General features: G+C 64.0%; 44 protein-coding genes (2 of these 44 only partly in view). 30 read left to right on the top strand and 14 right to left on the bottom strand.

Annotation, left to right across the window (positions count from 1 at the left end; translation table 11 throughout):
* From HCH03_RS06055 to HCH03_RS05955, 21 genes are all read left to right on the top strand, one after another.
* Window positions 1-977, top strand: the 3' portion of a protein-coding gene (locus tag HCH03_RS06055; RefSeq protein ID WP_185903844.1) for an alpha-D-ribose 1-methylphosphonate 5-phosphate C-P-lyase PhnJ. It extends 49 nt beyond the left edge of the window; the window shows 977 of its 1,026 coding nt (coding positions 50-1,026); its start codon lies beyond the left edge, outside the window; its stop codon occupies window positions 975-977.
* Window positions 967-1,827 carry an ATP-binding cassette domain-containing protein gene (locus tag HCH03_RS06050; RefSeq protein WP_221688759.1) on the top strand — a complete coding sequence of 287 codons (861 nt, stop codon included), beginning with the start codon at window positions 967-969 and terminating at the stop codon, window positions 1,825-1,827. Before HCH03_RS06055 ends, HCH03_RS06050 begins: the two co-directional genes overlap by 11 nt.
* 213 nt (window positions 1,828-2,040) lie before the next feature.
* Window positions 2,041-3,351 carry an alpha-D-ribose 1-methylphosphonate 5-triphosphate diphosphatase gene (locus HCH03_RS06045; protein WP_221688758.1) on the top strand — a complete coding sequence of 437 codons (1,311 nt, stop codon included), beginning with the start codon at window positions 2,041-2,043 and terminating at the stop codon, window positions 3,349-3,351.
* Window position 3,352: 1 nt separating this feature from the next.
* The gene (locus tag HCH03_RS06040; RefSeq protein ID WP_246599729.1) at window positions 3,353-4,153 is read left to right on the top strand and encodes a phosphonate C-P lyase system protein PhnL; all 801 of its coding nucleotides are present in this window, start codon (window positions 3,353-3,355) and stop codon (window positions 4,151-4,153) included.
* 273 nt (window positions 4,154-4,426) lie between these two features.
* Window positions 4,427-5,287, top strand: a complete 861-nt coding sequence (gene phnPP, locus HCH03_RS06035) for a phosphoribosyl 1,2-cyclic phosphate 1,2-diphosphodiesterase (RefSeq protein ID WP_221688757.1) — start codon at window positions 4,427-4,429, stop codon at window positions 5,285-5,287.
* Between the two features lie 193 nt (window positions 5,288-5,480).
* A complete protein-coding gene (locus HCH03_RS06030; protein WP_221688756.1) occupies window positions 5,481-6,539 on the top strand; it encodes an ROK family protein in 1,059 nt (352 codons plus the stop codon).
* A 32-nt stretch (window positions 6,540-6,571) separates the two neighbouring features.
* On the top strand, window positions 6,572-7,801 hold the full coding sequence (locus HCH03_RS06025) for an SLC13 family permease (RefSeq protein ID WP_221688766.1): 1,230 nt from the start codon (window positions 6,572-6,574) through the stop codon (window positions 7,799-7,801).
* Window positions 7,802-8,214: 413 nt separating this feature from the next.
* The gene (locus HCH03_RS06020; protein WP_080143941.1) at window positions 8,215-9,030 is read left to right on the top strand and encodes a transporter substrate-binding domain-containing protein; all 816 of its coding nucleotides are present in this window, start codon (window positions 8,215-8,217) and stop codon (window positions 9,028-9,030) included.
* Between the two features lie 33 nt (window positions 9,031-9,063).
* On the top strand, window positions 9,064-10,506 hold the full coding sequence (locus HCH03_RS06015; RefSeq protein WP_185904410.1) for an amino acid ABC transporter permease: 1,443 nt from the start codon (window positions 9,064-9,066) through the stop codon (window positions 10,504-10,506).
* A 15-nt stretch (window positions 10,507-10,521) separates the two neighbouring features.
* Window positions 10,522-11,391 carry an amino acid ABC transporter ATP-binding protein gene (locus HCH03_RS06010; protein WP_246599724.1) on the top strand — a complete coding sequence of 290 codons (870 nt, stop codon included), beginning with the start codon at window positions 10,522-10,524 and terminating at the stop codon, window positions 11,389-11,391.
* 665 nt (window positions 11,392-12,056) lie between these two features.
* Window positions 12,057-13,205, top strand: coding sequence for a serine/threonine protein kinase (locus HCH03_RS06005; protein WP_080143120.1), 1,149 nt, complete (start codon window positions 12,057-12,059; stop codon window positions 13,203-13,205).
* 234 nt (window positions 13,206-13,439) lie between these two features.
* Window positions 13,440-14,585: a DMT family transporter gene (locus HCH03_RS06000; RefSeq protein ID WP_221688755.1), complete on the top strand. Its 1,146-nt coding sequence runs from the start codon at window positions 13,440-13,442 to the stop codon at window positions 14,583-14,585.
* A gap of 42 nt (window positions 14,586-14,627) precedes the next feature.
* Window positions 14,628-15,188 (top strand): hypothetical protein, encoded by a 561-nt coding sequence (locus HCH03_RS05995; protein ID WP_221688754.1) that lies wholly within the window; start codon window positions 14,628-14,630, stop codon window positions 15,186-15,188.
* 249 nt (window positions 15,189-15,437) lie between these two features.
* On the top strand, window positions 15,438-16,784 hold the full coding sequence (locus HCH03_RS05990) for an MFS transporter (RefSeq protein ID WP_221688753.1): 1,347 nt from the start codon (window positions 15,438-15,440) through the stop codon (window positions 16,782-16,784).
* Window positions 16,785-16,918: 134 nt separating this feature from the next.
* Window positions 16,919-17,515 carry a TetR/AcrR family transcriptional regulator gene (locus HCH03_RS05985; RefSeq protein WP_080143937.1) on the top strand — a complete coding sequence of 199 codons (597 nt, stop codon included), beginning with the start codon at window positions 16,919-16,921 and terminating at the stop codon, window positions 17,513-17,515.
* Window positions 17,516-17,764: 249 nt separating this feature from the next.
* The gene (locus tag HCH03_RS05980) at window positions 17,765-18,535 is read left to right on the top strand and encodes a LytR/AlgR family response regulator transcription factor (protein WP_185904413.1); all 771 of its coding nucleotides are present in this window, start codon (window positions 17,765-17,767) and stop codon (window positions 18,533-18,535) included.
* Window positions 18,536-18,563: 28 nt separating this feature from the next.
* Window positions 18,564-19,433, top strand: a complete 870-nt coding sequence (locus tag HCH03_RS05975) for a hypothetical protein (protein WP_221688752.1) — start codon at window positions 18,564-18,566, stop codon at window positions 19,431-19,433.
* Window positions 19,430-19,633: a hypothetical protein gene (locus HCH03_RS05970; protein ID WP_080143934.1), complete on the top strand. Its 204-nt coding sequence runs from the start codon at window positions 19,430-19,432 to the stop codon at window positions 19,631-19,633. The genes HCH03_RS05975 and HCH03_RS05970 overlap by 4 nt, the downstream gene beginning before the upstream one ends.
* 141 nt (window positions 19,634-19,774) lie before the next feature.
* On the top strand, window positions 19,775-24,370 hold the full coding sequence (locus tag HCH03_RS05965; protein WP_221688751.1) for an InlB B-repeat-containing protein: 4,596 nt from the start codon (window positions 19,775-19,777) through the stop codon (window positions 24,368-24,370).
* A 340-nt stretch (window positions 24,371-24,710) separates the two neighbouring features.
* Window positions 24,711-26,930, top strand: a complete 2,220-nt coding sequence (locus HCH03_RS05960; protein WP_221688750.1) for an amino acid permease — start codon at window positions 24,711-24,713, stop codon at window positions 26,928-26,930.
* A gap of 137 nt (window positions 26,931-27,067) precedes the next feature.
* Entirely contained in the window at window positions 27,068-28,555 is a 1,488-nt protein-coding gene (locus HCH03_RS05955; protein WP_221688749.1) for a glutamate decarboxylase, read from the top strand.
* A 151-nt stretch (window positions 28,556-28,706) separates the two neighbouring features.
* Here the strand turns inward: HCH03_RS05955 and HCH03_RS05950 are convergent, their stop codons facing one another.
* The 3 genes from HCH03_RS05950 to arcA all read right to left on the bottom strand — a co-directional run bounded on the left by HCH03_RS05950 (window position 28,707) and on the right by arcA (window position 31,684).
* Window positions 28,707-29,294 (bottom strand): helix-turn-helix transcriptional regulator, encoded by a 588-nt coding sequence (locus HCH03_RS05950; RefSeq protein ID WP_221688748.1) that lies wholly within the window; start codon window positions 29,292-29,294, stop codon window positions 28,707-28,709.
* 137 nt (window positions 29,295-29,431) lie between these two features.
* Window positions 29,432-30,013 (bottom strand): helix-turn-helix domain-containing protein, encoded by a 582-nt coding sequence (locus HCH03_RS05945; RefSeq protein ID WP_221688747.1) that lies wholly within the window; start codon window positions 30,011-30,013, stop codon window positions 29,432-29,434.
* A gap of 453 nt (window positions 30,014-30,466) precedes the next feature.
* A complete protein-coding gene (gene arcA, locus HCH03_RS05940) occupies window positions 30,467-31,684 on the bottom strand; it encodes an arginine deiminase (protein ID WP_080143928.1) in 1,218 nt (405 codons plus the stop codon).
* 358 nt (window positions 31,685-32,042) lie between these two features.
* On the opposite strand from arcA, the gene HCH03_RS05935 reads away from it, so the two are divergent.
* Window positions 32,043-32,999 carry a helix-turn-helix transcriptional regulator gene (locus tag HCH03_RS05935; protein ID WP_221688746.1) on the top strand — a complete coding sequence of 319 codons (957 nt, stop codon included), beginning with the start codon at window positions 32,043-32,045 and terminating at the stop codon, window positions 32,997-32,999.
* A gap of 27 nt (window positions 33,000-33,026) precedes the next feature.
* Here HCH03_RS05935 and HCH03_RS05930 read toward each other — a convergent pair whose 3' ends face one another.
* On the bottom strand, window positions 33,027-34,376 hold the full coding sequence (locus HCH03_RS05930; RefSeq protein ID WP_221688745.1) for an ATP-binding protein: 1,350 nt from the start codon (window positions 34,374-34,376) through the stop codon (window positions 33,027-33,029).
* Window positions 34,377-34,678: 302 nt separating this feature from the next.
* Window positions 34,679-36,406 carry an FAD-dependent oxidoreductase gene (locus HCH03_RS05925; RefSeq protein ID WP_221688744.1) on the bottom strand — a complete coding sequence of 576 codons (1,728 nt, stop codon included), beginning with the start codon at window positions 36,404-36,406 and terminating at the stop codon, window positions 34,679-34,681.
* 296 nt (window positions 36,407-36,702) lie between these two features.
* On the opposite strand from HCH03_RS05925, the gene HCH03_RS05920 reads away from it, so the two are divergent.
* From HCH03_RS05920 to HCH03_RS05910, 3 genes are all read left to right on the top strand, one after another.
* Window positions 36,703-38,163 carry a response regulator transcription factor gene (locus HCH03_RS05920; protein WP_221688743.1) on the top strand — a complete coding sequence of 487 codons (1,461 nt, stop codon included), beginning with the start codon at window positions 36,703-36,705 and terminating at the stop codon, window positions 38,161-38,163.
* A 67-nt stretch (window positions 38,164-38,230) separates the two neighbouring features.
* Window positions 38,231-40,768 (top strand): transporter substrate-binding domain-containing diguanylate cyclase, encoded by a 2,538-nt coding sequence (locus tag HCH03_RS05915; RefSeq protein ID WP_221688742.1) that lies wholly within the window; start codon window positions 38,231-38,233, stop codon window positions 40,766-40,768.
* Between the two features lie 266 nt (window positions 40,769-41,034).
* Entirely contained in the window at window positions 41,035-42,285 is a 1,251-nt protein-coding gene (locus HCH03_RS05910; RefSeq protein WP_221688741.1) for an Nramp family divalent metal transporter, read from the top strand.
* A 217-nt stretch (window positions 42,286-42,502) separates the two neighbouring features.
* Here HCH03_RS05910 and HCH03_RS05905 read toward each other — a convergent pair whose 3' ends face one another.
* Together HCH03_RS05905 and HCH03_RS05900 are read right to left on the bottom strand one after the other, a co-directional pair.
* Complete coding sequence (locus tag HCH03_RS05905) at window positions 42,503-43,204, bottom strand: Crp/Fnr family transcriptional regulator (protein ID WP_221688740.1); 702 nt, start codon at window positions 43,202-43,204, stop codon at window positions 42,503-42,505.
* 11 nt (window positions 43,205-43,215) lie between these two features.
* Window positions 43,216-44,439 (bottom strand): MFS transporter, encoded by a 1,224-nt coding sequence (locus tag HCH03_RS05900; RefSeq protein WP_221688739.1) that lies wholly within the window; start codon window positions 44,437-44,439, stop codon window positions 43,216-43,218.
* A gap of 219 nt (window positions 44,440-44,658) precedes the next feature.
* Here HCH03_RS05900 and HCH03_RS05895 point away from each other — a divergent pair, with 219 nt between their 5' ends.
* The 3 genes from HCH03_RS05895 to HCH03_RS05885 are packed head-to-tail and all read left to right on the top strand — an operon-like array spanning window position 44,659 to window position 48,608.
* A complete protein-coding gene (locus HCH03_RS05895; RefSeq protein ID WP_221688738.1) occupies window positions 44,659-47,214 on the top strand; it encodes a molybdopterin-dependent oxidoreductase in 2,556 nt (851 codons plus the stop codon).
* Between the two features lie 10 nt (window positions 47,215-47,224).
* Window positions 47,225-47,794 carry a 4Fe-4S dicluster domain-containing protein gene (locus tag HCH03_RS05890; RefSeq protein ID WP_185904429.1) on the top strand — a complete coding sequence of 190 codons (570 nt, stop codon included), beginning with the start codon at window positions 47,225-47,227 and terminating at the stop codon, window positions 47,792-47,794.
* A 10-nt stretch (window positions 47,795-47,804) separates the two neighbouring features.
* Window positions 47,805-48,608 carry a DmsC/YnfH family molybdoenzyme membrane anchor subunit gene (locus HCH03_RS05885; RefSeq protein ID WP_221688737.1) on the top strand — a complete coding sequence of 268 codons (804 nt, stop codon included), beginning with the start codon at window positions 47,805-47,807 and terminating at the stop codon, window positions 48,606-48,608.
* 186 nt (window positions 48,609-48,794) lie between these two features.
* On the opposite strand, the gene HCH03_RS05880 is transcribed toward HCH03_RS05885, so the two are convergent.
* The 3 genes from HCH03_RS05880 to HCH03_RS05870 form a co-directional block, all read right to left on the bottom strand.
* Window positions 48,795-49,562: a LamB/YcsF family protein gene (locus HCH03_RS05880; protein WP_185904431.1), complete on the bottom strand. Its 768-nt coding sequence runs from the start codon at window positions 49,560-49,562 to the stop codon at window positions 48,795-48,797.
* 11 nt (window positions 49,563-49,573) lie between these two features.
* Window positions 49,574-49,846 (bottom strand): ribbon-helix-helix protein, CopG family, encoded by a 273-nt coding sequence (locus tag HCH03_RS05875; RefSeq protein WP_221688736.1) that lies wholly within the window; start codon window positions 49,844-49,846, stop codon window positions 49,574-49,576.
* 876 nt (window positions 49,847-50,722) lie between these two features.
* A complete protein-coding gene (locus tag HCH03_RS05870) occupies window positions 50,723-51,562 on the bottom strand; it encodes a putative hydro-lyase (protein WP_221688735.1) in 840 nt (279 codons plus the stop codon).
* A gap of 273 nt (window positions 51,563-51,835) precedes the next feature.
* Between HCH03_RS05870 and HCH03_RS05865 the strand changes: the two genes are divergently transcribed.
* Window positions 51,836-52,585 carry an N-acetyltransferase gene (locus HCH03_RS05865; RefSeq protein WP_221688734.1) on the top strand — a complete coding sequence of 250 codons (750 nt, stop codon included), beginning with the start codon at window positions 51,836-51,838 and terminating at the stop codon, window positions 52,583-52,585.
* Between the two features lie 436 nt (window positions 52,586-53,021).
* Here HCH03_RS05865 and accC read toward each other — a convergent pair whose 3' ends face one another.
* From accC to pxpB, 4 genes are read right to left on the bottom strand one after another with little or no spacing between them, the layout of a single operon-like run.
* The gene (accC, locus tag HCH03_RS05860; RefSeq protein ID WP_221688733.1) at window positions 53,022-54,371 is read right to left on the bottom strand and encodes an acetyl-CoA carboxylase biotin carboxylase subunit; all 1,350 of its coding nucleotides are present in this window, start codon (window positions 54,369-54,371) and stop codon (window positions 53,022-53,024) included.
* Between the two features lie 12 nt (window positions 54,372-54,383).
* Window positions 54,384-54,851 carry an acetyl-CoA carboxylase biotin carboxyl carrier protein gene (gene accB, locus HCH03_RS05855; protein ID WP_221688732.1) on the bottom strand — a complete coding sequence of 156 codons (468 nt, stop codon included), beginning with the start codon at window positions 54,849-54,851 and terminating at the stop codon, window positions 54,384-54,386.
* Between the two features lie 21 nt (window positions 54,852-54,872).
* Window positions 54,873-56,102 carry a biotin-dependent carboxyltransferase family protein gene (locus tag HCH03_RS05850; protein ID WP_246599723.1) on the bottom strand — a complete coding sequence of 410 codons (1,230 nt, stop codon included), beginning with the start codon at window positions 56,100-56,102 and terminating at the stop codon, window positions 54,873-54,875.
* A 1-nt stretch (window position 56,103) separates the two neighbouring features.
* The gene (gene pxpB, locus HCH03_RS05845; protein ID WP_185904435.1) at window positions 56,104-56,832 is read right to left on the bottom strand and encodes a 5-oxoprolinase subunit PxpB; all 729 of its coding nucleotides are present in this window, start codon (window positions 56,830-56,832) and stop codon (window positions 56,104-56,106) included.
* Window positions 56,833-56,974: 142 nt separating this feature from the next.
* Here pxpB and HCH03_RS05840 point away from each other — a divergent pair, with 142 nt between their 5' ends.
* A protein-coding gene (locus tag HCH03_RS05840) for a sulfite exporter TauE/SafE family protein (protein WP_080143911.1) crosses the window boundary here: on the top strand, window positions 56,975-57,671 show its 5' portion. 17 nt of this gene lie beyond the right edge of the window; the window shows 697 of its 714 coding nt (coding positions 1-697); it begins with the start codon at window positions 56,975-56,977; its stop codon lies beyond the right edge, outside the window.

Here is a 57,671-nt window from a genome sequence, read left to right as displayed (position 1 = left end):
AGATTCGCCGCGCCCTCATCAAGGGCGTGTCCATCCCCGGATACCAGGTGCCGTTCGCCTCGCGCGAGATGCCCATCGGCCGCGGCTGGGGCACGGGCGGCCTGCAGATCACGCTGGCCATCATCGGGCGCGGCGACGTGCTCAAGGTCATCGACCAGGGTTCGGACGACAGCGTGAACGCCGTCAACATCAAGAAGCTCGTGGCCGACACCACCGACGTGGAGGTGACCGACGCCACCGAACAGGCCACGCTCATCCAGTCGCGCCACCGCATTCCCGAGCAACCGTTGCGCGCCGACCAGGTGCTCGTGCTGCAGGTGCCCACGCCCGAGCCGCTGCGCAGCTTCGAGCCGAGCGAGGCCGCGACGAAGCGCCTGCACGCCGAAGCCGACTACACCGGCGCGTGGCTGGAGCTGTTCGACCAGATCGTGCGCTACGACATGACCACCACCGGCGCCGACCACCCCGTTCTGGTGAACGGCCGCTACGTCATGGCGCCGTCGCCCATCCCGCGCTTCGACAACCTGAAGCTTCACCAGGCCGAACACCTTACGCTGCTGGGCGCCGGCCGCGAGAAGAAGATCTATGCCGTGCCGCCCCACACCGACGTGGTGCCGCTCGATTTCGAGGACTACCCGTTCGCAGTGGAGCGCTTCGACGGCAAACGCTGCCGCCTGTGCGGCGCCGAGGACGTCTACCTGGACGAGCTGGTGGACGAGACAACCGGCGAGACGTACTACCAATGCAACGACACGGCGTTTTGTGCGGGATGTCATCCTGAGCGAAGCGCGCAGCGCGTAGTCGAAGGATCCCGTGCGTCGGCATTAGCCGAGGATCATGCTCGAAGCGTGTGGCCTTCCTGCGCGGGATCCTTCGACTCGCTCACGCTCGCTCAGGATGACAATCCGTCAGAAGCCTCCCAGCTGACCTTACGAACAACCAGTGACTCTCGGAAAGGAGCCTCCCATGCTCGATGAGCAGCGGTTCGGCGCGGACGAGGCTCCCTGTCTGTCCGTGCGCCACCTGTCGAAGCGCTTCGGGACGGGCTGCCCGCACTGCCGGGGACCCGAGCCGCAGCTCGAGCGCAACGTGTGTCCGCGCTGCGGCACCGTGCACGCGGTGCGCGACGTGAGCCTGGACGTGTTCCCGGCCGAGATCGTGGGCATCGTGGGCGAGTCGGGCAGCGGCAAGTCGTCGCTCATGAAATGCCTGTTCTTCGACGAGGAGGCCACGGAAGGCGACGTGCGTGCCCGGCCCTTCGACGGCGGGGCGGCCAACTTGCTGGCGCTCTCGCCGCAGCAGCAGCGCGCCATCCGCAACACGGTGTTCGGCATGGTGTACCAGAACCCCTACCTGGGCCTGCGCATGGACTTCTCCAGCCTGTCGAACATCGCCGAGCAGATGATAGCCGCCGGCAGCCGCAACGTGGGCGTCATGCGCGCCCGCGGCGAGGAGCTGCTCGAACGCGTGAACATCCCCCTGTCCCGCGAGGCCGAGCCGCCCCGGAACTTCTCCGGCGGCATGCAGCAGCGCGTGCAGATAGCGAAGGCGCTGTCGAACAACCCGCCCATCCTGCTGCTGGACGAGGTCACCACGGGCCTCGACCTGTCGGTGCAGGCCGCTGTGCTCGACCTCGTGCAGCAGATCAGGCGCGACTTCGACGTGAGCATGCTCGTGGTGAGCCACGATCTGGGCGTTATCCGCATGCTGGCCGACCGCACGCTCGTCATGCTGGACGGCCGCGTCATCGAAAGCGGCCTGACCGACCAGATACTGGAAGACCCCCAACACGCCTACACGCAACAGCTGGTGTACTCGCTTCTGTAACGCCCCGGTTGTCATCTCGAGTGGAGCGCTCGCTCCAGTTGTCATCCTGAGCGGAGCGCGAAGCGCGAAGTCGAAGGATCCCCTGCGGCGCCAGCCGAAAACCTCCCTGCTCTCGCCGCACGGGATCCTTCGACTCGCTGCGCTCGCTCAGGATGACAACCAAGGACGTGCGCTCGCTCAGGATGACAGCCCAAACCCGAAAGGAACCCTCCCATGAACGACAACTCCTGCATCATTCGCGGCGGCACGGTGGTGTGCGCCGACCGCGTGCTTCCCGACCACGACGTGGTGGTCATCGACGGGCGCATCGCGGCCATCGAGCCCGCCGGCGCCAGCGACTTCGACGCTCAGCCCGATGCCGTGGTGGGCGTGCTGCCTATCGTGGACGCGCGTGGCGCCTACGTGGCGCCCGGCCTCATCGACATCCATTCCGACTACGTGGAGAACGTGGCCTCTCCGCGCCCGAGCGTGGTCATGGATCTGAACACGTCGCTGTACAAGGCCGACCGCGAGCTGGTGTCGCACGGCATCACCACCATCTTCCACTCGCTGTCGGTGTACGGCGCGCACATCTTCGACCACAAGCCCATCCGCGATTTCGGCAACGTGAGCGCCCTTATCGACCGCGTGGCCGGCCTACGCGCCGGCGAGGAGCGCGACCACCTCATCCGCCACCGCCTGCACATGCGCGTGGAGCTGGACTCGGTGGACCTCTACGACGACATCGAGGAGTTCCTGCGTTCGGGCAAGGTGGACCTCGTGTCGTTCATGGACCACACGCCCGGCCAGGGCCAGTACCGCGATCTGCTCATGTTCGGCGACACGCTCAAGGGCTACCGCGACGTGACCGACGACGAGGTGCGCGATATCATCCGCATGCAGCAGGAGAGCAGCAAGATGACGTACGCCCAGATCGCGGCGCTGGCGTCCATCGCGCGCGAGCGGGGCATCTCTATCGCGTCGCACGACGACGACAGCGCGGAGAAGCTCGCGTTCATGGACGGCCTCGAGGCGTCCATCTCCGAATTCCCCATCTCGCTCGACATCGCCCGCGAGGCGCGCGCCCGCGGCCTGCACACGGTGGCCGGCGCGCCGAACGTGATGCTCGGCCATAGCCATTCCGGCAACCTGAGCGCGCGCGAGGCCGTGGAGGCCGGCGCCATCGACGTGCTGTGCAGCGATTACTATCCGGCGGCCCTGCTCGACGCCGTGTTCACGCTGCGCGACGAGTGCGGGCTCGACATCGCGCGGGCGTTCGCGCTCGTGTCCATCAACCCGGCAAAGGCCGCGGGCATCGCCGACGAGACGGGGTCCCTCGCGGTGGGGAAGCGCGCCGACGTGCTGCTCGTGCGCGAGATCGCCTGCGGCGACGCCGGCGAGCGCACCATGCCCGTGGTCACGCGCGCGTTCGTGGGCGGTCACTCTGTGTTCCGCTCGCACTATCCCGACCAACCGCGCGGCTACGGCCGCGACCTGGGCGAGCACGCCGAATACGCCCCCGCCCTCGCCCCCGAGGCGGTGTGACATGGCAACCGTATGTCACCCCGAGCAAGCAACGCTCCCAACCTGTCATCCTGAGCGAAGCGCGCAGCGCGTAGTCGAAGGATCCCCCGCGGCGTCAGCCGGAACCTCCCTCCTGCGCATCGACGACCTCTCTAAGTCGTTCCTGCTCCATCGCGTCGACCGGCGCATCCAGGGGTGCCAGCACGTGAGCTTCGCCCTATCGCCGGGGCAGTTCGTGGGCATCACCGGGCGCAGCGGCAGCGGCAAGTCCACCATCCTGCGCTGCATCTGGCGCACGAACCTGCCGGAGCAGGGGCGCATCCTGTACGATTCGGCGCGCTTCGGCCTGCTCGACCTGGCGCAGGCCACCCAACGCCAGATGCTGTACCTGCGCGCCTTTGAGCTGGGCTACGTCTCCCAGTTCCTGAACGCGCTGCCGCGCCAGACGGCCCGCGACATCGTGCTCAAAAGCGCGCTCGAGGCCTACGGCGCCGACGAGCGCGAGCGGGCCGAGGCCGAAACCGAGCGCATGCTGCGCCACTTCGACCTGGACGAGAGCCTGTGGGAGCTCTATCCCCGCACGTTCTCGGGCGGCGAGAAGCTGCGCCTGAACATCGCCGCCGCCATGATCAAACGCCCGCGCCTGCTGCTGTTGGACGAGCCCACCGCCTCGCTCGACAACGCGTCGAAGCTCAAGGTGCGCACCCTCATCGAGCAGCTGAAAGCCGAGGGCACCACCATGCTCGGCATCTTCCACGACCTCGAATTCATGGACGGCTTGTGCGATCATGAGTTCAACATGCAGGAAGGAATGATGGCGTAGCCGGTGCGGCTGCGGCACACGTCACGCAAAAACGGCTCCAAGACGCGAAATTCACCGCTGTGAAGCGATTTCGCGGCCTTGGAGCGCTCGCGAGGGTCCCTTGCCCGGCGTGCGGCGGCGAACTGCCAGCGTTGTCGCAGGTCGCGGATCCTCTCGAAGCGCGCTATCAACGAAGCGCGCTTCACAGCGGTGAATTTCGCGTCTTGGAGCGGGATTTCCGCGTCAAGCCGCCGCCGACGGGGCAGCGTCCTACCAAGAAAGAAGGTGCAGAGCATGACGAACCTGCGGCGAACGGATGTTTCACGTGAAACATCCGGCGACGGGACGGCGCCCCGCCCGGCGGGCATCGCCGACCTGCACGTGCACACCACGATGTCGGACGGCTCGGACACCTTCGAGGAGGTGCTGGTCCAAGCGCGCGAGCGCGGCATCGGCCGCATCGCGTTCACGAACCACGACACCACGCGCGGCCTGGACGAGGCCGCGGCCCTCGGGCAGCGCTACGGCGTGCAGGTGACGGGTGGCATCGAGGTGAGCGCCTACGACTACAAGCGCAACCGCAAGGTGCACGTGCTGGGCCTGGGCCTGCGCGAGGGGTCGCCTGCGGTGGAGGCCCTGTGTCGGCCGCTTCTCGAACGCCGCAACGCCAACTCGCTCTGGCAGCTCGACCAGCTGGTCGCCGCCGGCTACGACATCGACGCGGACCGCGCCCTCGCGCTCGGCCGCGCCTCCACCTGCCTGTACAAGCAGCATATCATGGCCGCGCTCACCAGCGAGCCGCACGTGAGCGCCGCCTACCGCACGCTCTACCAGAGCCTGTTCAAAAACGGCGGAATCTGCGACCGCGACATCGTCTACGTCGACGCGCGCGATGCCGTGCGCGCCATCGCGGAAGACGGCGGCATGCCCGTGCTGGCGCATCCTGGCCAGCTGGACAGCTACGACCTGGTGCCCGAGCTCGTTCCCCTCGGCCTGCGCGGTATCGAGCGCCACCACCCCGATCACACGCCAGTCGACCACGTGCGCTGCACCCGCCTGGCCGAACGCTACGGCCTCGCGTGCACGTCGGGCTCCGATTACCACGGCCGCTTCGGCAGCATCCCCCACGTCGGCTTCCGCATCCCTGCCGCGTAGCCGAGACAGGCATGACTTCTCAATGAAATGAAAACTCTTTGCAAAGATGGAAAAGTTTTCAATGAAATGAGAATTTATAGCATCCTATCCCTATCGAGTTCGGATCCAATCGAATTATTGGATCATTGCGCGTGTTTGACGTTTGGTGTTCGCGCTACACTTATCAGCTATGAAAAAGCAAGCCTCGAAAACCATGCAAAGCGCCCAATCCGACGGAAGGATCGTTACCGCATGCGGCGATTCCGTCGTTTTGGGCATCGACGTGGGCGGCACGCACACGAAGATGGGGGCGTTCTCCCTTGAAGGCGAGCAGTTGGGCGCGCATGCGTTCGAATCGCAGCGGGTGCTGGCCGCCGGGTCGCAGGAGCCGTTCGCGAGCGAGGTCGAAGTGCTGCTCGAGCGGGCAGGGGCCGACGAGGGCCGGGTGGCCGCCGTCGGTTTGGCGGTGCCGGGTGCCGTGTCCGAGGGCGGTTCGCTCGAACTGTGCCCGAACATCGATCTCGACCTGGAACAGTGCAAGGCCCTCCTGCGCGCGCAGTTCCCGCAGGCGCGCCTGACGGTGCTGAACGACGCCGACGCCGCCGTGCTGGGCGATTGCTGGCACGGCTCGGCGAGCGGGCTTCGCGCGGATAACGTCGCGCTCGTCACGCTGGGAACGGGCGTGGGGGCCGGCTTCGTCTTCCGGGGCGCGCTCTACGGCAGCGCGCGCGGAGCGGCGGGGGAGGTGGGCCACCTGTGCGTCGATCCGCACGAACAGGAACCGTGCTCGTGCGGGAAGGCGGGCTGCTTGGAGCAGTACGCCTCCGCCAAGGGGCTCGTGCGCACCGCGCGCCGGCACCGCGTCGCCCGCGCGCTGGCCGAAGCGGGCATGGCCGGCGGGTGCGCAAAGCACGAGGCTGCCGAAGCTTTTCCCGACGCGCGTTCGGTGCTCGAGGCGTTCGAGCGCGGCGAACCGGCGGCCCGTACGGCGCTGGACCGGTTCTCCGATGCGCTCGGCTTCGGATTGTCCCAGATAGCCTGCGTCGTCGATCCCGACGTGTTCGTGCTGGGCGGCGGTCTGTCGGAACGAACCGATCTGTTCCTCGACGCCGTGCGCGTCCGCTACCGCGCCTGCGCGCTGCCGGTGTGTCGCGACACGCCCATCGTGGCCTCCGAGCTGGGCAACGCCTGCGGCGTGCACGGCGCCGCGTACCGCGCGCTCGAAACGCTCGCCAGCGACGAAGGCGATCCCGCGTGCGAGTGCCCACGATGACGGACGGCCGTCCAAGGCGCACTGCCGTGCGCATGCTCGCCGCGCGTCTCGCCCGCTTCGCGCGCGAGCGCACGGTGCTCGTCGTGTCGGCCCTCGCCGCCTTGGCGACCATCCCCCTCGTGCCGCCCGACGAGGCGTACCTGGGCTACTTCGACCTGAAGACGCTCGCCTGCCTGTTCGGCATTCTCGCCGTCGTGGGCGCGTTGCGCGGTGTCGGCCTGTTCGAGCACGCCGCGCGCCTCCTCGTGGCGCGCTTCGCCACGTGCCGCTCGGCCGTGGCGGCGCTCGTGGGCTCCACGCTCGTGCTGTCGATGTTCGCCACGAACGATCTGGCGCTCATCATGATGCTGCCGCTGTCGGCCGCCACGCTGCTCAAAGCCGGGTGGGAGCGCTCCCTGCCGTTCGCGTTCATCATGCAGAACCTGGCGGCGAACCTCGGCGGCATGATCCTGCCGTTCGGCAACCCGCAGAACCTCTACCTGTACGAGCGCTTCTCCATCCCGCTGGGGGATTTCCTCTCCATCATGGCGCTGCCCTTCGCCGTGTCGGTCGCCCTCATCGCCCTCTGCTGCGCCCTGTTCGTCAAACCGGACGCTCCGCGCACGATGAAGAAACGAGCAACGAAAAAACGGGTGGCAAAGGATCCACGCGATGGTGCACTCCCGGACAAGAGCGAGCTCGCATGTGCGGACGCCCCGCGCGTCTCCTCGGCGCGGCGGCCGCGGGCGCTCGCGTATGCGGCGCTGTTGGCGCTGGTCATCGCATCGGTGTTCCGCCTTGTGCCCTATCCGGTGGCGGTGGGCGCGGTGGTGGTCGCGCTCGGCGCGCTCGACCGACGCGCGTTGAAGACGGTGGATTGGGGGCTGCTGCTCACGTTCGCCTGCTTCTTCGTGTTCGCGGGCAACCTGGCGCGCGTCCCCGCCGTCGAGGCGTTCTTCTCGTACTGGATGAACGAGAGCGCGCTGCTCGTGGGCGCCGGCGCCAGCCAGATCATCAGCAACGTCCCCGCCGCCGTGCTGCTGTCGCACTTCACCGACAGCTACGCGGCCCTGCTCGTGGGCGTGAACGTGGGCGGCGCCGGGACGATCGTGGCGTCGCTCGCCAGCCTCATCACGTTCAACGAGTACCGCATCGTCCGCCGCGGCTTTCCCAGCCGCCCCGCGCTCGCCCGCGTCACGCCCGGCGCCTACCTTGCCCGCTTCACCGCGTACAACGCGGCGTTCCTCGCCGTGCTCCTGCTTGCGTGCGCCCCGTTCGTGTAGGGAAAGCTCGGACGCCAAAGTCGTTGCGCCGCGGCGGGGCAACCGGCGGGCGGGTAAGCCGCCCGCGCCCATCTGGCAGGGAAGAGGGGACGGAAGGAGTCGCAGGTTCGCTGAAAAGCATCTCGAGAGGCGCCCAATCTCCTTCGAGCCATACTCGTCCGCGCATCGTCGATGAATGCGCGGAGGCATTCTCCGCCCGCTCTTTCGCTCTATTACTCTAGTGTGCTGTACCGAATACGCTTGAAATATCACCGTTCACGGGGCTTCCGCTAATCGAAAACACCGCCGCAACGTGAATAAGTGTTTGATAATACCGGTAAGGCGCTTTATAGTAAGGCGATTGCGTCGCGAACACCCGCCGTACGTGAAGGCATCTCGTGCGCGGGTTGGCGCAGAGGAAAGGGGAGAGACCAATGAAGATGAAGAAATGGGCCGTACTCGTAGCGGCGGGCGCGCTGGCCGCATCGCTCGCGTTGTTCGGCTGCTCGTCGGGCGGCGGGCAGGACTCCGGCGCGAAGAGCAACGACGGCAACGCCACGGACGCCGGCTACACGCTCGTCAACGACGGCAAGCTGACCGTGGCCGCCTCGCTCGACTTCCCGCCGTTCGAGAACCTGAACGGCAACGCCCCTGAGGGCTTCGAAGTCGATCTGATGGGCCTGCTGGCCGAGGAGATGGGCATTGAGAGCAACTACCTGCCGTCCACGAAGTTCGACACCATCGTGCCGCTCATCCAAACCGGCGGCAAGGCCGACGTGGGCGTGTCCGGCATCACCATCACCGACGAGCGCCTGGAGCAGGTCGACTTCACCGACCCGGTGTGCGACGTGAACCAGAGCATCACCGTGCTGAAGGACTCCGGCATCACCGATGTGGCGCAGCTTGAGGGCAAGAAGATCGGCGGACAGTCCGGCACGACGGGCTTCCAGTGGGCCGCCGAGAACATCAAGGGCGCCGAGGTCATCGCGTTCGACGAGATGACGGCCGTGTTCGCCGCTCTGCAGTCCGGCCAGATCGATGCCATCGCCGTGGATTGGCCGGTGGCGAACTACTACGTGAAGAACGCCTACACCGATTGCCAGATCATCAAGGAAATTCCCACGGGCGAGCAGTACGCCATCGCCGTGAGCAAGGAGAACCCCGAGCTCACGAAGGCGCTCAACACGGCGCTGAAGGCCATCAAGGACAACGGCAAGTACGACGAAGCCGTCGCCAAGTGGCTTTCGTAGAAATGGCGTCGACGCACCATTAAGGATCGACCGATGCAGAACGTGATCTCTTTCATCAAGACGCACGTCGCCGGCGTCGCAGCGCTTCTTGTCGCTGCGATGCTGGCGGCATCGTTCGTTTTGCCGGTCCAGGCGCAGGCTTTGGAAGTGGAGCGCTGGACCGCCAAAGGGAACGCCGACGGAGACAGCGTCACCGTCATGGGGGCAACGCCCACGCGCGTGACGTGGCAAGGGCAGTCCGCCGAGGACGAATCGGTGGCGAGCGTGTCCCTCGATCTCCCCGAAGGCTCCACCGTGGAGCCGGAAAACGTGAAAACCACCGTCATTGCCGGGCTCGACCGGTTGGAGGTGGCTTCGCAGACCACGGTTGACGGTTCAACGGTCACGGTGGTGCTGGACGAACCGGCCCCGGTCGGCGCGCTCATCATGGTGGAGTGCAACCGCACGCTTCTGCCGGGAGAAGGCGGGTCGTTCGGCCTGGCGGGCAGCTACACGACGGTCGACGGCCAAACGCACGACATGCCGGCCACCGACAAGGTCATCGACGTGGTGGGCAAATCTCCCTCCGAGCAGTTGGCCAACTGGCTGAACCAGCAAGAATGGGTGAAGGCGTGGAACTCCAACAAGTTCCTCCATCTGTTCTTCGACCCCGCCATCATCGCCACGTCCGTGCCGGCGTTGTTCGCAGGCTGGCTCGTGTCGTTAGGCGTTGTGGTTATCAGCTTCCCCTTGGCCATACCGCTGGGCCTGCTGCTGTCGTTCCTGCGCATGGCCAAGCATCGCCTGCCGCGCGCCATCGGCGCCACCTACATCAACATCGTGCGCGGAACGCCGCTGTTCCTGCAGCTGTACATAGCGTACTTCGGCCTGCCGCTCATGGGCGTGCAGCTCGATCCGTTCGCCATGGGCGCCATCGTGCTCATCATGAACTCCAGCGCGTACCTGGCCGAGATATTCCGCGCGGGCATTCAGTCCATCAGCCAAGGACAGTTCGAAGCGGCGCGGTCGCTGGGTATGAACGGCATGCAGACGATGTTCTTCGTCATCATCCCGCAGACGGTGCGGCGCGTCATCCCCACCATGACGAGCGAGTTCATCCTCATGTACAAGGACACGTCGCTGTTGGCCGCCGTGGGCGTGACCGAGCTCATGATGTATGCGAAGACCATCACGGCCGCCACGGGCAACGTCACGCCCTACATCGTGGCCGCCGGCTTCTACCTCATCGTCACCATACCGCTCACGAAGCTCATCAACACCATGGAAACGCGCATGGCGAACGGCCGGCGCAAGCACAAGAAGGGCCCTGCCGACCGCAGCATCACGTCGGCCGCGTCCGTCGTGCCCGACTCCGACGCCGCCGTGGCGCGCAGCATCCGCATGTCCGAGACGTTCGCCGGACCGGGTTCGGTGGACGACGCGACGGTGCGCATCTACGACGATGCGAAGCGCAACGGCAACCATATCAGCCATTAGGGAGGTGCGGACCATATGAGCGAAACGAAGCATAAGGGCGGCGTCGTGTTGAACGGGGAAGCCGTCGAGCACGACCCTGCATCCGCATCGGGAGTGGGCGCCGCGGGCGCAGAGGTCGCGGGCCCGGCCGCTTCGGGTGCGTCGGCGGCCTCCAACGAGATCGTCGTGCGCATCGAGGATTTGCGCAAGAGCTTCGGCGACAACGAGGTGCTGCGCGGCATCGACCTCGACGTCCACCGCGGCGAGGTCGTGGTCATCTTGGGCCCCTCCGGCTCGGGCAAGTCCACGCTTTTGCGCTGCGTGAACCTGCTGGAGAAGCCCACGGGCGGGCGCATCTTCTTCGAGGACACCGAGATCACCGCGAAGAAGACCGACATCAACAAGGTGCGCGCCAAGGTGGGCATGGTGTTCCAGAACTTCAACCTGTTCCCGCATCTCACCGCCAAGAAGAACGTCATGCTGGCGCAGCAGAAGGTGCTGCACCGCAATGCCGACGAGGCGGCGCGCATCGCCGTGGAGCAGCTGGAGAAGGTGGGGCTGGGCGAGCGCATCGACTACAAGCCCTCGGAGCTCTCGGGCGGCCAGCAGCAGCGTGTGGCCATCGCCCGCGCGCTGGCTATGGACCCGCACGTCATGCTGTTCGACGAGGCCACGAGCGCGCTCGATCCCGAGCTCGTGCGCGACGTGTTGGGCGTTATGAAGAGTCTGGCGAAGGGCGGCATGACCATGATCGTGGTCACCCACGAGATGGGCTTCGCCCGCGACGTGGCCGACCGCGTGATATTCATGGACGGCGGCTTCATCGTGGAACAGGGCACGCCGGAGGACGTGTTCGACCATCCGAAGTCGGACCGCACGAAGGACTTCCTGGGCCACATCTCGTAAGGGCCCCAACGCCCTTGTGGAGACGCCTGGCGGCCGCCCGGCACCAACATCCAACACGAAAAGAAACCGAAGGGACGAGCGCGCAGCGCCGTCTCTTCGTATTCAGGCGATCATTCGCACCGGCGACCGGCAAGCGGCCTTTCACGGAATCCTTTCGCAATCCTCCTGCTACGGCGGTGATCGCGCGCTTTTACCAATTGTGTTTTTTGCCAAAACCCTTCGAAACGGCGCTTTTTCAAATTGTGCAAATCGGGAACGTTTCTCCTACAGAATCGGCAACCGTTTCGTGTGCATGAGGTCACCGTTTGATTCTATTTTTATGCAGAAGCATGGAAACAAAAAGTAAAAATATCCAATATGGTCATGTTGTACTGGTATTATCTTGTTTGTCTATCGGGTCATATTTTTGTGCAGGCGTACAAGATCATTACAGTTTTGCTACAAATCACACGGAAAATAGTGTTGCAGGTGAACAAAAAAGATGGTATAACTTCCTCAACGGCAAATCTGGTAACCATGCCACGGTAGGAAAAACCGAGGAGAACCATGAACCACCAGTCTCCAAGGCGCTCCCTGCAGTCGCACGTTATTGCCAGCAAGCTGCAGTAGTATGTAGTGTGCCACCCAACGGTAGCGAAGAGCGCTACCACAGAAAGGAGACTGTCATGGCGAAGATAGTCAATTCTTGGAACGACTGGGATCCGCTGAAGCGCGTCATCGTCGGTCGCTGCGACAACTCGATGATCCCCCCCGAGGAGCCCGCGACGTCCGAGAAGGTGCCCGTCGACTCCGAGATGCGCGGCATGTGGGGCCTCCGTCCCGCCAAGACCGTCGAGCGCGGCAACGAGTGCCTCGACAACCTCGTGAAGATCCTCGAGGACCGCGGCGTCGTCGTCGACCGCCCGACCCCGCTGCAGTGGAACCAGGCCATCGGCACCCCCGACTTCCGCAACGACTCCATGATGACCTGCATGCCGCCCCGCGACATCCTGCTCACCATCGGCAACGAGATCATGGCCTCCGCCAACTCCTTCCGCTGCCGCTACTTCGAGTACCTGGCCTACTGGCCGCTCATGAAGCAGTACTTCGACGAGGACCCGGACTTCCTGTGGACCCAGGCCCCCCGTCCCCGCCTGACCGACGCCTCCTACAAGCACAACTACTACGACGAGAAGATCACCCTCGAGGAGCGCCTCGTGCGCACCGCCAACAAGGACTTCGTGACCACCGAGGTCGAGCCGATGTGGGACGCCGCCGACGTCATGCGCATGGGCAAGGACCTGTTCATCCAGCACGGCCTGACCACGAACCGCACGGCCATGGACTGGTTCCAGCGCTACTACCCCGAGTACCGCGTGCACGCCGTGAACTTCCCCGGCGACCCGTACCCCATCCACATCGACGCCACCTTCGTGCCGCTGCGCCCGGGCCTGATCATCAACAACCCGCACCGCAAGCTCCCCGAGGAGCAGCGCGCCATCTTCGAGGCCAACGACTGGCAGATCGTCGAGGCCGCCGACCCGGCGCACGACGAGCCGCCCGCGCTGTGCTACAGCTCCGTGTGGCTGTCCATGAACTGCCTCGTGCTCGACCCGAAGACGGTCATCGTGGAGGCCTCCGAGGTGCACCAGCAGGAGCAGATGGACAAGCTCGGCATGAACGTCATCCCCTGCGACCTGCGCGACGCCTACCCGTTCGGCGGCGGCCTGCACTGCTCCACGGCCGACGTCTACCGCGAGGGCGACTGCCTCGACTACTTCCCGAACCGCGTCAAGGATCCCACCCTGGTGCGCCCGGAGATGTGGAACGACTAGTCGCGTAGCGTGACCAACCCTTGCTGAAAGCAAGAGTCGTCTAACAACAAAGAAAGGGGATCTGGCAAGCTCAAACGCTCAGGTCCCCTTTCTTGATTTCAACCTATACCACCGCGCATACGATTCGGCCGTATAAGGCCGAATAGGTCAGCTCTTGCCTCATTCGGTCTCGCAGGGCGCGAGTTGCGGCGGCAGAGGGGATACTTTTTTCTTGCTACTGGTTAAGGAGGACCAATGGCAGATACCAACAACAAAAACCCGGATATGGGTAACGGCAAGGACGGTTCCGGCAGTTACGAGATGAGGCTGGGCTTCGGCACCATCGCCATGCTCATCTCGGCCACGGGCATGGGCCTGGTGCCCCTGTTCAGCCGCTGGGCCACCCGCACCGACATGTTCGACGGAGCCGCCGGCTTCAACGCGGGAGACAGCATCGGCGCCCTGATGGCCGTGGGCCGCATGGGCATGGGCGTGCTGTTCTTCCTTATTTTGATGGTTGCCACGCACAAGGTGCACGTGTTCAAGAAGCTGAAGCTCACCCCGGCCATCGCGCTGGGCGGCCTCATGATCGGCATGTCGCTGGCGTGCTATGTCACGTCCACGCTGCTGACCACCGTGTCGAACGCGGTCCTGTTCATCTACATAGGCCCTGTTATCTGCGTGCTGCTCGCCCGCATCTTCCGCAAAGAGCCCATGTCGCCTTTGCAGTGGATTTGCCTGGGCGCGGTGTTCATCGGCATGTTGTTCGGCGAGGGCCTGCTCGGCTTCGGCGTGGGCGGCCAGGCGTTCGGCTTCGACTTCAACCTGGTGCCCTCGACGCCCGAGTTCCCCATGAAGGGCATCGGCGACGCGTTCGGCATCGCCTCGGGCTTCTTCTACGGCGCTTCGATGTTCTTCAACGGCTACCGCAAGGACGCCGACACCACGGCGCGCGGCGTGTGGAACTTCATCTTCGCCGTCATCGGCGCGGGCGCCATCACCATCGTTCTGAACTCGCTCGGCGCCACGCCGGGCATGGAGAACTGGGCCCTCAACGTGCACTTCACCACGTTCAACTGGATCGGCGCGGTGCTGCTGTGGATCATCTGCGGCCCCATCGCCCTAGGCTTCCTGCTGGTTGCCGGCCGCAACCTGCCGGCCGCCGACTACGGCACCATCGCGTACTGGGAAGTGCCCGTGGCGCTGTTCTGCGGCCTGGTGGTGTTCGGCGAGCCCTTCACCATCAACACGGCTTTGGGAGCCATCCTCATCATCGGCGGCGGCGCCATCCCGTCCATCAAGGGCATGGTTGCCGGGCGCAAGCAGAAGCAGCGCGAAGAGATCAGCGAGAACCTTGCTGCTCGCCTGGAAGAGGAAGCCGACAAGGAGAACCTGCGGTAGTTGGGCGGATGCCAAACTGAGTAGAAGAGGAAGGTGTGGCATATGAAGATAACGAACAATCTGACCCACATTGCTACCACGGTTGAATTCGAGCCCGCCCTGAGCGAGGACGAGCTGAAGGCCGCGTTCGCCGAGCACGGGATCCAGGGCTTTCCCGCCGAGCTCGACATCGCGGAGCGCACGGAAGAGCACGTGCAGATGATGGCGCTCGACACGCTGATCGGGTTCGCCAAGGCGTCGGACGTGCGCGCGGTCACCTACGACGTGACGTACTTCCCGCACGCCGACGAGGCCGAGGTCGACTACCAGCTGAGGCAGCTGGCCCACGACCTGGAGATCAGCCCCGAGGTCATCCGCGACCTGTGCGGGCAGGAGATCCGGGAGTACCTGGCCCTCGACGCCGAGCGCGACGCCGACGCCCCGGTGCACAGCATCGTCGAGGCGTACGTCGGCGGCACCGCCTTCGCGTGGTACGGCATGAACGAGTACCCGCGCCTGAAGAGGGTCATCCTGCGCAAGCTCGCGCAGGGCGGCCAGAAGGCGAAGCGCGACTTCATCCTGCGCGCCAGCAAGGCGCAGGTCGACCTGCTCGAAGACTACTGATCCGACCCTGCAAGCACGGGAGCCCGTTATGTCGCATAACGGGCTCCTTGCGTTCGCCTGTCGGCGACGTTTCAACTATGTTGCCATCTTGGGTCAAAAGTAACGGGTTTACACCCGGTTTCGATTTTTGCGGTATGATAGCCTTAACCTTGTAGCGTACACCCATGTTAGGGGGCTTTTTGAAGCACACGCTAAGCGTACGGACCTCTTCTCCTCTCAACGAGGCCGTACATTTCTTAGGGGATTACCATGGAATCTAACATTTCTGATTCAAACGCTGCTGCGATCGCCTTCACCGAAGAGGAGCAGCACCGAACGCTCAAGAAAGTAACGTTCTCCTCGTTCTTGGGCAACTTCATCGAATGGTTCGACTACGCGAGCTATTCCTACCTGGCCACGGTCATCGCGCTCGTGTTCTTCCCCGGCGAAGACCGATTCGTGTCGGTTATGAGCACGTTCGCCGTGTTCGCGCTCTCGTTCCTCGTGCGCCCTATCGGCGCCATCTTCTGGGGGAACATGGGCGACAAGAAGGGCCGCAAGTGGGCCTTGTCCATCTCCATCCTCATGATGAGCGGCGCGACGTTCCTCATCGGCTGTTTGCCGGGATACGCGATCCTCGGCGTGGGCGCGCCCATCCTGCTGCTGGTGCTGCGTATGGTGCAGAGCTTCTCGGCGGCGGGCGAGTACGCCGGTGCGGCCACGTTCATCGCCGAATACGCGCCGAAGAACCATCGCGGCTTCTACTGCTCGATGGTGCCGGCGTCCACGGCGACCGGCCTGCTCATCGGATCGCTGTTCGCCACGTTCATGTTCAACACCTGGGGTGCCGACTCCAGTTTCGTTATCGATTGGGGCTGGCGCATCCCGTTCCTCCTGGCGCTTCCGCTGGGCTACATCACGCACTACATCCGAACGCACCTCGAGGATTCTCCCGTGTACGAGGAGATGCAGCGCAGGTTGAGCGGCGTGGGCAAAGCCGTCCAGCACCCCATCCGCACGCTGTTCAAAAAGCATTTCAAGGTGCTCATCGTCTCGTTCGGGGCTTGCGTGCTGAACGCGGTGGGCTTCTATGCGGTGCTCACGTACCTGCCGAACTACCTTGAAACCACGCTGAACTACGATCCGAGCTCCGCGTCCATCATCACCACCATCGTGTTGGTGGTCTACATCGCGTTCATCTTCCTGTCCGGGCGCATTTCCGACCGCTTCGGGCGCAAGAAGATGCTCATCATCGCCTGCGTCGGGTTCATCGTGCTCACCATCCCTGCGTTCCTGCTGCTGGGAACGAAGAACTTCTGGGTCATCCTGCTGGTCGAGCTGGTGATGTGCCTCGTGCTCACCATCAACGACGGCACGCTGTCCAGCTACCTTACCGAAACGTTCCCCACCGACGTGCGCTACTCGGGCTTCGCTTTGAGCTTCAACTTGGCGAACGCCATTTTCGGCGGGTCGGCGTCCTTCATCTCGTTCTGGTTGATCGACGTTACGGGCAGCCCCATCGCTCCGGGCTTCTACATGGTGTTCATAGCCGCGATAGCTTTGGTCGCCATGATTCTGTCGCATGAGCACACCGGTAAGGATTTGACTGAGATATAGGGTATGATCTGGGGAAAACGTTTGATCGCTCCACGTGGTCGAACGTGAAGGAGGCAACGCCGCCTGGGCATTGGAGGCCCGGGCGGCGTTCGTGCGCGATGCCGGTTGGCGTCGCCGGGGGTTACGGAGGATAGATGAGCGAGACAACGCAAACGCCGAAGTCGTTGAAAGCGCAGATCACGCGCACCTCGCTGGTGCTCGCAGCTGCAGCGCTGCTGCGCGAGCAGGGGCCGAAGGCGGTTACGTACCGCAAGGTGGCGAAGTGGGCGGGGGCCGCATCGTCGTCGGTGGGCTACTACTTCGATTCCGTGACGCAGCTGCTGCACGAAGCGGGCCGCTACAACATCCAGCTATGGGCCGAGCGCGCCGAGAAGGCGGCTTCCGCCGCCGAGGCCATGAGCGTCGAGGAATGCCGCGAGCGCGCGGTGGATCTGCTGATCCGCGCCTGCCTGCCGGACGACAGCGTGGTTCCCTCGGCCCACTACGCCCAGTTGATCGCCGCAGCCGAATCCCCCGTGGTTACGGAGGCCTACCAAAAAGGGCGCGTGTCGCTGGATGCCGCCGTCGGACGCATCTTGTCGCATGCTGGAATCGACATGCCCGCGCGCATGGTGGGCACCATCGTGGACGGCGCGGCCGTGGCCGCCATCTCGGAAGGCTACGACGTTCGGGAGTTCGCGTCCGGCCTCCTTGCGGATGCGATCGAAGTGTACGGATTCGAGAAGCGCTAGCGCGACGGGACGATAAACGGGAGATCCTGCGAACGGCGTAACGCCGTGTTCCTCCATGCCGCCTTCACGAGCCGGTGCTCGCGCCCGCCTTTTTTAACTATCTCATTACAGTTGCCTACTTTTCGGTTTCAATTCGGAACCGGCTGCTAACCTCTTGCTCGCGCTGACGGGGTCTGCCCGTGCTGCGTTCAAAACGTCGAAAGCGCTCGGGTGAAGGCGCTTTCCCATGCGGTGCGAGAGAGGTGCGCGTTGAACATAGTTCTTTGCGACGACAACCACGACGATTGCGAATACTATACGCGCTTGCTTGAATCGGTTGCCCGGAAAAGCGGCATCGACGTACGGCTCACCACTTACGAGAACGGTCAAAGCTTCCTGTTCGACCTCGAAGACCTGGAGGCCATGCCGGACATCGTGTTCTTGGATGTCGTCATGCCGAAGTTGGGCGGCATGGCGGTCGCCCGAAAGTTGGCCGAGAAGCATTTCGCGGGTGTCGTGGTGTTCCTGTCCGTTTCGCGCGAATACGCTTTCGAGGCGTTCGACGTGCGGGCCTTCAACTACGTTTTGAAAACCGACGACGGCGACGGCGCGCGCTTCCGTCGCGTGTTCCTCGACGCGGTCGCCGCTGTGGAGGAGCGCAAGACCCGCTACATTCAGATCAACGGCATAACCGAGCGACTGAACATCCCCATCAACGACATCAGCTACTTCGAGGTGCGCGGCCGCGTGTGCGTCGTGCATTTCAACCTGTCGCGGGAAAAGACGCTGCCCGGTACCGAGCGGACGATCGAGTTCCTGTCGCCTTTGGGCAAGTTGGAGAACATGCTGCTGCAGTACGGGTTCCTGCGCACGCACCGGTCGTTCCTGGTCAACTGCGCCTACGTTCAGAGTTTCACCTACACTTCGATCACGCTTTCGAACGGCGCCGAGGTGCCGCTGGGCCGGGCGAAGCGGGCCTCGTTCAAAGAGGCGATGGACGCCCGCGCCACGGTGCGCGTGACCGAGCATGACGAAGCGTAGCCGGCATAGCGCGCCGAGGGCGGCGATCGTGCTCGTTGCCATCGCTGCGCTCCTCTTGGCCGGGGTGACCCGGGGCTATGCCGACGACTGCCCGGCCGGTGGGCCGCACGATTACGAGATAACCGTCGTGGTGCCCGTGACCGACGATGCCGACGGTTTGGAATACCTGGTGTGCAGCAAGTGCGGCGATTCGTTCTACCGCACGGTGCCGGCCACCGGTCATAAGTGGAGCGCATGGTACGTGGACACTCCGGCCACGTGCACGTCCGAAGGCGTAGAGGCACGGGTGTGCGCGAAGCATCCCCAGAACGTTCACTACGAGTACCGCACCATCCCTCCTCTTTCCCCGAGCGGGGAGCATCGGTTCATCGAGGTGTCGCGCGCGGACCCCGCGTGCACCGAGGACGGCATGGTGCTGTATGCGTGTTCTATATGCGGTGAGTCGCACAGCGAGGTGCTGCCGGCCTTGGGTCACGACTGGGGCGATTGGGAGACTGCGCGCGAATCCACCGAAGCGGAACCGGGCGTCGAGCGGCGCGCGTGCGGGCGGTGCGGCGCGACGGAGGAGCGCGAGACGCCGCCGCTCGCGCAGGTCGATGCCCCCAAGCCCGACGAACCCGCAGATTCAGCGCCCCCGCCGCCCGACGAAGGTGGGAAGACCCCCTGGTACGCAACCGAGTTCTTCACCGCCGGGCCAACTCGGACGGATGCGGTGATCGTGGGATACGGCCTCGTCGTGTGCGTGGTGGTGGGCGGCCTGTCCGTGCCTCTCGCCATGCAGGTTGCCTGGCTGCGCCGAAAGCAGGCCGAGGTTCGCCGCACGCAGGGAGCCCGTTATGCGGCCGAGCATGCGGTGGTCGACGTTGTTCGTCCCAGCGAGGAAGGGGAGGCCTCGTGACGCTCGTTCGAATACTCAGCATAGCGCTGTTCCTCGCGCTGGTTATCGGCAGCATTGCGGTTCACCGTCACCTGCGCCGCACGGTGGAGGACGGCAACGGCGTGGGGGATATCAACGAGCGCGGGTTGGACGGCTCGAACGACGAGGGCGTTTGCGTGGGGTCGGCAGGTTCGACCCCGCAGGGCGATCGTCGTTTGTGACGGGTTGGACGTCGTTTGCGACGGGTTGGGTCTCAGGGAAAAGCAAGATGATAAAAGTACCCTGAGACGAATTGTTCGGTTCGAGCCGAGCGCCTGAGGGCGAGCGGGCTCGGGCTGACCGCAAGTGATTGGGGTGATTGCATGAGAGCAGAATCTGGCGTGTCGCCGAAGTTTTTGCGCGTGCTGTGCGCATTCGCTTTGACGATGGCCCTCGTTCCCGTGGGTGCGCTTTCCGCGCTGGCCGACGAGGGCTCGGAGCTTTCGGGGGAGGCGGCTTCAGGCGATGTCGAGCAACCGGCGCCCGCAACGTCGGGCGTCGATGAGGAGGCCCCGCGGTTTGCCGAAGCCGACCCCGACGAGGGTTTGGCTCCCGGCGAGCAGACGCGGGTGCCCGACTACTACGATGTGCTGAGCCGGGCCGACCATCCCGAGCAGTCCTACACGCTGTACTATTACACCGTGAACGGCACGGACTGCTATCGCGTGTACGGCAGCGTGGACGGTCGGAACGTCGGCTACTACGCGTACGACATTTATTCCGGCACTGTGGACGCGTCGCACAAGCTCGACAACGCGGAGGAGTGGGCGACGACCGCGGCGGAGGCCGCGCGCCTTGCCGCCGAAAAGGCCGCTGCGGAGGCGCCTGCAACGGTGGTGGAGGCGACGCAGCCGGAAACCGACATCAGCGCCGGAACCGACCTCGAGGCCGGCTCCTCGCAAGCCGAGCCCTTTTCCGACGACGTTGCCACCTTGGCCGGCACGAACTACACGCCGGACTCGCCGAATTTCAAGGTGGCGATCACCAATCTGGGAATGACGCCCAATGCCGGCATTTGGCCGGGAGACAAGTGCGAGCTCGCGTTCAATTGGAACGTTGCCTTCAGCGGTGTGCAAAACTCCTTCAAGAACGGCGACACCGTCACCATTCCCACCAATCTTGCCGATCTCTACCAATTCGCCGGTGGCTGGACGAGCAACGTTGCCACCGCAGACGGAACCGTTGTGGCTACGTTGACCCTGAACGCTGATGGCAATATCGTCATCGCTTTCAACCAGGCGGCCGAGGACATGGGGCTTGTGGGGTTGTACGGGACGTTCCCCGGGTATTTTGAAAAGTTCTCGGCGAAGAACCTCGATTTGTCCGCAGATTCCAACGAGGCGCTAACCGTTGCCAGCGAAACCGTCTCCCTCGGCTTCAAGGGCGGTAAACAGTTGAACGTTGTCTCGGTAGGCAACGGCTCCGCCTCGCTTGCCGGCGGTGCCGTTTCCGCCATGCTGAATAGCGGATCCGCCGAAATCACCGGTACTCCGAACGCTAGCGAGACCCTCAAAAGCGTCACTCTGACAAAAGCCGATGGCACGAAGCAGACGATCGTGGCAGACGCGTCCGGAAAGGTCGTCATCGACGCCTCCGATCTGCAGAACGGCAAAAACACCGTCACGTATGAATTTTCCACCAACACCACGCCGCCCTCTACCGACGTCCTGAGCGAGTGGACGTGGGACAACAAGGCGTATTGGGGCTCCGACGCGCCAACGGGATCGACTCTTTTGACCTCGGCGCATTTCAACGTGCAGTTCAATTATCAGTCCATGCTCGGCCTGTACCAATCCGGCGGTACCAACCTCAATCATTTCAAAGAAGACGGCACCGTATCCAACACCTTCTTCGAGGATACCGTGCCAGGTGGATCTAACGTGAAGGCGATCTGCGGTGATCGCAACGGCAACGGTAAACCAAAAATCTGGGCAACGCTGTACGATGTTGCTACGGCGACAGTGGATGCTTACACGAACAATCCGAATCCAACCACCACTCCAACGACGAAAGTGCTCAAGAACGTCGACCTTGTGGCCAACGGGACGATTTCCGAGGTAGTGCAAGGTGCCGGTGAATCCCTGAGCTCCTTCCGAAACCGCGTTCAGGCAGCGCCGCTCACCTATGGCATCCACAAGGATCCGGCCACGGGGGTGATGACCTTGATGGTCAACCTAGGATCGCCGGGCACTCCCGGCAGCGGGGTCAATGCGACGGCAACGTGGGGCGATGCCGTTACGAGTAACGCGACCCTCAACACCATTTACGGCGACGGCAACGTTGTTGGCGGCAACATCCAAGCATTCCAGATCGAATATTTCGCCGATTATGCGGGAACTCCCTATCCTCTTTCAGGGTTGACGAATGCAATCGAATACACGCGGACGAACGCTCAAGGCGCAACCGCCACCTCGTCCATTGTTTCCTCCGCCTACTCGGTACCTGGAAACACGGTTGTGGCCGTTCCCAGCAAAGGCGAGCTTCGCATCACCAAGGTGGACGTTTTGACGCATGCTCCCATCCAAGGTGCTGTTTTCAAGGTCCAAATCCAAGGGTCCGATGGCTCATGGAGCGATTATCACGATAGTCTGGGGAACGTGGTTCAGGGGACGACGGGGGCCGACGGCAAAGTCTTGCTGGGCGCAATGGCTTCCAACAGCACTTATCGTGCCGTCGAGGTCAGCGCTCCGGCTCCTTATGCCTCCGACTCGCTCGCTTTCACCCACATCGGCGGCATCGCGATATCTTCGACGGGCGAGTTTTCTATGAGCAACAGCGACGTCGAAGGTTGCGAGGCGCTTGCGACCAACCAAAAGGCGTTCACCGTGACCTACGACGCCAACGGCGGTTCCGGCACCATGACCGATCCTAACAGCCCTTATGCCGAAGGTGCGGCTTGGTCGCCCTTGGGCAACGCGTTCACGTACGCCCACCACCATTTCCTTGGTTGGAACACCGAGGCGAACGGAACCGGTCAGTCTTATAACGTCGGGCAGATCTACAACATCTCTAAGGACATCACGCTGTACGCGCAGTGGGCCGTCGACGCGCATTCGGTGAGCTACGTGTCGTCCGACACGGGCAAGGGCGTGGTCGCCGGCGGGCCGGAAGCGGTCGAGCACGGCTCCAATCCCACGATGATCGGCGTGACGGTTACGCCGAGCACCGGCTTCGAACCGGCTTCGCCTGCGTGGAGCTACAGCATGGCCAAGGACGACGGCTCGTTCACAAGCGACACGACGAACGATCCTTCCAGCGTGGCCATCACGGGCGACACGGTGTTCATGGCGCTTTTCAAGGAAAAGGCCAACGTTGCCATCGCCTATGCTTCGAGCAGCACCTCCATGGGCACCGTGACGCCGCAGAGCGAGTCGCTTGCCCCGGTCACGGGCGCCGCTGCGGGCTCTACGGCCACGGCGAACCCCGGCTACCACTTCGTGAAGTGGACGAACGACGTCGATTCGACCGAGACCACCGACGCGACCCTCACGGGTGCCCAGGTGGATGCCGTGGCCAAGGCGTCCGGCACCTACGTGCCCGTCACGTTCACGGCGCTTTTCGCCGAGGATCCCGATGTGACCGTCTCCTATGTTTCCGACGACACCTCCATGGGCACGGTTTCGCCTGCCACCGAGGTGCTGCATCCGGCTACGAGCGCTGCAGCGGGTTCCACGGCCACGGCTCTTCCCGGCTACCACTTCGTGAAGTGGACGAACAACGTCAACGCTGCCGAGACCACCGACGCCGTGCTGTCCCCGGCCCAGGTGGACGCCGTGGCCAAGGCGACCGGTATCTACGTGCCCGTCACCTTCACGGCGCACTTCGCTGAAGATCTCGATGTCAACTTGGCTTATGTTTCCGACGACGCCAGCATGGGCTCGGCCGCTCCCTCCGACGAAGCGGTGGCCCCAGCTACCGGTGCCGCAACGGGCGCGACGGCTGTTCCCGAGCCGGGCTACCACTTCGTGAAGTGGACGAACGACGTCGATTCGACCGAGACCACCGACGCGGTGCTATCCCCGGCCCAGGTGGACGCCGTGGCCAAGGCGACCGGCATCTACGTGCCCGTCACCTTCACGGCCCACTTCGCTGAGGATCCGGACGTCGATTTGGCTTACGTTTCGAGCGATGTTTCCATGGGTACCGTGTCGCCGGCCGGTGAATCCTTGGCTCCCGCCACGGGCACGGCCTCCGGCTCCACGGCCACGGCGAACCCCGGCTACCACTTCGTGAAGTGGACGAACGACGTCGATGCCACCGAGACCACCGACGCGGTGCTGTCCCCGACCCAGGTGGACGCCGTGGCCAAGGCCTCCGGCATCTACGTGCCCGTCACCTTCACGGCGCACTTCGAGAAAGATCCGGCGACCATCGTCGAAGTGGTCAAGAGCGTCGACAAAGACACCGCCAAACCGGGCGATATCCTCACCTACACCATCCACGTGGCCAACAAGGGCGCTTACAAGAGCGAAGGTATCTTCGTGAAGGATATCATCCCTGCCAACACCACCTTCGTCGAATGCGACGGCCGAGGCGTCTACGGCACCACGGGTTCGAGCGAAAACTATGTGAAGTGGTGGATCGGCGAGGGGCTGCTTCCCGGAACGTCCCTCGACCTCACGCTTAAGGTCCGCGTCAACGAATGCCAGGACGGCACCGAGATCGCCAACGTGGCGCTTTGGCAGGAGACGACGTCGAAGCCCGACACCCCCGAGGCCGAGAACCAGGCAAGCGGCACCAACAAAGTGAAGACGACGGTGAACGGATCCCGTCCTCCCGCGTTGACCAAGATGGTGAGGACCGGCGACGGTTTGCTCATGGGCTGCGCCACGCTCGTTTTGGTGGCGACCGTATGCGGCGCAGGCTTGCTTCTGGCGCGTCGCCGTGTCGACAAGGATGCGGTCAAAAACCGTCGATAACCAGCTGCTTTACGCAGGGTTGACCGGAACGGGGTTTGGGGGTTCGTGCATGGGTCCCAAACCCCTCGGCTTCCCCTTCTCGTCGGGCGCCAAAGGCGAGGAGCATGCGAATTCATAGACCTTTTTGCATAGATGAGCGAGGTTGGCAGGCTTCCAGCAAACCTCGCTCCAACGAAACGGCTACGGGAGGGTTAAACCCCTCCCGTAGCCGTTTTCGCGCCCCGCTTCTTTGGTACAACACTCGAGAACAACGAAACCCTGCAACGGCGTCGCTGCGTGCTCTCATTCGAACGTGTTGAGCAAGCCCCCCCTTGCAGCAACCAGAGAAAGGAGTTGGAGCATGAGCGAATCCCGTCAGCAGGCGGTCGCGCCCTCGGCCGATCCCGGTCCGGTAGGGCAAGCGAGCCGTCCGTCGTTCAAGCGGTCTTTGACGTTCTTCGGGTTCTTCGCCATCACCGCGTCGATGGTGATGACGGTGTACGAATACCCGTCGTTCGCCTCGTCAGGATTCCAGTTGGTGTTCTTCTTGATCATCGGCGGCATCCTGTGGTTCTTGCCCGTCGCGTTGTGCGCGGCGGAAATGGCCACGGTGAAGGGGTGGGAGTCCGGTGGCATCTTCGCGTGGGTGGGCAACACGCTGGGGAGGCGATGGGGCTTCGCCGCGCTGTTCTTCCAGTGGTTCCAGATCACCGTGGGCTTCGTCACCATGTCGTTCTTCATCCTGGCCGCCTTGGCCTACGTGTTCAGGTGGGACGCGCTGTACAACAACCCGCTTGTGATGTTCTTCGGCGTGGCCGCCATCGTATGGCTGCTCACGCTCACGCAGTTGGGAGGCACGAAGTACACGGCCCGCATCTCCAAGGTGGGCTTCGTGGGCGGCATTCTCGTGCCCGTGCTCGTGCTGTTGGTCGGCCTGATCTACTACTTCGCCACGGGCGGCGCCTCGCAGATATCCATGACGCCGGCCACGTTCGTGCCCGATTTCGGCAAAGTGGACACGCTCGTGATCTTCGCGTCGTTCATTTTGGCGTACATGGGCGTGGAGGCGTCCGCGTCGCACGTGAACGAGCTGAAGAACCCGAACCGCAACTACCCGCTGGCCATGATCGTCCTGGCCATCCTCACCATCGCGCTCGACGCGTTGGGCGGTTTGGCCGTGGCGACCACGCTGCCGGCCTCGGTGCTGGACGGCAACCTGTCGTTCGGCGTGATCGAGGCGTTCCGCTCCATTTTCGTGCAGCACATCGGCCCGTCCATGAGCTGGATCGTGTTCGTGGTGGCGCTGTTGCTGGCGCTGGGCGTGCTGGCCGAGATCTCGGCCTGGATCGTGGGCCCGTCGCGCGCGCTGCTCGACACGGCGCACGACGGCATCCTGCCGCCGTCGTTCAAGAAGGTGAACAAGAACGGCGTGTCGGTGAAGACCGTGGTTATCCAAGCCGTCATCGTCACGGTGTGGGACGCGGTGCTGTGCGGTTCGATAGCGCTGTCCGGCGGATCGAGCTCGTCGGTGGGCTACCTCACGGCCATCGGCCTGACGGTGGTCATCTACTTGGTGGGCTACGTGCTGTTCTTCCTGGGGTACTTCTACCTCATATTGAAAAAGAAGAACCTGCAGCGCTCGTTCCAGCTGCCCGGCGGCACGCCCTTCAAGGCAATCGTGGCGGCCGTGGGCCTTATCATGACCGTGGCCACGCTCGTCATCTCGTTCTTCCCGTCGTCGAACCTCGATGCGCAGTCGAACATGGTGTACCAGGCCACGCTCGGCGTCGCGTTCGTGATATCGGTGGCCATTCCGTTCATCATCTACAGCTTGCGGCATCGTTGGGCTCCGCAGGGCCCCACATCAAAGTCTGCGGCGGGCGGAAACGCGGCGAACGTCACGGGATCCGGTATGCCGGTGGGCACCGCGTCGCGCTCGGTTCCGTTGGGGCCGCAGGCGCGCAAGGCGGCGCAACCCTCCGATCCGGCGGAGGCCGACCCGAAGAAGGGCATGGCACCGTCGGTGACGTCGAGCACGCTTGGCGACAGCGGGCCCATCAACAAGCGCACGCGGGCGTCTGAGAACCTGCGCAACGGCGGCTCGAAGCCTGCCGGAGCCGGTGCCTTGGGATCGACCGCCGGAGCCGGTCCTGGGTCCGACATGGGCTCCGCCATCGCGCGCGGCATCTCCGCCGCGGTGGTCAGTGTGACCAGTCGTCCGTCGGGGCCCGTTTCGGTCGATTCCGGTCCCACGGTCGGTGCGAACGACGTGCCGGCCGAGCCTCAGCCCACTATGCCCGATGCCGTGGAGGTGCGCGAAATCGACCTCGACACGGGGGCGGGCGCCCATGACGCACCGCCTTCGTGCGAGGCGCCCGCTGCGGCGCATGCGCGCAAGGACGGCGTCAAGGATGCGGGCAAGGTGCGCGACGACCTCATCGAGCGCGAGGCCGAGGGCGACCCGTCGCTGCGCGCCAGCGTCACCGAGGCCGTGGTGGGCGAAGGCGTGCCCCGTGCCGACCCCGACACGCCCGATCCGCGTCGCGAGACCGGCATCGACACGAGCCGAACGGGCCGCTAGGCGCCGTCGAGGCAACGGGTAGACGGCTGGTGCGGCGATCCGCGCCGGCTGCCCCGCCTGCGCCGCCGGGCGCGATGCAGGCGGGGCACCCGTTCGCCCGTCAATTCAGGTACCAACCCTACGTACAGGAGGTTTTCATGAAGGAGCAATCAACCAGCAAGATTCTCGACAGCATGGACGAGGGCACCAAGTACTCGACGCCCATCTTCGGCTCCGAGGCGTCCGACGTGGCCATGCCGCGCCTCAAGATGAACGCCCAGCCGGTCGAGCCGCGCATCACGTACGAGATGATCAAGGAGTACCTGTCCATCGAGGGCAACGCCACGCAGAACCTCACCACGTTTTGCCAGACGTACATGGAGCCCATGGCCACGAAGATTATGGCCGAGACGATGGAGAAGAACGCCATCGACAAGGACGAGTACCCCATGACGGCCGACCTCGAGAACCGCTGCGTCGCCATGATCGGCGATTTGTGGCACGCGAACCCCGACGAGGAGCCCATGGGCACGTCCACCGTTGGCTCGTCCGAGGCCTGCATGCTGGGCGGTTTGGGCATGCTGTTCCGCTGGAAGAAGCTGGCGAAGGACGCGGGCATCGACATCTACACCGAGCAGCGTCCGAACCTGGTGATTTCCGCGGGCTACCAGGTATGCTGGGAGAAGTTCTGCCGCTATTGGGACATCGAGATGCGCCTCGTGCCGCTTGAGAAGGACCACCTGTCGCTGAACATGGACACGGTCATGGACTACGTGGACGACCACACCATCGGCATCACGGCCATCCTCGGCATCACGTACACCGGCAAGTTCGACGACGTGCAGAAGCTCGACGAGCTGGTGGAGGCGTACAACCAGGAGCATCCGAAGCTGCCCATCCGCATCCATGTGGACGGCGCGTCGGGCGGCATGTTCGCCCCGTTCGTGGAGCCCGACCTGGTGTGGGACTTCCAGCTGAAGAACGTGTGGTCCATCAACTGCTCCGGCCACAAGTACGGCCTCGTGTACCCCGGCATTGGCTGGGTGGTGTGGCGCAGCAAGGAGGCGCTGCCCGAGGACCTGATCTTCTGGGTGAGCTACCTGGGCGGCGAGGAAGCCACCATGGCTATCAACTTCTCGCGCTCCGCGTCGCAGATCGTGGGCCAGTACTACGTGCTGATGCGCAACGGCTTCGAGGGCTTCAAGGAGATCCAGGAGCGCACGCTCGACGTGGCGCGCTACCTGGCCGCCGAGCTCAAGGAGATGGGCATCTTCGAGATCTACGAGGACGCGTCGCACATTCCGATCGTGTGCTGGGGTCTGAAGGACGACGCGAACGTCGAGTGGTCGCTGTACGACCTGTCCGACCGCCTGCGCATGAGCGGCTGGCTGGTGCCGGCGTACCCGATGCCCGCCGACATGCAGGACACCACCGTCCAGCGCGTCGTGGCGCGCGCCGACTTCTCCATGCAGCTGTGCATCAAGCTGGTGGAGGACATGAAGAAGGAGATGGACACGCTGAGCAAGGCGAAGTTCGTCACCGGCAACACCCAGGGCGTCATCCAGACCGGCTTCAACCACGGCGGCCGCGCTGCCGTCGACAAGGGCGAGCAGGTTCAGACGAAGGCCAAAACCCCGCAGAAGTAACCCTTCGCCACGCATGATGTGCGCGGGGCGAGAACGCTCACGGTTCTCGCCCCGCGCCTCTTTATTCGGGGATGCCTCATGCCGTTGTCGCCCCAAAGCCTCGGTTTTCGCTCCGAAAACGAGTCTTTGGGGCGACAACGGACTCTGCGCTTTACCCGAGGAACATGTAGCCGAAGTAGCCGATGACGGCACCGACGGCGGCTGCGACCAACGTGAGTGCCACGCCTTTGAGAATGCGGTGTTGGCGGGCACGCTGGCTTTTCGGGTTGTTGCGGTCGATGGGCTCGCCTTTCGAATACGCGACCAGTTCGCGGTACGTCACCAGGTCGTGCTCCTTCTTCATGCGCTCAACGCGCACAAGCATCGCCATGCCGATGCCCCATACCAGCAAGCCGATGATGACCGACGGAACAATGCCCCAGTCCCACCAACCGATGCCGCCGACGGCGGCCACAGCCCCCACGATGGCGATGACCAGGCCTCCGCTGGCGAGTGCGGCCATCTTCTTGTAGTCGTTCGAGATAGCTTCCTTCATGGCTTCCACGTCTCCTTTGATCAGTTCGTCGACTGTTACGTCGAAGAGGACGCTGAGCAAGAGCAGGCTTTCCACGTCGGGGTAGGTTTTGTCGTTCTCCCAACTCGAGACGGTCTGGCGCGAAACGTAGATCTTCGCGGCGAGGTCGTCTTGCGAGAGTCCGCGTTCCGTCCGATGACGCTTGATCTGGCTGCCGAGCTCCATGCGTTTCCCTTCGCTGATCACAGGTTGCCATGACGCGGGCCAGTGTACCATCAAATGGTCTTGACGGAGGGTGCTTCGCACTCGATTAGCGCCGTCAAAAGTGCTTTACATGGCATTTGATCAGGTATAATGCTAACTTAGAAGCCGGCCTTGTAGGCCATGAGGCCGATAAACGCGCCGATGCAGCCGGAGACAACCGTGACTATGATGGAGATGATGACGACGCACTTGCGGTACTGCTTGCGCTTCGCCTCGTCGCGGTTGACCGGCCTTCCCTCGAGAAACGCCACCATTTCGGCAGTGGTCACCACGTCGATGCTCTTCATGATGCCCGATGTTCGGTAAAGTGCGAAAAAGCAAACGGGGAGTGGGGCGAGCGCAGCAAAGAACGCTCCGACCGCACCGAAAAGGAAGACCCCGCCCGTCAAGACGAGCAGTGAGAGGGCCACGGAGGCAAGGGACAGTCCTCCCCAGAAATTCAGCTTCTTTGCGTTGGCGCGTGCGTTTTCCTGCAGCATTTCGACATCTCCTCTGACTAGATCGTCCACCGATACGTCGAAGAGGGAGCTGAGGAGCAGCAGGCTTTCCACATCGGGGTAGGTTTTGTCGGTCTCCCAGTTGGATACGGTCTGCCGGGAGACGTAGATCTTCCCAGCAAGGTCCTCCTGCGAGAGGCCGCGCGCGGTGCGGTGCTGCTTGATGCGGATGCCAAGCTCCATAGTTCCCTTTCCGCGGAGAAGAAGATGCCCTATCGGTTTCCACGATACCACCCAAAGCCTTTTGCAGGGGCGAAACGGGGTTCGCCGGCGTTGCAAAATGACTTTGACAACGCCGATGATCTGCGGCGGAACGGATGCATGTCGTGCCGCTTGCGAATGGCGGGAGGCGCGACCTGCGGCAAACCTGCGACGTATGCCGGACTCCCCTACGGCATCGCGAAAAAGGACGTCCGTTGTCCAGCAATGGCAAAGCGCCCCCTGCGCTTCGGTATCGGATGGCGAAGGCCGATACCGAAGCGCAGGGGGCGCCGATGAAGCCAATGGTTGCCGCAGCGCTGAGCCCGGTTCTCGTTCGCCAGTGGGACCGGGCTCAGCGCTGCGGCAACAGCGTGAAGGAGGGCGCATGCACGGAGGCTGGTCACGTGCATGCGCCCAAGGGGGGAGCTGGAAAGCTTAGTCCTCGCGCTCGATGGGCATGCTCATGCAGCGTGGGCCGCCACGGCCGCGGGACAGCTCGGCGGACGGGACGATGATGAGGTCGAGGCCCTTGTCGCGGAGCACCTTGTTCGTGACGTCGTTGCGCTCGTACACCACGATCTTGCCCGGAGCGATGCACAGCGTGTTCGAGCCGTCGTTCCACTGCTCGCGCTCGGCCGCGATGCGGTCGCCGCCGCCGCAGGGGATGAGCTCCACGGGATGGCCGATGTAGGTCTCCAGGATGCTCTCCAGCGTGCCGTTCACTTCCTTGACCTTGATGCCCTCGCCCTCGGCGGTGATCTCGAACACCGTCAACGGGCCCATGATGCCGGGATGGATGGTGAACTTGTCCGTGTCGATCTGCGTGAACACGGTGTCGAGGTGCATGAAGGCGCGGGAGTTCGGGATGTTGAACGCCAGGATGGTCTCGATGGGGCTCGTCGGATCGTTGAAGATGTTCTTCGCGATGGCGTCGATGGCATCGGGCTCGGTGCGCTGGGAAATGCCGATGGCCAGCACCTTGTCGTTGATGTTGAGGATGTCGCCGCCCTCGATGTGGAACGTGTTGTAGCGGCTGTAGTACTCGGGAGTGCCCTTCAGCATGGGGTGATGCGCGAAGATGTACTCGCCGTAGATGGTCTCGCGGTTGCGGGTCTCGGAGTACATGCGGTTGATGGACACGCCGTTGCCGATCATCGCGAACGGGTCGCGGGTGAAGTACAGGTTCGGCATGGGGGCCACGACCATCTTGGAGGACTCGGAAACCAGGTCGACCAGCGAGTTGGACTTGTCGGTGTGCAGCTCGGTGAGGTTGATGCCCTCCATCGTCTTCAGCACGAAGTCCTTGGCGTCGGGATAGTTCTCCTGCATGTAGTCGAAGATGATCTTCTGGTAGCGGTCCGTGCGGATGCCGGCCTCTTCGATCCACTGCTTGAGGAACTGCTCGCGCAGCTCGGGGTTGGCCTCGAGAACCTCAGCCATGAGGTCTTCCAGGTAAAACACTTCGACGCCGTTGTCGCGCAGGGCCTGCGCGAACGCGTCATGCTCCTCCTGGGCGACCTTCAAGAACGGGATGTCGTCGAACAGCAGCTCTTCGAGCGTGTTCGGCGTCAGGTTCAGAAGCTCTTTGCCCGGGCGGTGCAGCAGGACTTTCTTCAAGGGCTTGATCTCGCTCTTGACGTTCACTCCTGACATGTGCAACCCTCCTTCTTCCTTCTGTTTGTTCGGCCCGCGCGTCCTTTAAGCGCGCCGGCCTATCTTCGCCAAGTGCGTCTGCGGCTTTGCGAGCCCTGCGACGCGTTGGCTTAACCTTGCACCTGTTGCCGATGGAAGGAAAGATGTAAAGCGGGTTTACCGAGGCAGCGATTGGGGTGTACCAAGCCTCAGCCGGGACTAAACCCTCGCTAAACCGCAGGTGGCGATCAAGAGTACCGGATGGCGACCTAAAGTGGGCAGGTTGCAGGCCGCCCCTATGGGAACATCGGGGCTCGTTCGTGTATCATGGACGAAGGCCTTCAAAGGCCGTAGGCAAGCGACTGAGAGGTGCTCGTTCGTGGGTTTCGTGCTCTTCCACTATACGCTTTTCGTGCTGCTGGGCTCCATCTTGGCGTCGGCCGCATGCCTGTCCGCCTATCTGGTGTCGCGGAAGCGCACCATGCTCTACGCCTTCTTCGGCTTCCTGTTTTACTTCTTCGACGTGGCGTGGGTGTTCCAAGACGACTTCTTCACCGGGGCGAGCGCGGGGCTGGGGGCGGCCTATGCGGTCGTCATGTCGCTGGCGCTCGTGGTGACGGGCGGCGGGTTCCTCACGTCGTTCTGGCTTTTGGTGTGCGACTATCTGGGCGAAACGCGCAAAGCGCTCAAAGTCGTTCCCGTTGCGTTGTTCGTGGTGGCGAGCGTGGGCGTGCTCGTCGTGCTGCCCGAAGGCGATTTGCGCAGCTTCCTGTTCTACTTCCCGCGCGAGCTCTACCTGTTCTGGATGCTGCTGTTCGCGGGCTTTCGCTATTTCGCGACCAAGGACGAAGCCGAGCGCAGCCGGTTGCGCCGCCATCGTTGGCTGTACGTGGCGCTGTGGGTGCTGGGCATCTTGATCGTGGCGGAGGATGCCTGCGTGTTCCTGCTACCCGATCCCATCATGTTCGGGCCGCGCGCCTACGCGCCCGAGCGCAACTTCACCGAGAACGTGCTCATGCTGTGCTGCGCGTTCTTCGCCTGCCGCGACGCGTTCCGCGTGCTGTCGCTGCGCTTCGAGCGCCCGCCCATGCACGGCGGCGGCCGGCAGGAAGAGCTCATAGGCGACAACCTGCTCATGTACGGCAAGCGCCACCAGCTGTCCGATCGCGAGTGCGAGGTGCTGCGCTACGTGCTGGTGGGCAAGGACAACCAGAACATCGCGTCGGAGATGCACCTGGCGCTCAGCACCGTGAAGGTGCACGTGCACAACATCCTGCAGAAAACGGGCCAACCCAACCGCCAGGCCCTCGTGCAGGATTTCTGGAAGACGTCGTAGCGCCCCTCCCCTGCGAAGGGCGTTTCGTCAGGTCAACTCGCTCATGTCTATGACGAAGCTGCTCGGCAACCCGATTGGCTCGATGCAGACGAGCGCGTACCAGGGGAGGTAGACGACCTTTTCCGCCTGTTCTATATTGCACGTGCATAGAACGTATGCGCTGTCGAGGTGCCATTCTTGCATGGCCAAGAGGTTGTCGAGCGCGGCGTGCTGCCGGAAGTCTTTACCCGATTTCGCCTCGAGAGGCACGATGCTCTTGCCGTCCTGCAAGAGGAAGTCCACTTCGCCGATCTTCTGCTTATCGTAGTAATAGAGATCGAACCCGTGCGCCACCAGCTGCTGGGCTATCGCGTTCTCCAGCATGCTGCCCCAGTTGACGTCGATGTTCCCCTGAAGGATATCGAACTGAACGCCTCCTCCCGTTGCGGCGCTCAACAACCCCACGTCGCAAAGGAACACTTTCAACAGGCTATGCCGTACGTTGATGGCAAGCGGAGCCTTGGGCTCGGTTACGTTGTAGCAGGGGAGCGCGACGCCGGCGTCCGCGAGCCACATGAAGTCGCTCGCGTAGCGTTCCATGCGGGCGGATTTTGCCAGATCGGAGAGCTTGAAACGCTTGTTCTTCTTATCCAGTTCCGCAGGTATGTGGTCGAAGATGGCGTGAACGTGCGCCTTGTCGCTCGCATAGCGCGCGATGTCTTGACGATACTGGGCGAGGACGTCGGTTTGGATTTTGAGCACGCGCGCGAGGTCGCTCGAATCGACGAACTCCTGAACGGCTGCCGGCATGCCGCCGACTACAAGGTAGAGCCGGAACAACTTCAGCAGACGTTCGTGCATGGCGACCGGAAGGGGAGCGCGTCGAGAAAAGCAGGCGCGAACATGTTCGAACACCTCGGGTTGGATCCCACAGGCGTCGAAGAATTCCTCCAAAGTGAGCGGATACATGCGCAGTTCGGTTTCGTATCCTACCGGATAGGAGGGGACTTCTTTGTAGCGCACGCCCAAGAGCGATCCCGACTCGATGTAGTCGAAGCGTCCGTCGTCTACCAGGAATTTTATGGCGGTGCGCGCTCGCGGGCATTCTTGGATCTCGTCGAGGAAAATCAGCGTCTTGCCCGGGACGAGCGCCTTGCGGCTGAACGCAGTGAGGCCGGCGATGATCGTGCTCGCGTCCAGGTTGCCCTCGAATATGTCGGCCGCGTCGGGCGTTCGAACGAAGTTGATTTCAAGGAACGCGTCGTAGCGAGCCCGAGCGAACTCGCGGACAAGGTAGGTTTTCCCCACCTGGCGTGCTCCGGTTATCAAAAGGGCGCGGTGGCCGGGATCTGCCCTCCATTGTTTAAGCTGTGCGAGCGCTTTGCGTTTTAGGGACATAATTGTTGCACCTCATTGCAGGAATCGATGATTATCCATATCCAGCTAGGAGGCAGTATACAACGTTTTACCTAGGAAAAGTGGTTTGCTTGCGACGTTTTACAAACTATTTGAACAGGTTTTTGCGACGTTTTATGTACAGAAAAGCAGCCTGTTTGCGACGTTTTACGCATACGAAAGTGGCTTACCTGCGACGTTTTGTGCAAAAGATGCGGGGTTCGCAGAAGACGCGAACCCCGCATGCTGAAAGGGGGCGGCCGTCAAGGGGAGGGAGGCCGGCCGCCCCGCGGGAAGGGTTCCGGTTACACGCTGGCGGCGGCGTTCTTGCCGGCCAGGCGCCCGAAGCACAGGGCGGTGGCCAGGCTGATGCCGGCCACGACCACGGGGTAGTCCACCAGCAGGCGGCGGCCCATCGTGTTGCCGGCCACGAATAGGCCGGGGATGGGGTCGTTCGTGCCGTCCTTCGTCACGTGCAGGTCGTGGTCGCACTCCAGGCCGCCGAACATGACCAGCATACCGGCGTTGCCGAACTTGCACGCGTAGTACGGCGGGTTCTCCACCGGGAACAGGCGCTTGGACATCTTGCCGAAGTCCTCGTCCACGCCCTTGTGGCACAGCTCGTTGTAGCGCTCGATCTCGGCCTTCATCGTGTCGTAGGGCAGGCCCGTCTTCTCGGCCAGCTCCTCGAGGGAGTTCGCGATAACGTCCGTGCGCTCCTCCACCATGGCGGCCGTCGTGTAGCCCAGTCCGAAGCCGGAAAGCACCGTCTCGTAGTTCGGGGCCTCTTCCTCGGACACGAAGTGCGTGGTGTAGCCGTGGCCGTCGGGCATCTTGTCGATCTGCTCGGGCCACTTGCTATCGAAGATCTGCCACGCCTTCACGCCTGCCTCGGCCATCTCGGGATCCTTCGCCACGGGCTGGCGCGTATGCTCGTCGGCGATGTTCTGGCCGGGCACGTCCTCGTTCATGAAGCGCTTGCCCTCCATGTTCAGCTGCAGGAAGCTGTCCACGCCGAGCGACCCGCCCATATGGTGCGTCATGGGAGCGTGCGGACCCAGCTCCATCCAACCGCCGGCCCAGATGCCCATGAGCTGGCCGCGGCCGTCGTCCACGCCGCCCATGAACTCCTCGGTCCACGGGGCGTAGTAGTGGCGCATCTCGGGGTTCGCGCCGTAGTCGCCGCAGCACAGCACGACGGCCTTGGCGTTCACCTTCAGGTAGCCGTCCTTCGTCTTGGCGTAGGCGCCCTTCACGGTGCCGTCCTCCACGATGAGCTGCTCGCCCTCGGCGTTGTAAATGAGCTCGGCGCCGGCCTTCATGGCATCCTCGAACGCCGCCTGGCAGGCCCACTGCATGTTCGGGTTCGTGGTGATGGTGCCATGGAAGTAGGGGTACACCTCTTCTTTGTAGTTGTAGCCCTCTTGCGGCGGGAAGCACTTCGGACGGATGTAGTTGGGCTTGTCCGTCTCGCGGTTCGCGGCGGTGGACTTCAGCACCTCGTAGTCGGCGTTCTCGATGAACCAGTCGAAGTCCTCGCCGGAATGGTCGTACCAGTAGTTCGTCATCCACGTGTCGCAGCGCCCGCCCGTTTCTTTGACGAACTCGTTGAGGATGTCCTCCTTCGGCGCCCATTCGATGCCCAGGTCCTTTTGAATCTTCGAGCCCACCACGCCGAAGTCGCCGGCCATGGATATGACGGAATAGCTGTCCTCGGGCTGCTTCTCCAGCACGATGACCTTCTTGCCGGCCTCGGCGGCCTCCTTGGCGGCGGCGGTGCCGGCCAGGCCCATGCCGATGACGAGCACGTCGCAGGTCTTCTCGTCCTTGACGTCCGTGGGCACGGGGGGCGGCGTGAGGAAGTCCGGCGTGAACTTCGTGGCCGCGCCGCCTGCGGAGGACGCGCTGCCCGACGCACTCGCGTCGCCCTTGGCCTGCGGCGCGCAGCCGGTGATGCCGACGGCCGCGGCGGCTGCCGCAGCCGTGGCGCCGAAGCCGAGGAACGCGCGGCGACTCAAACCTTTTTCTGACATGTTCCCTCTCCTTTCGTTGCGGGGCGCGGGGCCGGACGCCGCAACGCTGCAGTGCCCGACGGATCGATTTGCCGCCCCCTAACGAGGATTCGCGTAGCGAAACCCTCCCTACGCTGCGAAACTCTACGCTCCTCAACGTTCGGTTGCGACATCGCATCCGGGTAGTTTTCGGCGTTTACCCCGATGGAGCGCCTACCCGATACGGGTGGTAATCGATGTTTCTATACTGTTGGGATGACGGGGGTACCTATTTCGGCTACACTGGCAGCCGTGAAAGCGAAGGGTGAGGGGCCCGTTTGAACCGTCTGAGGGAAATGTTCGCCGGCATACGCGCACGCGACGTGGCGTTCATGGGCGGCTATGCCCTGTACCTGGTGTTCGGATACATGTCGTTCGAATCTCCCACCGTGCTCACGTCGCTGGGGCAGACCGGCGCCCATGTGGAATCGCTGTTCTTGGTGGCGGTGGTCGCGGCGCGACTCGTGGTGTACCTGGTCATGATGGCCGTCGCACGTCGAGCCTCGAACCGGTCGTCCTCGCTCACGGCCATCGTGGTGTGCGCGGGCGCGGCGGCGACCGGATTCGTGGTCACGCGCATGGCGTTCCAGTTCGCGGGCTACGTGCCCCTTGAGGCGCTCGTTCCGTGGCTCGTGTTCGGCGGCCTGTTCTTCGGGGCGGGCGATGCCCTCATCAACTTGCTGTGGGCTCGCTTCTGCGGCACGTTCGACCTGCGCCAAGCCTATCTGTTCGTGCTGCTGAGCAACGTGGCCAGCTTGGTGGTGTACTTTCTGGTCACGTTGCTGCCTTCGCCCGCTATGCTGCCGGTGGGGGCCGTGTTGTTCTTCGCGTCGGCCTGGTTCTGCAAGAAGTGCCTGGATGCGCGAGCCCCCATCGCCGAGGAGTACTCGGCCCCCGTGTTCAAGGGCGCGCTTTCGGCCTTGTGGCGGCCCATGCTGGGCACGGCTATCCTGTCGTTCATGAGCGGGCTCATGCTGCAGGTGTCGGCGCGGCAGGACATTCCGCTTGCCACGTTCCAGCAAACGGCGCTCGTCACGCAGGCCGTGGTCATCGTGGCTTTGCTGCTGCCGGCGCTGTTCGTGAAAAGCCGGCCGAGCCTGGGCTCGGTGTACAAGGTGGCCCTGCCGCTGTCGGCCGCCGGTTTCCTGCTGCTGCCGCTCATCTGGAACGGCGTGGGAGGGCTGGCCAACGCTTGCGCGCAGTTGGGAACGCTCGTGGCGAGCATCATCCTGTGGTGCATGCTGGCCAACGCCGTCCACGACACGAAGCTTCCGGCGGCGCTGCTGTTCTCGTGCTCGCTCGTGTGCACGAACGCGGCGCGGATGGCCGGCACGTTGCTGGGATTGTTCAAGGCGGACAGCTTCGGGCAGGGCAACCTCGAGCTCACGGCGGTGGCCCTGGTGGCGGTGTATCTGGTGGCCATGGTGTCGATGTTCCTGTTCAAGGACAAGAAGCTCGAAGGTTCCGGCGAGGGCGATGGCAAGGCGGCCATGCCCGCAGCCGAACGCCAAGGCGACGCATTGGCCGATCGCTGCGCCTCGCTCGCCCGTGCGCACGGGCTCACGCCGCGCGAGTCGGAGATACTCGTCCATCTGGGCCAGGGTCGCACGGCGCGCGCCGTCTCCGAGAAACTGGTCGTGTCCGAGAACACGGTGAAGTACCACATCAAGTCCATCTACCAGAAACTCGACGTGCACTCCCGCGACGAGGTCATCGACCTTATCGAGCACTCGGAATAGTTATCGCGCATTTCCCCTGACCCGGCAGTATAATAAGGGGCACGACAAGGGGAAAGGCGCAGGCGCGATGGGGGAGCGGCACGGCGGAGGGGGACGGTTCGGACGCGTTTTTCACGCGGCGGCCTGTTGGCTGCTCGCGTTCGTCTGCGCGGTATCCGCATGGGTCCCCGGCGGGGCCTTCGGCGACGAGGCCGCGTCCGACGAGGCGCCTTCCGCCGCCGCGTCCTCGGAAGCGGTGCGCACCGTGCGCGTTGCGTTCCCCCAGCAGTTTCGGGTGATGTGGACGGACGAATCGGGCGTTCGATCCGGCTACACCTACGAGTACCTGGAGCGCATCGCCCAATACACGGGTTGGAACTACGAATTCGTCGCGGTCGAGGGCAGCGGGGCAGCGGCTTTCGAGAAGTCGCGCGAATTGCTGGCCGCCGGCGAGGTGGACCTCGTGGCCGGCATTATGTCGTCGGAGCAAAGCCGCTCGTCGCTCGCGCTGACGCGCGAGAGCTACGCTACCTTGGGAATCGTGCTGCTGGCCAGCGCCGAGCGCACCGACAACCCGCTCGTCTCCGCCAGCGCCGACCGTCCTCTGCGCGTGGCCGCGGTGGAGAAGTCGACGTTGCTGGGCGAACTGGAATCGTTCTGCGCTCGCATGGGCATCGCGTACGAGTTGGTGAACTGCGCGGATGTGGACGATTCGAAGGCCGCAGTGCTCGACGGCCGGGCCGATGCGGTGCTCGCGACCGACATGGCCGCGGCCGACGGTTTGCGCACCGTCGGCCATGTTTCGTCGCATCCACTGTATTTCGCTGCCGCTCAGGGTGACCAAGTGCTCGCCGACAAGCTGGATGCCGCCCTCGAACGCATCGACAGCGCCGATCCGATGTTCCGCTCGCGCCTGCACGACGAGTACTTCACGCAGGCGTCCGGCGCGTTCGTGCTGTCGGACGACGACCGCTCCTTCATCGCCGCCGCTGATCCCGTTCGGGTAGGCGTGCTGTCGAACCAGCCGCCGTACCAGTACGAAGAGAACGGCGAGCTCAAAGGCATCGCCGTCGATTTGCTCGAAGTCGTGGCGGCGAAGACGGGCCTCAACTTCACGTACGTGCCCGCCGCGTCGGAAGACGAGCTGGACGGGTTGAGCGAGCAAGGAGCCATCGATCTGGTGGCCTGTTTCGACTACAACTACGCTGCGGCGCGCGAACGGGGGCTTTCCCTCACGCAGCCCTACGTGACGGCGTCGTACGTGCTCGTTGCGAACGAAGGGGCTTCGAACGGGGACATCGCCGGAAAACGACTGGCCATCTCGTCTTCGAGCCGCTACGACGGCATGTTCATCGGCGACGCGGTCCGCTTTCCGTCCGTTGCGGAATGCCTGCAGGCGGTGGTCGGCGGCGAGGCCGACTATACGTACGTCGACGAGTACGTCATGCAGTACTTCCTCAACATGCCCGAGTACCGCGGCGTGCGCGTCGCGCCGCAAACGCACGAACCGCGGCGCGTCAGCTTCGGCGTCGTGCGCACGGGCGACGGCCGGCTGCTGGGCATCATGGATCAGGCCATCGGCTCGCTCACGGAAGTGGAGCTGCAGGCCGTCATAAACGGCGACGTGCTGCGCGAGCAGCCGTTCGAGATCGTTGACTTCGTGCGCGCCCATCCGTTCGAGGCTTTCGCCACCGTAGCCGTAGTCCTCCTCATCGTGTTGCTGCTGATACTGGTCATTCTGTATCAGCGGGCGCGCGCCAACGCGAAAACGGCGCTCGACCTGAAGAAGCGCCTGCGCCTCTACGCGCTCTGCGACGACTACTTCTTCGAGTACGACAAGCGCACCGGCTCGCTCGTGATATCGCTGCCGAGCAAAGAGGGCCAGCATGGCGTGGCGGAGCCCATCACCGTCAACCTCGGATCGGACTCCTTCGCCCTGGACGAGGAGCAAAAGACCTCGTTTCTGGATCTGCTGCGTTCCCGCGAGCGCCGGGTGGAGGAGGTGCGGTTGCCCGATGCGGACGGCATCGACCATTGGCTGCGCGTGACCGTCGAACCCGTGGACGATGCGGGGCGCGCCGCCTACGCGGTGGGCACGTTGAAGGTGATAGACGAGGAACGGAGCGAGAAGGACGAGCTGATGGCGAAGGCCGAACGCGACAGCCTCACCGGTTTGCTCAACTCCGAAACAACGCGGCGGCGCATCGCGCAGCAGGTGGACGCGCTCGGCGAAGGCGAGCGGGGAGCCTTGATCATGGTCGACATCGACCGCTTCAAAGAGGTCAACGACACGTTCGGCCATCTCGAGGGGGATCATGCGCTCGTGGACGTCGCACGCATCCTGCGCGAGAGCTTCCGGGTGGGCGACGTGGTGGGGCGGCTCGGCGGCGACGAGTTCATGGTGTACCTGAACAACGTCAAAGATTCCGCTGTGGTCAAAGAGAAATGCGAGGCCGTGCGCCGCGCCGTCGAGCGACGCGCATCGTCCGATTCGGAGCGTCGCATCACCATCAGCACGGGATCGGCGCTCTCGAAGCCCGGCGAGTCGTTCGACGACCTCTACCGGCGCGCCGACGAGGCGTTGTACGCGGCCAAGCGCGACGGCCGCAACCGTTGCAGCTTCTAACGCTCGGAGCGAGCGTGCGAACCGGGGCCTCGGGATGCCGCTGCCTCTCGCGGCGTTCGGGGGCCGCTTCGCCGCCGATGGACGGAGCCCTCTGCGGTTGGGGCGTATACGTTGGGTCTTTATTCTGATAAAGTAGGCGAATCTGATCGGCATTGCCTTTTTCGAAGGCAGTATCTGCGCGTTCGCAACAGAGGCGAAACGTGCAACGGGGATCATGGGGTGTGCATAACGTTGCACCTCGTTGTCAAGAAGGGAAAGGAGAGGGTATGAGCAGCTCTCTGGCTCAGAAGTTCAAGAACATCGGACCTGGCGCGCTCGTGGCGGCCGGCTTCATCGGGCCCGGCACCGTCACCACCTGCACGGTATCCGGTGCGAGCTACGGGTACACCATGCTGTGGGCGTTGCTGTTCGCCACCGTGGCCACCATCATCTTCCAGGAGATGGCTTCGCGCGTCGGCATCGTTTCGGGCAAGGGATTGGGTGAAAACATCCGCGACCGCATTCCCAACAAGGCTCTCATGTGGATTGCTATCGTGATTGTTATCATCGCCATCTTCGTGGGCAACATCGCCTACGAAACGGGCAACATCACGGGCGGCATCTTAGGCATCCAGGCCGTCGCGCCCGACGTGCCCATGCTGCCCATCGTGGTGGTGCTGGGCATCTGCGCGTTCATCGCCATGTGGATCGGCTCGTACAAGGTGGTCGAGGTCATCCTCACGGCCATCGTCGTGTTCATGGGCGTGGTGTTCCTGGTGACGGCGTTCGCGTCCAGCCCCGACTGGGGTGCCGTGGCGCATGGCCTGTTCGTGCCCGCGCTGCCCGAGGAGGGCTCGAAGGGCATCCTCACCGCCGTGGGCCTCATCGGCACCACCATCGTGCCGTACAACCTGTTCCTGCACGCCTCTGGCGCCTCCGAGCGCTTCAAGGATCCCGAGCAGGTGTCCGACGCGCGCTTCGACACCATCCTGAGCATCGGCCTGGGCGGCATCATCTCCATGGCCATCCTCGTGTGCGCCGCCGCGAACATCTACGGCACCGACACCGTGGTGACGAACGGCAAGGACATGGCGCTCGCATTGCAGCCGCTTCTGGGCTCGTGGGCCACGTGGCTCATCGGCCTGGGACTTTTGGCTGCCGGATTCTCCAGCGCCATCACGGCGTCGTTCTCGGCCGCCTACGCGGTGAACGGCGTGCTGGGCTGGAAGAAGACGGTCAAGGACCTGCGCTTCAAGCTCATCTGGATCATCGTGCTCGTGTGCGGCTGCGTCATGGCCATCGCGCTGGGCAAGAGCCCGACCGAGCTCATCTTGGTGGCGCAGGCGGCCAACGCCATCCTGCTGCCCATCATGGCGTTCTTCGTCATCTACTGCGCCAACGGCAAGGACCTGGGCAAGTGGAAGAACCACATCTTCGCGAACTGCGCGGGCGTGGTCATCATCGTCATCACGCTGTTCATGTGCTACCGCAACATGTCGAGCTTCCTCACGTCGCTGCAAGCCCTGATCGGCGGCTAGCGGACGTATCGGCAAAGCAGCAACGCGAAAGCGCCCGCCATGGAGGTGGGCGCTTTCTCGTTTTCCTCCACCTGTCATCCCGAGCGAGCGGAGCATTCGACAGTCCGGTGGACTGTCGAGGCCCCGGGCACGCGGAGCGGGCACAGGGAGGCCCTGCGAAGCGGGGGCGAAGGATTCCCTGCGGCGCCAGCCGAAAGACTCCCTTGCGAGCTCGCCCCTAGGAGCTCGCAATAAGGTTCTCGGCGATGCTTTTGAGCTTTCGGAAGTCGGTGATGACGAGCGCGCCGCGCTGCCGTTCGACGCAGTCGGCGTTGCGCAGGGCCACGACGGAGTTCGTGATGGAGTTCACGTGCACGCCCAGCATCTCGGCCAGCTCCTCGTTGCTGAAGGGCACGATGGCAGGCGCCTGCGCCGAGTTGAATTCGCGCGCCAAGGTGAGCAGCAGGGCGGAGAACCGCTGCAGCACGGGGTAGATGGACGCGTTCACCGCCTCGCGGGTTTGCAGCGCCATCATCTCGAACAGGTACTGCGCCATGGCATAGCACACCTCGCCGTGCGCCTTGAGGTAGTCGCCGAAGCTCTCGGCGTCGAGGGCGTAGGCCTCCACCTTGGTGGTCGCCTTCGCGTTCAGGATGGACGGCTTGCGGTCGACCTCGGGCCGGAACCCTTGGAACCCGATCAGCGTTCCGGCCTTGTGGAAGAACACCGTTTTCGTGTAACCGTCGGGCGTGTCGCTATACAAGCGCACCAGGCCGCGCGTGAGGTAGAACGTGTCGCGCATGTCGTCGCCCTCTCGAAACAGGTAGTCGCCGGGGTTGAGTCGAATCGGCCTCCCCTTGAGCGCGCCTTCGGCAACGACGCGTTCGATCGTGTCGCTCAACAGGGGTTTCGGCTGCACGAACAAGCTGATGGCCTCCATGGGTCCTCCTTTTACGCGTCGTTGCGGCGAGGGTACATCATACCCCATGCCAGCAGGGCTGCAGCTGCGGCGGCCGAGGCCGTTGAAAACGCCGCAGCCAAGGGGAGGCCGGCTTGCATCATGAGCCCGGCTGCGAGCCCGCCGACGATCATGCCCAGATCCAAGCCGCTCTGTTGGCGCGCAAGAAACGTGCTCGCCCCGCCGCCGAGCGAGGTGCCCGCCGCGGCTATGAGCGTGGCAATGCCCCCGAAGTAGCCCGCGCCGCACAACAGCGCCCCCGCTAGGACGGGAAGCGGTCCGGGAGCGGTTCCCATGAGCAGCAGGCCCAGCCCGTTTGCCGCGATCGTGCAGGCGACCGCGCGCTTGGGGCCGAAGCGGTCGGCCGCCCATCCTGCGACCAGGCTGCCCGCTAGACCCCCGGCGCTCAGGCAGGCGAACAGCACGCCGTCGTTGCAGCCGGCAAGCACGTTGCGGGAAAGCAGCTGCCCAAAGTTCATGACCACGCTGTAGCCCGAGGCCAGCAGGAAAGGGCCTGCGAGCAGCAACGCCTTTTGCCGCCGGGTCATCGGCAGGCCCGCATCGTCGGGGTTCGGTCGGCGTTCTTCCGATGCGGGCGTTTCAGGCGCGGCGGCCGGCCTGCGGGCGGGCAGCGCGCAGGCGATGGCGGCCCCGCATGCGCCCGCTACGGCGAGCACGGCGAAAAACGTGCCGTACCCATGTTCGCCGATCAGGGGGAAGACGGACACGGGGCCCACCATGAGCGAGGCGGTGGTCGCGAATCGCACGATTCCCAAGTGGCGGCCCAGCACCGGGGCGGGGGAGGACGCAGCCAGGTATTGCGAAACGCTCGGTTGGAACGCCGCCAGGCCCAGCGCTTGAGCGAGGCGCAAGACCACGATCTGCCAGAGTTCGGTGCAGCTTGCCATGAGCAGGCAGGGAAGCGTGTAGCCCAACGCTCCCAAGATCATGGCAAACCGGCCTCCCCGCCGCTCCACCACGCGTTCGAGCGGAATGCGCAATAGCACGGCGACCAGGACGAACAGGCTGTTTTGCAGACCCGCCACGAAAGGGCCGCCTCCCAGTTCCATGACATAGGCCGGCAGCGCCGACGTTTCGGTGTTGTTGAGTCCGAACACCAGAAAAGCCGAGACGGCAACCAGCGCGGCGGCGCCGTTCGGGCCGCACGCGATGCCGACGCAGCGTTTCCGGGCACGTCTTCCTTCGCCCTTCGTCACGAATATCCCCTCTCCACGCACGGGACGTTACCTGTTTGCGCGAACGATGTCCAACCAAGCTTGGGCGGTGCCCACAACATTGTGGGCACGCGCCTTGTTTGGGGGCGTGGCCCAACCCTGTGCCGTGCCCACTGCCGTGTGTGGAGGGCGCTCGACAGGGGGCGTAACGTTGTCGGCGTCCGAACGAACAAGGAGTTCGACGAGAGCAAGGAGGAGGATATGGAGAACGGTGAAACGTATGTCGGGGCACGCGAGCCCGAGTACTTCACGCGCGACGGCAAGCTCACGCGCCGCACGTTCATCAAAGGCGTCGGGGCCATCACGGTGGCATCCGCGCTCGGCTTCGAGGCGTTGGGGGTCGGCGCGGGCGAAGCGCTGGCCGACGAGGTTCCCGCAGCTGCCGGAGAGCAGGCGGTGCACGCCGTGTGCACGGTGAACTGCACGTCGCGCTGCCATCTGCGCGGCACCGTGCGCGACGGCAAGCTCGTGCGCGTGGAGCCGGGCGACATGCCGGGACGTCCGGGATATGCGAACGCGTGCCTGCGCTCGATGAGCTACATCCAGCGCCTGCAGGACGAGAACGCGCGCGTCATGTACCCCATGCGCCGCACCGGCGAGCGCGGCTCGGGCGAGTTCGAGCGCATCACCTGGGACGAGGCTATCGACGAGATAGCCGAGAAGCTGAACGCGGTGCTGGCGAAAAACCCGCTGGCGGCCTCGTTCTACTCGTTCACGGGCGACTTGGGCAAGCTCTCGTGGGAGGCTCCCACGCGCTTCGCCGCGACCGTGGGCGCCACCACGTGGGACATCGAGGGCATCATGGGCGACCATGGCGCGTCCATGGGCATGACCATGGTGTTTGGCACGCATCGCGGCGCGCATGATTCGCGCGACTACCTGAACTCGAAGCTGCTCATCGCGTGGGGTCGCAACGTCGCGGACACGCACACGTCCGAGCTGCGCGATTACGTGGCCGCCCGCAAGAACGGGGCGAAGCTCATCGTCATCGACCCGCGCCAGTGCTCCACCGCCGCCATAGCCGACGAGTGGATCCCCATCAACCCCCAGACCGATCCCGCCCTCGCTTTGGGCATGATGAACTGGATCATCGGCCACGACCTGCACGCCAAAGACAAGCTGGTCGAGGAATCGGTGGCTCCGTACCTTATCCGCGAGGATGACGGCACGTACCTGCGCATGGTCGACGGCAAGGTCGTCGCAACGGCGCAGGGCGACGAGAAAGCCGAGGCGGGCTCTATCGGCACCGCTCCGGCGGCGCAGGGTGCGGCCGGAGCCGGTGCCGGCACGTACGTGATCTGGGACGAGCTGGCGGGTGCCGCGGTGCCCGCGCCCGACGCGAAAACCGTCAAGGCCGGTTCCGCGAAGCCCGCGCTCTCGGGTTCGTTCACAGTCGACGGGGTGGCGTGCCGTACCGCCTTCGACCATCTGGTCGACGCGTGCGCCGCGTACACGCCCGAACGCACCGGCGAGATATGCGGCATCGATCCTGCCGTGGTCGAGCGCTTGTCCAAGGAGTACATCGAGGCCCAGCCCGCCGGTATCCGCATGGGCCAGGGCATGCAGCGCGTGTACCACTCTTATGCGCCTTTCCGCACCGTGGCCACGCTCGCCATGGTCGCCGGCTACATCGGCGTTCCCGGCGGCGGCGCCTCCCACGCCGGTGGCACGGCCACCAACAAGCCGGTCGCCGGCTACACGGGGCCGGTGTACGACTATTCGGACTGGTCGGACACGGGCAAGAAGGCGAACCTCGTTCCTTCCTCCCAGGTGTATTCGGCGGCGGTCGACCACGATCCGGTGCCCATCGACTTTCTGTGGATCGCCAACTCCAACTTCGTCAACATGAGCCCCGACTCAAACCGCATCATCAACGAAGTCATCCCGGCCATCGATTTCATCGTGACCGCCGATCCGTGGTGGACGTGGACGGCGAAGTACTCCGACATCGTGCTGCCCGCCTGCACGTACTGGGAGCACTGGGATCTGGTGGATCGTAGCCCGTGGGCCATGTTCAACCAACCTGCCATCGAGCCCATGGGCGAGAGCAAGTCCGACGTCGAGATCATGTCGCTTCTGGCGAAGAAAACGGGCGTCGAGGCGTATTGGGACAAAACCGACGAGGAATGGGTGCGCCAGTTCGTGGGCACCGACCATCCAGCCTGGGACGATCTCGATTGGGAGCGCGACGTGGTGGAGCAGGGCATCTACGGTCGCTCCGACGCCATCTACGACTCTGCCATCGTCTACGCCGACGGTGCCGGATACAAGACCGACACCGGCAAGTTCGAGTTCTACACCGAGGATCTGGTGGAGTTCGACGACGAGGTGCCCACCTGGAAACCGCCGTGCGAGGACCCGCGCGAGGGCGAATTGGCGCAGAAGTACCCGCTCGTGTACATCCAATACCACGATCGCCTGAACGTGCACACGCAGCACATTCTGAACCCCGCGCTCGAAGTGGTGCAGGACGAGCCGCTGCTGCAGATGAACCCGGCCGACGCCGAGGCACGCGGCATCGCGCACGGCGATGTGGTACGGGTGAAGAACGACCGCGGCAACATGAAGATCCGCGCGTTCCTCACCGAGGGCATCGTTCCCGGCACCGTGGCCACGCAGAGCGGTTGGACGCCCGACTACTTCATCGAGGGGTGCTATCAAAACCTCACGCATCACACCATATGCGATGCCGAAGAAGCCTACAGCATGACGAACAGCGCCTTCTACGACGTGCTCGTCGAAGTCGAAAAGGCGTAAAGGAGGAATCATGGCCGAACAGAAACACTACGGCATGGTCATCGACACTCAGTACTGCGTGGGGTGCCAGACCTGCACGGTGAGCTGCAAGATATCGAACGAGGTGCCCGGCAACGCGCACTGGAACCATCTGGAGAGCCTCGACGGCGACGTGCTGTACCAGTCCACCGGGAAGTTTCCGCGTCCGACGCTGGCGTTTCGCCCCCTGCTGTGCAACCACTGCGAGGATCCGGCGTGCGTGAACAACTGCCCGTCGGGCGCCATGCACAAAGATCCCGAAACCGGCATCGTCTCGGTGAACCAGGACGTGTGCATCGCATGCGGTTACTGCAGCTGGGTATGCCCGTACGGGGCGCCTTCGATGAACGACGTCGACCACGTGATGAGCAAGTGCACGTTCTGCGCCGAGCGCGTGGCCGAGGGGGCCGAGCCGTACTGTGTGGCCGCCTGCCCGGCGAACGCGCGCGTGTTCGGCGATTTGAACGATCCGGAGAGCGCGCCGAGCAAGCTCATGCAAGAGCGTCACGCCGAGCCGTATCTGCCCGAGGCCGGCACGCGCCCGTCGGTCTATTACGTGTAAAGGTTGGTTGATGAACATGATTATGCATGTGCTTCCTCTTCTAGTGTTCACGACGTTCGCCGGCTTGGCGGCCGGGGCGTACGTGGTCGATGCGCTGTGCGGCGGCCTGCGCGTGAGCGGCTCCAACAGCTCGGCATCCGACGAACGTCGCCGTGCTTGGCTGTTCCCGCTGGTCTGCTTGGTTTTGCTGGGCGTCGGGCTGTGCGGCACGCTCGCGCACCTCGGGCAGCCCCTGCGGTTCGCGAACGGTATGGCGAACCCCGGATCGATGATCGCCCAAGAGGCGTACTGGTCCATCGCGTTCGGCATCGTCATCGTGGTCGACGTGGCGTTCGCGAAGGCGAAGGGCGCGTCGCCGCGCCCGGTGCGCTGGGTCGGCGCGATCGCGGCCGTGGGATTGATGATCGTCACCGGCTTGGCGTACTACCACAGCCTGGGCCTGCCCGCGTGGAGCGGGGCTGCGACCGTCCCGTTGTTCGTGCTGGGCGATCTGGCGCTGGGTGCGGGCCTGTGCGCCCTGCTCGATCGCGGCGCGCTCGCCGATGGCAAGCTGGCCTGCGCGAACATAGCGGCGGAGATTGCCTTCGCCGTTGTGCTCGTGGCGTTCGGCCTGCACCTGGCGCGCATCGGCGCGGACATGACCGCGCTGCTGGTTGCGGCCGGGATCGTCGGGCCGTTGGCTGCCAGCGTCGCCGCCGGTGCGACGCATGCGGGAAAGCTGTCGTCGCAAGCGGGTGCCGCGGCCGTGCTTGTCCTTGCTACGGTAGGCGTGGTGCTGGCGCGTTACGCTTTCTTCGCTGCGGGCATGATGTAGGACGCTTTCTCGAATCCGGGCGCGCTCGGGTTCGAAGGAGGTTGTGCCGAATCCTCCGTTTCCGCCCGCGCCTCCTCCCTCCCTGGCGCGGGACGGACGAAAAAGAGCCGACGTTCCTTGCGGGACGTCGGCTCCTGCTTGGGTGCATGTTCGATTTCGAAAGCGCTGCGACGCCGTTATCGGCCGCTAGTTGGTTGCTCCCACCGGCTTGATGGCTATGCCGTCCTCTTCGAGGGCCTCGCGGGTGCGGCGGACGAAAGCCAGCGCGGTGGGGGAGTCGCCGTGCACGCAGATGGTGTCGGGGTGCAGGTCGATGAGCTTGCCGTTCACGGACAGGATGGCGCCGTCGCGTATGGCGTTCTTCACGCGTTCGATGGCCTCCTCCTCGCTGCGGATGAGGGCTGCGGGATCGTTGCGGTTCACTAGCTTGCCCTCGTCGGTGTAGTTGCGATCGGTGAAGAACTCTTCGGCCGTGGTCAAACCGAGCTTCCGGCCCTCGTCCACGAGTGCGCCGTTCGCCAACCCCACGAGCACCAGGCGGTCGTCCACGTCGCGCACTGCCTGCGCGAGCGCCGCCGCGAGTTCCGGATCGATGGCGGCGTGGTTGTACAGCTGCCCGTGGGGCTTCACGTGTCGCAGCGGCACGCCGGCCGCGGCGCAGAACGCCTGCAGGGCGCCTATCTGGTACAGCATGTAGGAGTACGCCTCGTCGGGCGACAGGTTCATGTCGCGGCGACCGAAGCCCTGCAAGTCGGGGTAGCCCGGATGCGCGCCGATGGCGATGCCGGCGTCCGCCGCCATGCGCACGGTATCGCGCATGACCATCGGGTCGCCCGCATGTTGGCCGCAGGCTACGTTCGCGCTCGAGACGAGCGGGATGATCTGGTCGTCGAGTCCCAGCGTGTAGCGCCCGAAGCTTTCGCCCAGGTCGCTGTTCAAGTCGATGCTATACATTGCGTCTCTCCTTACGCCTTCATGAGGCGGTCGTCCACGGCCAAGCGCAGCTCTTCCGAACGCGTGCGCCCCTCGCGCGCCGCCCTCCGATCGAGCGCGGCTATCTTCGAAACGGGAAGCCTGAACGTGATGGGCTTCACCTCCTCGTCGGCGAGGGAGGGCCTGCCCATGACGACCTTGCCGAACTTCGACGCGTCCCACGTGTCGTTCTCGTATTCTTCGGCTTCCTTGTCAAGCTGCTCCTCGGTGAAGCCGATTCTTCGGTTGAGCTCTTCTCGGCTCATCGTCACCTTTGTGAAACGAGGAGGTTCTTGGCTGTTGTCGTCGTACTCTGCGACGGTGAATTCAATGAGCTTGTCGGTTTCTTTCGGCGCTCGGCTATCGTTCTCTCCGCCCACCGCTACCTCCTTGCCAGGTGGTTCGCTGCTCTTGCAACCAAGGCTATTGTATGACAATAGTAAGCCCCCAACAAGCGAACGCTCACGAGGCCGATAGGACGCCCGACCCAAATGCTGCAGCCCTGACGACGCAACCCGAACGACGCAGCGAGCACGCCGGGCGGCCCGAATGCCGCAGCCCAAACGACACGCGCCCGAACGATGCGCCGCGGACAGCGCGCAGCCCATGCAATGCAACCCGAACGACGCGGCTCGAACGACGCGCGGCGCATGAGAGGTATTCGAGAACGCTACTTCAGCGGTGGGAGGTCGCGGCCGGTAGCAGAGATCGCCCGTTATGAACGATTTTCCGGCTCTCAAGCAATCACCTGACGACAAAACCCCAGTTCGCGAAAAGTTAGCCGAGGCTCTTTTCGTTCATAACAAGCGATCTCTGCCAGAGGGATCGGCGCTTTATGTTAAATCAGCATCGACATGCTCTCGGCTAGGTTGTCATCCTGAGCATGCAACAGTCCAGTGGACTTTTTGCACTCCCGAGCACGCGGAGCGGGTGCAGGGAGGCATCGTGAAGCGATGAGCGGTGCGAGCCGCGGAGCCGAAGAATCCCCTGCGGTGCCAATTGAAGCAAGTATAATGCCAGCGAAAAGAGGCTGCATCAAAAGCCCCTTTTCGCTGCTTTCGCTAGGCAAGGGCTTTGCCCTTGCCTAGCGCTCAGTTGGCGCAATCGCATCTTGCGGGGACTTGAGATGCGGCTTCGGAGACCTATTCCTTCAGGTTGATGTTCTTCGTGTCGGTGATGAGCATGCAGCCGGGGGCGTGGGTGATGGCGAACGGCGGCTTGCTGTTCATGACGATGGACTGGGGCGTCACGCCGCAGGCCCAGAACACCGGCACCTCGCCCTCGTGGATGTCCACGGGGTCGCCGAACTCGGGATGCGCGATGTCCTTCACGCCGATGGCCGCCGGGTCGCCGATGTGGATGGGCGCGCCGTGCACCTTGGGGATGGCGCCGGAGATCTGCACCGCCTTCACCACCTGGTCGTAGGGGATGGGGCGCATGGACATGACCATGTTGCCGGACATGGAGCCCGCCGGCGTGCACGGCACGCCCGTCAGGTACATGGAGACGTTGCGGCCCATGGTGTTGTGGCGCATCTCGATGCCGGCCTCGATGAGCTCGGACTCGAACGAGAACGAGCACCCGATGACGAACGAAACCAGGTCGTCGCGCCAGTAGTCCTCGACGTTGTCCACCTCGGCCACCAGCTCGCCGTGCTCGTAGATGCGGTAGCGCGGGAAGTCCGTGGCGATGTCGCAGTCGGTCGCGCAGATGGTGGCTTCGCGGGCGCCCACCTCGGTCACCTCGAGCAGCGGGCACGGCTTGGGGTTGCGCTGCGCGAACAGCAGGAAGTCGTAGGCTTGCTCCTTCGGCAGCACGATGAGGTTCGCCTGCGCGTACCCGGGGCACAAACCGCTGGTCGGTGCCGTGAACGCGCCGGAGCGAATGAGATGCCGCGCCTCGGCGGGCGCCGCGTCGAGCATCTGCGCCCACACGTCGTCGGCAATGCCCTCGGGCTTGGTGGGAATCGGAGTGTTCTGCATGATAGGCCCCTTTCCAAGATGGTGTGCTCCATTATCGCACGAGGAGCCGCTGCGCGGCGCACTCTATCCACGCTCTCATGCAAGATCGGCGCTCTGAGTGCGGGCATCTGACCGAGCATTGTCGGCCCAAAGACGCGTTTTCGTGGCAGAAAACGCGTTTTTGGGCCGACAATGCTCGGGTCTTCGCAGACAAGGTCGCTACATTCTGCGAATCGCGTGGGTGTGAACGGCTACAATGAGATGGCCGACATCGACATGAGAAAAGGACCCCGCATGGACGCCGAGTTCGTGAACCTGACGCCGGAAAACCTCGCTGACGAGCACCTCTGCTGTATCATCCGCACGAAGAAGCCCCATCCGGGCGTCGAGGCGAAGCGGCAGTGGCTCGCCGACCGGTTGAAGGAAGGCCACGTTTTCAGAAAGCTGCAGGCGAAGGCCACCGTGTTCATCGAGTACGCTCCGCTTGAGTCGGCTTGGGTTCCCGTAGTGGGCGACAACTACCTCTACCTGTACTGCCTGTGGGTCACCGGCAGCCCCAAGGGAAGCGGATACGGGAAATCGCTGATGGAGTACTGCCTAGCCGATGCCAAGAAGCAGGGGAAATCCGGCGTGTGCATGCTGGGAGCGAAGAAACAGAAGAGCTGGCTTTCCGACCAGTCGTTCGCGAAGAAGTACGGCTTCGAGGTGGTCGACACAACCGAGAGCGGCTACGAGCTGCTCGCGCTCTCCTTCGACGGAACGGTGCCGCAGTTCGCACCGAACGCCAAACGCGAGCGGATCGAAAGCGAGGAGCTGACGATCTACTACGACCTGCAATGCCCTTACATCCACCAGTATATCGAGAAGATACGCCAGTACTGCGAAGAGAACGACGTGCCCGCGTCGCTCGTTCTCGTGGACACGCTGCAGAAGGCCAAGGAACTCCCCTGCGCCTTCAACAACTGGGCCGTGTTCTACAAGGGAGAGTTCCGAACGGTCAACATGCTGGGCGTGCCGCAGATAGAGAAGCTGCTGGCGAAGTGAGGGTGTGCAAGCGGTGAACGTTGCCGGGTTTTCCGGCTTCGCCGGAACGGGCGCTCTGGAGAGCGCCCCTACGGTTCAACTAGCGAGGGTTGGGCATTCGGCAAGCACAACCCAGCCAGTCGGTATTGTCCATCCGCCAACTTGCAAGAAGCGCATAAGTTGAACCCCTCTCACCCCTCGTTGCCTGCCGGCTTTCTTCCCGGTTGATCTGCTGTGGGCGGGACGGACGGACAAAGTGAGAGAAGGGGACGGACGGGCGGCGCTCATCAAGCGAGTTCCGCATGGTGAACAGTCCAGTGGACTGTTCACACACCATCTCCCGCGCCCGAGCGGGCGCGCTGGAGAGCGCTTGTCGATCTCCAGCTGTGGGCGTTTCGTGCGAGCTCAGGACTGCCCGAGCGACTGAGCGCCGCCCGTCCGTCCCCGGGCGTGCGGTTTACACTTCGCCCTTCATGAACCGCTCGATGAAGCTCGTGTCGGCCAAGCCGGCGGCGAACGTCTCGTTCTCCATGATGGCGTACTGGAAGTCCAGGTTCGTCTTCACGCCCACCACCACCATCTCCTCAAGCGCGGTGCGCATCTTCGCGATGGCCTCGGTGCGGTCGCGTCCGTGCACGATGACCTTGGCTATCATGGAGTCGTAGTAGGGCGATATCTCGTAGCCGTCGAACGCGGCCGTGTCCACGCGCACGCCGTTGCCGCCGGGCAGGTGCATCTGCGAGATGGTGCCGGGCGAGGGCAAAAAGTGTGCTTCGGGCTGCTCGGCGTTCACGCGGCACTCGATGGCGTGGCCGCGGTAGGTGATGTCGTCCTGCGTGAACGTGAGCGGGTCGCCCGCCGCCACGCGGATCATCTCCTGCACGATGTCGGTGCCCGTGACCATCTCGGTCACGGAGTGCTCCACCTGCACGCGCGTGTTCATTTCCATGAAGTAGTAGTTCAGCCGGTCGTCCAGCAGAAACTCGATCGTGCCGGCCGACGTGTAGCCCACGGCCTGCGCCGCGCGCACGGCCGCGTCCAGCATCTCGGCGCGCACCTCTTCCGTCAAAGCAGGCGAGGGGCTCTCCTCGATCATCTTCTGATGGTTGCGCTGCACGGAGCAGTCGCGCTCGCCCAGCGCCACCACGGTGCCGTACGTGTCGGCCATGACCTGCACTTCCACATGGCGCGGGTTCAGCACGCAGCGCTCCAGGTACATGGTGTTGTCGCCGAACGCGCCCACGCTCTCGCGCTGCGCGATGGAGAACTGCTCGCAGAAATCGCGCTCGTCCATGCTCACGCGCATGCCCTTGCCGCCGCCGCCGGACGACGCCTTGATCATGATGGGCCAGCCGATGCCGCGCGCCAGCTCCAGCGCCTCCTCGGGGGCGTGCACCGGCTCCTTCGTGCCGGGTACCACGGGCACGCCCGCTTCCATCATGGTCTTGCGGGCCTGGCTCTTGTTGCCCATGCGGTCGATGACCTCGGGCGCGGGGCCTATGAACACGATGTCGTTCTCGCGGCACAGCTTCGCGAACGTGGAGTTCTCCGACAGGAAGCCGTAGCCCGGGTGGATGGCCTGCGCTCCCGTGCCCTTCGCCGCCGACAGGATGGCGGCGATATTCAGGTAGGAGTCGCGCGCGGCCGGCGGCCCGATGCACACGCTCTCGTCGGCCAGGTACACGTGCAGCGAATGCTTGTCCGCCGTTGAGTACACGGCCACCGTCTTGATGCCCATGGCGCGGCAGGCGCGGATGATGCGCACGGCTATCTCGCCGCGGTTGGCAATGAGTATCTTGTCGAACATGGCGCGCCCCGCCTAGCGCGCTTCGGCGGTGGCGATGCGGAACAGCGGCTGGTCGTACTCCACCTGCGCGCCGTTGGCGGCCAGCACCTCCACCACCACGCCGGGCGCGGGGGCCGTGATCTCGTTCATCATCTTCATGGCCTCTACGATGGCGAGCGTCTGGCCGGAAAGCACCTCTTGCCCCACCTTGACGAACGGATCCTCGTCGGGGCTGGGCGAGATGTAGAACATGCCCACCATGGGGCTGCGCACCAGCAGCGAGTCCTTGTCGACGTCTTCGATCGCGGCGGCTTCGTGGCCTTCGGACTTGCCGGCCAAAAGCGCGCTCACGCGGTCGGCCATGAGCGGAAGGGCCGAGGACGAGAGCGGTCCGTGGCTGCGTTCCAGCTCGATTTTCGTCTCGCCGTCGTCCACGCGCAGGGCCGTGAGCTCGGCCTTGTCCATGATGGCGATGAGTTCTTCGATGGCTTTCGTATCCATGGTGCTTCTCCTTGCGCTCGTCTATGCGATGCGGTCGTTGCCGTTGGTTCCGTTGCTGCTTGCGCCCGTGCTCGCTTCCGCGTCAGCGCCGCTGCTCGTGCCGCCGTTTGCGCGCGTCTGCGCATCCGCTCCCGCGCCGTCCCCGTAATGCAACGTGTTGCGGCTGCCTACGCGCTCGGCACGGTTGGCGCGGTCGATCCACAGGGTGTCGGCCTGGGTTTTCTTGGCCTGCTTCTCCAAGATCGGCGTGAGGCGCCGCGCCGTGCGGCGCGGCGAGATGCCGTCGGCGCTGGGCCGACGCACCTTCAAGGCCAGCATCTCGAACTGCCGCGCCTCTTCCCGCAGCAGCTCTTGGGCCTGCTGCACGGTGATGGCTTCGAAGCGGATGCGGCTGCCCGGCGGGCGCTGCACGAGCTTCGGGATGTCGACGGTGGCGATGGTGCCGATCTTCGCGTAGCCGCCGGTGGTCTGGCGGTCGGCTAGCATGACGATGGGCCGGCCGTGCGAGGGAACCTGCACGGCGCCGAAGGATATGCCGTCCGATATGATATCGGAGCCGTGTTTCGTCTCGATTTCCGGCCCGTCCAGGCGATACCCCATGCGGTCGCACTTCGTGGTGGTGGTGTAGGGCCGGCTGTAGAACGTCTCGATGCCGGCGTCGGTGAACATGTCCTCCTGGGGGCCGGGCACCACGCGCACCGTGACCTCGTCCTCCTCGAACCCGTAGAACGGATCGGGATCGATGCGATGGGAGCCCAGATTCGGCAGGAAATCGACGCCCTTCGTCACGAACGGCAAGTAGTCGCCGGTGATGAGCGTGCGCCCCTTCCAGCCGCCGAACTCGCACTTCAGGTTCGTGGAGCGGCTGCCCATGACCTCGGGCACCCGCACGCTGCCCCCGGCGATCGCTAGGTACCCGTAGCAGCCGGTCTTGGCGGCGCCGAAGCGCAGGATGGAGCCGCGCTTCACCATGATGGCCGCGTAGCGGGGCGCGGGCTCGCCGTCGATGGTGGCGCCGAAATCGGCGCCCGTGATGGCGATGATGGTTTTCGTGGTGAAGCGCAGCATGGGGCCGGCCAGCGCGAATTCGAGCACGGGCGCGTCGGGGTCGTTCTCCACCAGCAGGTTGGCTATCACGTAGGCGCGGTGGTCCATGACGCCGTTCGTGGAGAAGCCGCTGCCCTGGTAGCCGAAGCGGCCGTTGTCCTGGATCGACGTGTACACGCCCGGTTTTCTGATAACGAGGCCCATGCTACTCGTCCTCCACGAAGATCTGGTACTCGTAGGTGTTGGCGGCCAGCTGCTGCTCGATGGCGGCGTACTCGTCCGGCGTGATGGGCACGAAGCGCAGGTACTCGCCGGCGGCGTACAGGATGGGTTCCTCGCGGTCGGGGTCGTAGGGACGCAGCGGCGTGCGGCCGATGATCTGCCAGCCGCCGGGGGAGGCCAGCGGGTAGATGCCCGTCTGCTCGCCGCCGATGCCCACGCTGCCGGGCTCGATGCGCGTGCGCGGCGTGGCCAGGCGCGGCGTGTGCAGGCGCGGGTCGAGGCCGCCCAGGTAGGCGAAGCCGGGCAGGAAGCCCAGCATGTCTATGAGGTAGTCGTGGGCGGTGTGGATGCCGACGACCTCCCGCTCGGACATCCCGGCGTGCCGAGCCACGTTGCCCAGGTCGGGGCCGTACTCGCCGCCGTAGCACACGGGAATCTGCACGATCTTGCGCACGGAAAGATCGGCTTCGCCCACGTCGTGCAGCTTTCCCCTCAAACGCGCGGAAAGCTCGTCGAACGTGATCACCAAGGGGTTGTAGTACACCATGAGCGAGCAGAACGTGGGCACGAGCTCGGTGATGCCCTCGATGGGGTCGGCGGTGAGGTTCTCGGCCGCCAGGCGGATCTTCGCGCTCGTTTCCGCAGAGATCGCATGCGCGAACTCCAGGTTGAGCGCCGAATCGCCGGCGATGGTGATGCTGAATCCCGCCATATGGTTCCGTTCTCCGTCTCTCGAGGGCGTCGCTGCGCAACCGGAAGGGCCGCACAACGGCATCGCCCGCCAGAGCGCGTCGATGACGTTGCCCATCAATGCTACACTGGTAACTGATCGTTAGAATAGGATTGTAGCATATATGGAAAAAGCACTGTTTCTTGCGGCGTTCTTCTTCGCGTACACCGTGCAGGCCATCACCGGTTTCGCCGGCAACATCTTCGCCATGCCGGTGGGCACCACGCTTCTGGGTCTGAACTCTACCGTGTCCATCTTGAACGTGATGGGTTTCTTCGCGTGCGGGCTGTTGGCGCTGCTGAACATCAAGCACGTGAATTGGCGCGAGTTCGGCAAGATCATCGCCGTTATGATCGTGTTCATGATCGTGGGCATCTGGTTGGACACACTCATGCCGCTGCACATCTTGCTGAAGATATACGGTGCCATCATCGTGTTCATCGGCGCGAAGAACCTCATCTTCACCCGCCAGAAGTTCCTGCCGGAATGGGCGCTGTGGATCATCCTGGCGCTGGCGGGGCTCATCCAGGGCATGTTCGTGTCGGGCGGTGCGCTGCTGGTGATCTACGCGGTGCAGAAGCTGCGCGACCAGCAGGAGTTCCGCATCACGCTGTCGCTCATCTGGACGGTGCTCAACTTCATCTACGCGTGCATCGCCTTCCAGCAGGGGCACTTCACGGGCGACGTGCTGCAGGTCATCCTCATGTGCGTTCCCTTGGCCGTCGTGGCCACGGTGTTGGGGAACAAGCTGCAGAAGAAGATCAGCCGGGAGAAGTTCCTGAAGCTCACCTACGTGCTGCTGCTGTTCATAGGCATCGTGC

Source organism: Gordonibacter massiliensis (ex Traore et al. 2017) (assembly GCF_019731765.1).
Classification (GTDB): Bacteria; Actinomycetota; Coriobacteriia; order Coriobacteriales; family Eggerthellaceae; genus Gordonibacter; species Gordonibacter massiliensis.
Note: the sequence above shows the minus strand (reverse complement) of the source record. Positions and strands in the feature narration are given on the sequence as shown.

Excerpts from the sequence above, each read along its gene's own strand:
- HCH03_RS06050 (WP_221688759.1), top strand. The coding sequence starts at position 967 with ATGCTCGATGAGCAGCGGTTCGGCGCGGACGAGGCTCCCTGTCTGTCC.
- HCH03_RS06045 (WP_221688758.1), top strand. The coding sequence starts at position 2,041 with ATGAACGACAACTCCTGCATCATTCGCGGCGGCACGGTGGTGTGCGCC.
- HCH03_RS06040 (WP_246599729.1), top strand. The coding sequence starts at position 3,353 with ATGGCAACCGTATGTCACCCCGAGCAAGCAACGCTCCCAACCTGTCAT.
- phnPP (WP_221688757.1), top strand. The coding sequence starts at position 4,427 with ATGACGAACCTGCGGCGAACGGATGTTTCACGTGAAACATCCGGCGAC.
- HCH03_RS06030 (WP_221688756.1), top strand. The coding sequence starts at position 5,481 with ATGCAAAGCGCCCAATCCGACGGAAGGATCGTTACCGCATGCGGCGAT.
- HCH03_RS06025 (WP_221688766.1), top strand. The coding sequence starts at position 6,572 with ATGCTCGCCGCGCGTCTCGCCCGCTTCGCGCGCGAGCGCACGGTGCTC.
- HCH03_RS06020 (WP_080143941.1), top strand. The coding sequence starts at position 8,215 with ATGAAGATGAAGAAATGGGCCGTACTCGTAGCGGCGGGCGCGCTGGCC.
- HCH03_RS06015 (WP_185904410.1), top strand. The coding sequence starts at position 9,064 with ATGCAGAACGTGATCTCTTTCATCAAGACGCACGTCGCCGGCGTCGCA.
- HCH03_RS06010 (WP_246599724.1), top strand. The coding sequence starts at position 10,522 with ATGAGCGAAACGAAGCATAAGGGCGGCGTCGTGTTGAACGGGGAAGCC.
- HCH03_RS06005 (WP_080143120.1), top strand. The coding sequence starts at position 12,057 with ATGGCGAAGATAGTCAATTCTTGGAACGACTGGGATCCGCTGAAGCGC.
- HCH03_RS06000 (WP_221688755.1), top strand. The coding sequence starts at position 13,440 with ATGGCAGATACCAACAACAAAAACCCGGATATGGGTAACGGCAAGGAC.
- HCH03_RS05995 (WP_221688754.1), top strand. The coding sequence starts at position 14,628 with ATGAAGATAACGAACAATCTGACCCACATTGCTACCACGGTTGAATTC.
- HCH03_RS05990 (WP_221688753.1), top strand. The coding sequence starts at position 15,438 with ATGGAATCTAACATTTCTGATTCAAACGCTGCTGCGATCGCCTTCACC.
- HCH03_RS05985 (WP_080143937.1), top strand. The coding sequence starts at position 16,919 with ATGAGCGAGACAACGCAAACGCCGAAGTCGTTGAAAGCGCAGATCACG.
- HCH03_RS05965 (WP_221688751.1), top strand. The coding sequence starts at position 19,775 with ATGAGAGCAGAATCTGGCGTGTCGCCGAAGTTTTTGCGCGTGCTGTGC.
- HCH03_RS05960 (WP_221688750.1), top strand. The coding sequence starts at position 24,711 with ATGAGCGAATCCCGTCAGCAGGCGGTCGCGCCCTCGGCCGATCCCGGT.
- HCH03_RS05955 (WP_221688749.1), top strand. The coding sequence starts at position 27,068 with ATGAAGGAGCAATCAACCAGCAAGATTCTCGACAGCATGGACGAGGGC.
- HCH03_RS05950 (WP_221688748.1), bottom strand. The coding sequence starts at position 29,294 with ATGGAGCTCGGCAGCCAGATCAAGCGTCATCGGACGGAACGCGGACTC.
- HCH03_RS05945 (WP_221688747.1), bottom strand. The coding sequence starts at position 30,013 with ATGGAGCTTGGCATCCGCATCAAGCAGCACCGCACCGCGCGCGGCCTC.
- arcA (WP_080143928.1), bottom strand. The coding sequence starts at position 31,684 with ATGTCAGGAGTGAACGTCAAGAGCGAGATCAAGCCCTTGAAGAAAGTC.
- HCH03_RS05930 (WP_221688745.1), bottom strand. The coding sequence starts at position 34,376 with ATGTCCCTAAAACGCAAAGCGCTCGCACAGCTTAAACAATGGAGGGCA.
- HCH03_RS05925 (WP_221688744.1), bottom strand. The coding sequence starts at position 36,406 with ATGTCAGAAAAAGGTTTGAGTCGCCGCGCGTTCCTCGGCTTCGGCGCC.
- HCH03_RS05915 (WP_221688742.1), top strand. The coding sequence starts at position 38,231 with ATGGGGGAGCGGCACGGCGGAGGGGGACGGTTCGGACGCGTTTTTCAC.
- HCH03_RS05910 (WP_221688741.1), top strand. The coding sequence starts at position 41,035 with ATGAGCAGCTCTCTGGCTCAGAAGTTCAAGAACATCGGACCTGGCGCG.
- HCH03_RS05905 (WP_221688740.1), bottom strand. The coding sequence starts at position 43,204 with ATGGAGGCCATCAGCTTGTTCGTGCAGCCGAAACCCCTGTTGAGCGAC.
- HCH03_RS05895 (WP_221688738.1), top strand. The coding sequence starts at position 44,659 with ATGGAGAACGGTGAAACGTATGTCGGGGCACGCGAGCCCGAGTACTTC.
- HCH03_RS05890 (WP_185904429.1), top strand. The coding sequence starts at position 47,225 with ATGGCCGAACAGAAACACTACGGCATGGTCATCGACACTCAGTACTGC.
- HCH03_RS05885 (WP_221688737.1), top strand. The coding sequence starts at position 47,805 with ATGAACATGATTATGCATGTGCTTCCTCTTCTAGTGTTCACGACGTTC.
- HCH03_RS05880 (WP_185904431.1), bottom strand. The coding sequence starts at position 49,562 with ATGTATAGCATCGACTTGAACAGCGACCTGGGCGAAAGCTTCGGGCGC.
- HCH03_RS05875 (WP_221688736.1), bottom strand. The coding sequence starts at position 49,846 with ATGAGCCGAGAAGAGCTCAACCGAAGAATCGGCTTCACCGAGGAGCAG.
- HCH03_RS05870 (WP_221688735.1), bottom strand. The coding sequence starts at position 51,562 with ATGCAGAACACTCCGATTCCCACCAAGCCCGAGGGCATTGCCGACGAC.
- HCH03_RS05865 (WP_221688734.1), top strand. The coding sequence starts at position 51,836 with ATGGACGCCGAGTTCGTGAACCTGACGCCGGAAAACCTCGCTGACGAG.
- accC (WP_221688733.1), bottom strand. The coding sequence starts at position 54,371 with ATGTTCGACAAGATACTCATTGCCAACCGCGGCGAGATAGCCGTGCGC.
- accB (WP_221688732.1), bottom strand. The coding sequence starts at position 54,851 with ATGGATACGAAAGCCATCGAAGAACTCATCGCCATCATGGACAAGGCC.
- HCH03_RS05850 (WP_246599723.1), bottom strand. The coding sequence starts at position 56,102 with ATGGGCCTCGTTATCAGAAAACCGGGCGTGTACACGTCGATCCAGGAC.
- pxpB (WP_185904435.1), bottom strand. The coding sequence starts at position 56,832 with ATGGCGGGATTCAGCATCACCATCGCCGGCGATTCGGCGCTCAACCTG.